The organism is Pseudoneobacillus rhizolycopersici (genome assembly GCF_054786815.1).
Window position 1 is genome coordinate 56,885 of the sequence record NZ_JBTOOE010000013.1, and the last position, 57,671, is coordinate 114,555.

49 protein-coding genes and 1 other annotated feature (1 of these 50 cut by a window edge) are annotated in these 57,671 nt (G+C 39.0%); of the genes, 33 read left to right on the plus strand and 16 right to left on the minus strand.

Annotation, left to right across the window (positions count from 1 at the left end; translation table 11 throughout):
• Positions 1 to 522: the end of a S8 family serine peptidase gene (locus ACX9YW_RS14100; protein ID WP_460347427.1), read on the plus strand. Its footprint begins 3,780 nt before the window's first position; 522 of the gene's 4,302 nt are visible here — the last part of the coding sequence; its start codon lies off the left edge, out of view; its stop codon occupies positions 520 to 522.
• Positions 523 to 625: 103 nt separating this feature from the next.
• On the opposite strand, the gene ACX9YW_RS14105 is transcribed toward ACX9YW_RS14100, so the two are convergent.
• Both ACX9YW_RS14105 and ACX9YW_RS14110 read right to left on the minus strand, forming a co-directional pair.
• Positions 626 to 1,009: a nuclear transport factor 2 family protein gene (locus tag ACX9YW_RS14105; protein ID WP_460347534.1), complete on the minus strand. Its 384-nt coding sequence runs from the start codon at positions 1,007 to 1,009 to the stop codon at positions 626 to 628.
• A 232-nt stretch (positions 1,010 to 1,241) separates the two neighbouring features.
• On the minus strand, positions 1,242 to 2,495 hold the full coding sequence (locus ACX9YW_RS14110) for a cation:dicarboxylate symporter family transporter (protein ID WP_460347429.1): 1,254 nt from the start codon (positions 2,493 to 2,495) through the stop codon (positions 1,242 to 1,244).
• A 119-nt stretch (positions 2,496 to 2,614) separates the two neighbouring features.
• On the opposite strand from ACX9YW_RS14110, the gene gltC reads away from it, so the two are divergent.
• Positions 2,615 to 3,517, plus strand: coding sequence for a glutamate biosynthesis transcriptional regulator GltC (gltC, locus tag ACX9YW_RS14115; protein WP_460347431.1), 903 nt, complete (start codon positions 2,615 to 2,617; stop codon positions 3,515 to 3,517).
• 129 nt (positions 3,518 to 3,646) lie between these two features.
• On the opposite strand, the gene ACX9YW_RS14120 is transcribed toward gltC, so the two are convergent.
• On the minus strand, positions 3,647 to 4,117 hold the full coding sequence (locus ACX9YW_RS14120; protein ID WP_460347433.1) for a DinB family protein: 471 nt from the start codon (positions 4,115 to 4,117) through the stop codon (positions 3,647 to 3,649).
• Positions 4,118 to 4,403: 286 nt separating this feature from the next.
• On the opposite strand from ACX9YW_RS14120, the gene ACX9YW_RS14125 reads away from it, so the two are divergent.
• The 4 genes from ACX9YW_RS14125 to ACX9YW_RS14140 all read left to right on the plus strand — a co-directional run bounded on the left by ACX9YW_RS14125 (position 4,404) and on the right by ACX9YW_RS14140 (position 11,665).
• Entirely contained in the window at positions 4,404 to 5,612 is a 1,209-nt protein-coding gene (locus ACX9YW_RS14125) for an ATP-binding protein (protein WP_460347536.1), read from the plus strand.
• 155 nt (positions 5,613 to 5,767) lie between these two features.
• A complete protein-coding gene (locus ACX9YW_RS14130; protein ID WP_460347435.1) occupies positions 5,768 to 7,201 on the plus strand; it encodes an MBOAT family O-acyltransferase in 1,434 nt (477 codons plus the stop codon).
• Between the two features lie 12 nt (positions 7,202 to 7,213).
• Positions 7,214 to 8,311, plus strand: a complete 1,098-nt coding sequence (locus ACX9YW_RS14135) for a hypothetical protein (protein WP_460347437.1) — start codon at positions 7,214 to 7,216, stop codon at positions 8,309 to 8,311.
• Positions 8,312 to 8,500: 189 nt separating this feature from the next.
• Positions 8,501 to 11,665, plus strand: a complete 3,165-nt coding sequence (locus ACX9YW_RS14140) for an ATP-binding cassette domain-containing protein (RefSeq protein ID WP_460347439.1) — start codon at positions 8,501 to 8,503, stop codon at positions 11,663 to 11,665.
• Positions 11,666 to 11,775: 110 nt separating this feature from the next.
• Here the strand turns inward: ACX9YW_RS14140 and ACX9YW_RS14145 are convergent, their stop codons facing one another.
• Together ACX9YW_RS14145 and pdxR are read right to left on the minus strand one after the other, a co-directional pair.
• A complete protein-coding gene (locus ACX9YW_RS14145; RefSeq protein ID WP_460347441.1) occupies positions 11,776 to 12,321 on the minus strand; it encodes a GNAT family N-acetyltransferase in 546 nt (181 codons plus the stop codon).
• 116 nt (positions 12,322 to 12,437) lie between these two features.
• Positions 12,438 to 13,847 (minus strand): MocR-like pyridoxine biosynthesis transcription factor PdxR, encoded by a 1,410-nt coding sequence (gene pdxR, locus ACX9YW_RS14150; protein ID WP_460347443.1) that lies wholly within the window; start codon positions 13,845 to 13,847, stop codon positions 12,438 to 12,440.
• A 152-nt stretch (positions 13,848 to 13,999) separates the two neighbouring features.
• Here pdxR and ACX9YW_RS14155 point away from each other — a divergent pair, with 152 nt between their 5' ends.
• The 18 genes from ACX9YW_RS14155 (at position 14,000) to ACX9YW_RS14240 (ending at position 34,510) form a co-directional block, all read left to right on the plus strand.
• The gene (locus ACX9YW_RS14155; RefSeq protein ID WP_460347445.1) at positions 14,000 to 15,304 is read left to right on the plus strand and encodes a serine hydrolase domain-containing protein; all 1,305 of its coding nucleotides are present in this window, start codon (positions 14,000 to 14,002) and stop codon (positions 15,302 to 15,304) included.
• A gap of 146 nt (positions 15,305 to 15,450) precedes the next feature.
• A complete protein-coding gene (locus ACX9YW_RS14160; protein ID WP_460347447.1) occupies positions 15,451 to 17,121 on the plus strand; it encodes a hypothetical protein in 1,671 nt (556 codons plus the stop codon).
• Between the two features lie 183 nt (positions 17,122 to 17,304).
• Positions 17,305 to 18,222 (plus strand): ABC transporter permease, encoded by a 918-nt coding sequence (locus ACX9YW_RS14165; protein WP_460347449.1) that lies wholly within the window; start codon positions 17,305 to 17,307, stop codon positions 18,220 to 18,222.
• Between the two features lie 395 nt (positions 18,223 to 18,617).
• Complete coding sequence (locus ACX9YW_RS14170) at positions 18,618 to 19,997, plus strand: M20/M25/M40 family metallo-hydrolase (RefSeq protein ID WP_460347451.1); 1,380 nt, start codon at positions 18,618 to 18,620, stop codon at positions 19,995 to 19,997.
• Positions 19,994 to 21,229: a M20 metallopeptidase family protein gene (locus ACX9YW_RS14175; RefSeq protein ID WP_460347453.1), complete on the plus strand. Its 1,236-nt coding sequence runs from the start codon at positions 19,994 to 19,996 to the stop codon at positions 21,227 to 21,229. Before ACX9YW_RS14170 ends, ACX9YW_RS14175 begins: the two co-directional genes overlap by 4 nt.
• The gene (locus ACX9YW_RS14180) at positions 21,226 to 22,773 is read left to right on the plus strand and encodes an ABC transporter substrate-binding protein (RefSeq protein ID WP_460347455.1); all 1,548 of its coding nucleotides are present in this window, start codon (positions 21,226 to 21,228) and stop codon (positions 22,771 to 22,773) included. The genes ACX9YW_RS14175 and ACX9YW_RS14180 overlap by 4 nt, the downstream gene beginning before the upstream one ends.
• Positions 22,774 to 22,899: 126 nt before the next feature.
• Positions 22,900 to 23,814, plus strand: coding sequence for an ABC transporter permease (locus ACX9YW_RS14185; RefSeq protein WP_460347457.1), 915 nt, complete (start codon positions 22,900 to 22,902; stop codon positions 23,812 to 23,814).
• A gap of 14 nt (positions 23,815 to 23,828) precedes the next feature.
• Positions 23,829 to 24,734 (plus strand): ABC transporter permease, encoded by a 906-nt coding sequence (locus ACX9YW_RS14190; protein WP_460347459.1) that lies wholly within the window; start codon positions 23,829 to 23,831, stop codon positions 24,732 to 24,734.
• Between the two features lie 4 nt (positions 24,735 to 24,738).
• Positions 24,739 to 25,701: an ABC transporter ATP-binding protein gene (locus tag ACX9YW_RS14195; RefSeq protein WP_460347461.1), complete on the plus strand. Its 963-nt coding sequence runs from the start codon at positions 24,739 to 24,741 to the stop codon at positions 25,699 to 25,701.
• Between the two features lie 12 nt (positions 25,702 to 25,713).
• Positions 25,714 to 26,697, plus strand: a complete 984-nt coding sequence (locus tag ACX9YW_RS14200; protein ID WP_460347463.1) for an ABC transporter ATP-binding protein — start codon at positions 25,714 to 25,716, stop codon at positions 26,695 to 26,697.
• A gap of 18 nt (positions 26,698 to 26,715) precedes the next feature.
• Positions 26,716 to 28,014 carry a hypothetical protein gene (locus ACX9YW_RS14205; RefSeq protein ID WP_460347465.1) on the plus strand — a complete coding sequence of 433 codons (1,299 nt, stop codon included), beginning with the start codon at positions 26,716 to 26,718 and terminating at the stop codon, positions 28,012 to 28,014.
• A 602-nt stretch (positions 28,015 to 28,616) separates the two neighbouring features.
• Entirely contained in the window at positions 28,617 to 29,135 is a 519-nt protein-coding gene (locus ACX9YW_RS14210) for a YehS family protein (RefSeq protein WP_460347467.1), read from the plus strand.
• Positions 29,136 to 29,302: 167 nt separating this feature from the next.
• The gene (locus ACX9YW_RS14215; RefSeq protein ID WP_460347538.1) at positions 29,303 to 29,731 is read left to right on the plus strand and encodes a VOC family protein; all 429 of its coding nucleotides are present in this window, start codon (positions 29,303 to 29,305) and stop codon (positions 29,729 to 29,731) included.
• A 138-nt stretch (positions 29,732 to 29,869) separates the two neighbouring features.
• Complete coding sequence (locus ACX9YW_RS14220) at positions 29,870 to 30,421, plus strand: cupin domain-containing protein (protein ID WP_460347469.1); 552 nt, start codon at positions 29,870 to 29,872, stop codon at positions 30,419 to 30,421.
• A 229-nt stretch (positions 30,422 to 30,650) separates the two neighbouring features.
• Positions 30,651 to 31,634 (plus strand): ABC transporter substrate-binding protein, encoded by a 984-nt coding sequence (locus ACX9YW_RS14225; RefSeq protein WP_460347473.1) that lies wholly within the window; start codon positions 30,651 to 30,653, stop codon positions 31,632 to 31,634.
• A gap of 85 nt (positions 31,635 to 31,719) precedes the next feature.
• Positions 31,720 to 32,517, plus strand: a complete 798-nt coding sequence (locus ACX9YW_RS14230) for an ABC transporter permease (protein WP_460347476.1) — start codon at positions 31,720 to 31,722, stop codon at positions 32,515 to 32,517.
• Positions 32,507 to 33,295 (plus strand): ABC transporter ATP-binding protein, encoded by a 789-nt coding sequence (locus ACX9YW_RS14235; protein WP_460347478.1) that lies wholly within the window; start codon positions 32,507 to 32,509, stop codon positions 33,293 to 33,295. Before ACX9YW_RS14230 ends, ACX9YW_RS14235 begins: the two co-directional genes overlap by 11 nt.
• 18 nt (positions 33,296 to 33,313) lie before the next feature.
• Complete coding sequence (locus ACX9YW_RS14240; RefSeq protein WP_460347480.1) at positions 33,314 to 34,510, plus strand: aminotransferase-like domain-containing protein; 1,197 nt, start codon at positions 33,314 to 33,316, stop codon at positions 34,508 to 34,510.
• Positions 34,511 to 34,649: 139 nt separating this feature from the next.
• Here the strand turns inward: ACX9YW_RS14240 and ileS are convergent, their stop codons facing one another.
• The gene (gene ileS, locus ACX9YW_RS14245) at positions 34,650 to 37,721 is read right to left on the minus strand and encodes an isoleucine--tRNA ligase (RefSeq protein WP_460347540.1); all 3,072 of its coding nucleotides are present in this window, start codon (positions 37,719 to 37,721) and stop codon (positions 34,650 to 34,652) included.
• Positions 37,722 to 37,770: 49 nt separating this feature from the next.
• Positions 37,771 to 38,015 (minus strand) — a binding site (T-box leader).
• 771 nt (positions 38,016 to 38,786) lie between these two features.
• Here ileS and ACX9YW_RS14250 point away from each other — a divergent pair.
• The 7 genes from ACX9YW_RS14250 (at position 38,787) to ACX9YW_RS14280 (ending at position 46,965) form a co-directional block, all read left to right on the plus strand.
• On the plus strand, positions 38,787 to 40,022 hold the full coding sequence (locus ACX9YW_RS14250) for a DUF4153 domain-containing protein (RefSeq protein WP_460347482.1): 1,236 nt from the start codon (positions 38,787 to 38,789) through the stop codon (positions 40,020 to 40,022).
• A gap of 390 nt (positions 40,023 to 40,412) precedes the next feature.
• Positions 40,413 to 41,561, plus strand: a complete 1,149-nt coding sequence (gene ftsW, locus ACX9YW_RS14255) for a putative lipid II flippase FtsW (RefSeq protein WP_460347484.1) — start codon at positions 40,413 to 40,415, stop codon at positions 41,559 to 41,561.
• Positions 41,562 to 41,713: 152 nt separating this feature from the next.
• Entirely contained in the window at positions 41,714 to 42,310 is a 597-nt protein-coding gene (locus tag ACX9YW_RS14260) for an undecaprenyl-diphosphatase (RefSeq protein ID WP_460347486.1), read from the plus strand.
• Between the two features lie 33 nt (positions 42,311 to 42,343).
• Positions 42,344 to 43,525 carry an FtsW/RodA/SpoVE family cell cycle protein gene (locus ACX9YW_RS14265; RefSeq protein ID WP_460347488.1) on the plus strand — a complete coding sequence of 394 codons (1,182 nt, stop codon included), beginning with the start codon at positions 42,344 to 42,346 and terminating at the stop codon, positions 43,523 to 43,525.
• 104 nt (positions 43,526 to 43,629) lie between these two features.
• Positions 43,630 to 44,985: a magnesium transporter gene (gene mgtE / locus ACX9YW_RS14270; protein WP_460347490.1), complete on the plus strand. Its 1,356-nt coding sequence runs from the start codon at positions 43,630 to 43,632 to the stop codon at positions 44,983 to 44,985.
• A 286-nt stretch (positions 44,986 to 45,271) separates the two neighbouring features.
• Positions 45,272 to 45,946, plus strand: coding sequence for a response regulator transcription factor (locus ACX9YW_RS14275; RefSeq protein ID WP_460347492.1), 675 nt, complete (start codon positions 45,272 to 45,274; stop codon positions 45,944 to 45,946).
• Entirely contained in the window at positions 45,943 to 46,965 is a 1,023-nt protein-coding gene (locus ACX9YW_RS14280) for a sensor histidine kinase (protein ID WP_460347494.1), read from the plus strand. Before ACX9YW_RS14275 ends, ACX9YW_RS14280 begins: the two co-directional genes overlap by 4 nt.
• A 20-nt stretch (positions 46,966 to 46,985) precedes the next feature.
• Here ACX9YW_RS14280 and ACX9YW_RS14285 read toward each other — a convergent pair whose 3' ends face one another.
• The 3 genes from ACX9YW_RS14285 to ACX9YW_RS14295 form a co-directional block, all read right to left on the minus strand.
• Positions 46,986 to 48,914, minus strand: a complete 1,929-nt coding sequence (locus ACX9YW_RS14285; RefSeq protein ID WP_460347496.1) for an FtsX-like permease family protein — start codon at positions 48,912 to 48,914, stop codon at positions 46,986 to 46,988.
• Positions 48,901 to 49,677, minus strand: a complete 777-nt coding sequence (locus tag ACX9YW_RS14290; RefSeq protein ID WP_460347498.1) for an ABC transporter ATP-binding protein — start codon at positions 49,675 to 49,677, stop codon at positions 48,901 to 48,903. Before ACX9YW_RS14290 ends, ACX9YW_RS14285 begins: the two co-directional genes overlap by 14 nt.
• Positions 49,678 to 49,970: 293 nt before the next feature.
• Positions 49,971 to 50,594, minus strand: coding sequence for a hypothetical protein (locus tag ACX9YW_RS14295; protein WP_460347500.1), 624 nt, complete (start codon positions 50,592 to 50,594; stop codon positions 49,971 to 49,973).
• A 272-nt stretch (positions 50,595 to 50,866) separates the two neighbouring features.
• On the opposite strand from ACX9YW_RS14295, the gene ACX9YW_RS14300 reads away from it, so the two are divergent.
• Positions 50,867 to 51,070, plus strand: a complete 204-nt coding sequence (locus tag ACX9YW_RS14300; protein WP_460347502.1) for a hypothetical protein — start codon at positions 50,867 to 50,869, stop codon at positions 51,068 to 51,070.
• A gap of 638 nt (positions 51,071 to 51,708) precedes the next feature.
• Here the strand turns inward: ACX9YW_RS14300 and ACX9YW_RS14305 are convergent.
• From ACX9YW_RS14305 to ACX9YW_RS14330, 6 genes are all read right to left on the minus strand, one after another.
• Positions 51,709 to 52,662, minus strand: a complete 954-nt coding sequence (locus ACX9YW_RS14305; protein WP_460347504.1) for an ABC transporter permease — start codon at positions 52,660 to 52,662, stop codon at positions 51,709 to 51,711.
• Complete coding sequence (locus tag ACX9YW_RS14310) at positions 52,655 to 53,572, minus strand: ABC transporter ATP-binding protein (protein WP_460347506.1); 918 nt, start codon at positions 53,570 to 53,572, stop codon at positions 52,655 to 52,657. The genes ACX9YW_RS14305 and ACX9YW_RS14310 overlap by 8 nt, the downstream gene beginning before the upstream one ends.
• 2 nt (positions 53,573 to 53,574) lie before the next feature.
• Positions 53,575 to 54,276 carry an ABC transporter ATP-binding protein gene (locus ACX9YW_RS14315; protein ID WP_460347508.1) on the minus strand — a complete coding sequence of 234 codons (702 nt, stop codon included), beginning with the start codon at positions 54,274 to 54,276 and terminating at the stop codon, positions 53,575 to 53,577.
• Entirely contained in the window at positions 54,263 to 54,649 is a 387-nt protein-coding gene (locus tag ACX9YW_RS14320; RefSeq protein ID WP_460347510.1) for a GntR family transcriptional regulator, read from the minus strand. Before ACX9YW_RS14320 ends, ACX9YW_RS14315 begins: the two co-directional genes overlap by 14 nt.
• A 3-nt stretch (positions 54,650 to 54,652) precedes the next feature.
• The gene (locus tag ACX9YW_RS14325) at positions 54,653 to 55,420 is read right to left on the minus strand and encodes a hypothetical protein (protein WP_460347512.1); all 768 of its coding nucleotides are present in this window, start codon (positions 55,418 to 55,420) and stop codon (positions 54,653 to 54,655) included.
• A 447-nt stretch (positions 55,421 to 55,867) separates the two neighbouring features.
• Positions 55,868 to 56,473: a LysE family translocator gene (locus tag ACX9YW_RS14330; RefSeq protein ID WP_460347542.1), complete on the minus strand. Its 606-nt coding sequence runs from the start codon at positions 56,471 to 56,473 to the stop codon at positions 55,868 to 55,870.
• 350 nt (positions 56,474 to 56,823) lie between these two features.
• Here ACX9YW_RS14330 and ACX9YW_RS14335 point away from each other — a divergent pair, with 350 nt between their 5' ends.
• Positions 56,824 to 57,231 (plus strand): hypothetical protein, encoded by a 408-nt coding sequence (locus ACX9YW_RS14335; protein WP_460347514.1) that lies wholly within the window; start codon positions 56,824 to 56,826, stop codon positions 57,229 to 57,231.
• Positions 57,232 to 57,308: 77 nt separating this feature from the next.
• Here ACX9YW_RS14335 and ACX9YW_RS14340 read toward each other — a convergent pair whose 3' ends face one another.
• Complete coding sequence (locus ACX9YW_RS14340; RefSeq protein ID WP_460347516.1) at positions 57,309 to 57,650, minus strand: zinc ribbon domain-containing protein; 342 nt, start codon at positions 57,648 to 57,650, stop codon at positions 57,309 to 57,311.
• Positions 57,651 to 57,671 lie beyond the last annotated feature (21 nt).

Genomic DNA, 57,671 nt, shown 5'->3' on the forward strand with positions numbered 1-57,671 from the left:
GTAGAAGATCATTATTTGGATGTAGTAACAGTTAACGGAACAACCGCGAAAGTGGAAAACGGAAAGTATTCTGCTCGAATTCTCCTTGATGAAGGGGTAAACAAAATCAGAGTCGTCGCGAAAGACAAAGCTGGAAACTCCGTGGAACAATTCGTATCACTTGATGTAAAGTTCACGGCACCAGTCATTACAAACTTAAATCCTGCAAAAGATGTAACTTTAAAGAACAAAGATACGGTGAAAATTGAATTTACAAGTGAGCCTGGTCTAGCTGCCTCTTTCGTCATTCAGATGCCAGTTGCAAATGGGTCCTCACAAATTGCGAGTGCAACCGAAATCAAAATGACCGAAGTTTCATCAGGGAAATATGTCGGAACCTACACTGCAGATAATAAAACCGAAGCTGATGGAGCTGTGGTTGAAGTAAAAGCAGTCGACTCCTACGGAAACGAATCCAGAAAAGTAGCCGACGGAAAACTCTACATCAACGTCAAAGGCAAAGGCAAAGGCAACAACAAATAATAACCAACGTAAGGGAAGGCGTCATGCAACTGGCATGCCACCTTCCCTTTTCTAGTTGACCATAACGGTGCCTGTCACTAACTACCTAAAAATTACCAATCTGTTAAAACACTCCATTTTCGTTCGGAGAGTTTTCTGGTACCGGCATCCCAATATCCCATAATTCGACGATGCGGTCATGTTCGAAACGGAAAATATGTACTAATGCGGCTCCAAGATGGTCTTGATTTTGTTTCACATGGGAGTGAACCCAAACGAAATCCCCCTCTGCGATGGCTCGCTTGACATCAAAGATTTTGCTGGGGTTATTAGCCGCGTTCTCATCCATTGCCAGCATTAGCGTTTCTCCATCACCGGCAAAATACGGATTGTGATGACGAAATTCCGGACCAACATACTTCTGATAGGCTTCACGAACCTTTCCGTATGCTACCAGGTTCAAAAACGAAACTGCTTTATCCTTTAGTGAAAGTGACTCTGCGTTCATCTCATTCTGATTATTATCCACAAAAACCATCCTTTCATATCTAGGAATCATAAAGAAATTAAAAGTATTATACCGCATACCGCCACTCGTTGTAATATCCCTATGCTTGCTTTTTGGGTATTTTTAGGAGGATGGTGCCTGTCACCAAAAAGAGGCGGTCAAAATCGACCGCCTCTTTTTGGTTCAACTCCTGGTAATTAATAGGAGATTGGTGACAGGCACCATTAAATCTTTATGCGATTTTTTCTTCGAGTGTTTCTCCGGAGTGTTTGCTTTTGCTTTCCCATTTTGTGATAACAAGGGCTGCTAGTGAATTTCCTACAATGTTAACGGCGGTGCGCGCCATATCAAGGATGCGGTCAATTCCGGCAATGAAGGCAAGTCCTTCAAGTGGAATTCCAACGCTTCCAAGTGTGGCCAGAAGCACGACAAAGGAAACACCAGGAACGCCGGCAATGCCTTTTGACGTAACCATTAAGACAAGCATCAATGTAATCTGTTGGCCGATACTTAAGTCAATCCCGTACATTTGCGCAATAAAAATCGCAGCAATCGCCTGGTAAAGAGTAGAACCATCCAGGTTAAAGGAATAGCCAGTTGGAATAACAAAGGATGTAATGGTCTTTGGACAACCCAATTTTTCCATTTTCTCCATGATTTTTGGAAGTACGGTTTCTGAGCTCGCCGTAGAATATCCTAGTATTAATTCGTCTTTTAAATATTTTATCAGATTAAAAATATTGTAGCCCACAAGTTTTGCCGTAATGCCCAGTACGACAATAACGAAGAAAATCATCGCTCCATAAACAACTAGAACTAATTTGCCTAGTGGGATTAACGAAGATAACCCGAATGTCGAAACGGTTACACCAATTAAGGCAAATACACCAATTGGGGCCAATTTCATAATTTGATTCGTTACAAAAAACATGGCGTCAGCCGTGCCTTTGAAGAAATCAATGACCGGTTTTCCTTTTTCACCGATAGCGGCTACTCCAAGGCCAAACATGACAGAGAAGAAGATGATGGCAAGCATGTCTCCTTCGGCTAAAGACTTGATGATGTTCGTAGGAACGATATTAACAAAGGTATCAATCATTGAATGTGATTCTGTTTTTTCTGTTGTTTGAAGGTATGAATTGATATCTGATTTGGTAAGCTGTGAACGGTCTACACCTGATCCAGGATGAAAGAGGTTTGCCACTAACAATCCAACCGCAATCGCAATTGTAGTTATTATTTCAAAATAAAGAATTGTTTTACCGCCAAGTCTTCCTAGAGACTTCATATCGCCTGCCCCAGCAACTCCCACAATCAAGCTGGAAATAACAATTGGAATGACGATCATTTTGATCAGGCGAATAAATATATCTCCTAATGGCTTTAAGTACTCAGTTATATGAGGATTTCCATAGAAAATCCCACCTATGACAATACCGAGAACCAATCCGAATAAAATTTGCCAAGCTAGTCCAATTCGTTTCATATATGTCAACTCCCCCGATTATTTTACACGATAAAAATTATTCTAGTATTTCTTTACCTATACAAACAATATATAATTTAGATTAAAATCATATCAATTTGAGATGGGAAAGATATCAAGTGGAAATCAGACAATTAAAATACTTTATCGAGGTTGCCAAGGTTGAACATTTTACAAAAGCTGCAGTAACACTCCATGTGGCTCAATCAGCGTTAAGCCGGCAAATACGTCTATTGGAGAAAGAATTGGGTGTCGAATTGTTTGAGAGAGAGGGGAGAAATGTCAAATTAACCACTATTGGGAAATTATTCGCAGATCAAGCTGAGCTTGCTGTCCAAGCGATAGACAATGCCAAAAGGGTCATTGAGGAATATATTGACCCAGAACACGGGACGATTCGTATTGGTTTTCCGTCCAGTATAGCCAGCGGCATTTTACCAACTATTATTTCAAACTTTAAACAAAACTTTCCCGAGGTAAAGTTTTATCTTCGGCAAGGTTCGAAAGTATTTCTTACAGAAGGAATCAAAAATCGCGAAATTGACATTGCCTTTATCGGACCCGTACCCGAAAACGATCCGGATTTACAGGCGGATATTCTTTATTTTGAACAGTTTTATGCCCTTTTACCCTTCACACACTCATTAGCGAATGAAGGAAGTATCTCATTATATCAGTTACAAAAGGAGTCCTTTGTGTTGTTTCCGGAAGGTTTTGTTTTGCGAGAAATCATAGTAGATGCTTGCCGCCAAACGGGTTTCCGTCCATTTATTCCTTATGAAGGGGAAGATTTAGACACGATAAAAGGGTTAGTTTCTGCAGGGATGGGGATAACCCTTTTACCCGAAACTACGGTCCACGAAAATTTGCCAGTGGGAACAGTAAAAATTAGAATCAGTAATCCTGAAGTGAAGCGATCGGTTGGAATCCTCACACCGAAACATCGTCAGCTTTCACCTTCAGAAAAATTGTTTTATCAATTTGTACTAGATTATTATCGAAATAAAATATTATGGATATAGTTTAGAAGCGGTCTTAAAGTCTCCTTTTGTTTGTGGAAGTGCTTAAGACATTCTAGAGGAATTCCGGGGAGGCGGGCATGATGATAAAAATAACCGCCTAATACCTTGTTAGGCATTGGCGGTTATTGGTTATTTTGCTTGAGTTTGAGTTTGAGTAGCTTCAATAAGACGCTTTAGGGATTGAATTTGACCTAAATGCATACATTCATGAAGAGCTCCCATTGCAGCCAATTCTCCTACGGAGTCAATCCCAAGAACCGGGCTTGGTAATTTTTCATGAAATGTTTCATTAGGAATACCATTAATTCGTACAAGTTGCTCTTTTAACTCAGCTAAAAGGCTTTCTACGGATGGAATATCACCTGTCCAATGAGCTGGCTTTGAGCCATAGCCAAAGAGGTTGTTGTAATTTTCCGGAAGTATCCCTTTACCTGTAAAAAGAAAGAATTCCGTTGAGCTTAAAATATGACCTACCTGCCAATGGATACTGTTATTAAATCCCTCAGGAATCGTATCGAACACCTCAGGTGAAACCCCTTCTAACGTTTCAAACAACATACGTCTAGCTGCAGCAAATTGCTTTTTAACTAACTCACTCATTGCATTCCCCTCCTCAATAATTGCATCCAACATTAAATATAAGAAATCTTCTGAAAAAAGTCTAATAAATAAGCGCGCCGAGCACCATCATTCACCGCAGTCTAATTCGTATGTATGGAAATTAATAGGAGATTGGTGACAGGCACCAAAATTGCACCAAAATGATTCGACAAATCCCTAAGTTTTTACGATAATTGTAATTAATAGAGAGTATTGAAATTATATCAATGTATGAAAGGTAAATATGATGAGTGTTGTTAAGGATTTTTTGTTGCAAATAACGATTATGGTTATACCCATTTTTATATATTTTACCTTTATTACCGAGAGGGTAAAGAGTGATCGAAAGAGGAAAGTAATCATGTCGATCATGTGGGGGTTATTGATTTTATTTTGCATGTCTTTTCCGGTGAGTTTTGGAGATAATGCCCGATTAGAGTTAAGAGTGATCCCATTATTATTTGGTACATTATACGGCGGGGTGTGGCCAGGCATTTTCCTATCTGCCCTTATTATCCTTTATCGACTTCATGTAGGCTTGGATATTGGTTTTTATAATACGGTTCTTGTCTTACTGTTTACATTGCCTGTTATCTTGTGTTTTCAAAAATCATTTACAAGAGCGAAAAAAGATAAAAGGGTTAAAATGGCGACGGCTCTTTCCTTTTACTACTGTGTGATTGGAATTACTATTTTTGGGATTGTTCGCGGCTTTTCAATCGAGTATATTGAAGTACAAATGATTCATTTGCTATTTGCTGTCATCGTTACATGTTTATTCACGATATTAAATGAAACAATCCGAGAAATTCACCTGTTTCGCAAAGAAATGCAAAACTCGGAAAAGTTGCGAGTGATTGGCGAGTTAACAAGCGTCTTTGCGCATGAAATTAGAAATCCGATGCAAGTAACTCGTGGCTTTTTACAGCTACTAAACGAACCAGATTTACCTGAAAAAAAGAAGGAATATATTCAATTATCCATTGAGGAATTGGATCGCGCCAATGAAATCATTAGTGATTTTTTAACCTTTGGAAAACCGACCATCAACAATGATGAACGAATGGAAGTGGGTTTCCAGTTGCAGCGTGTCGCCAATATTATTCAAAGCTATGCCTTGGGTCATAATGTTGAGATTAGAATGGATATCCTTCAAAACGGTTGGATCTATGCTAATCCACAAAAATACAATCAATCATTGATTAATATTTTGAAAAACGCGATAGAATCTATGCCAGATGGTGGAGTGGTTTCGATTACATGTACATCCACTGATGATGGCTATTTTAAAATTACTATTAAAGACCAAGGAATTGGCATGACCCAAAAGCAAATCGAGCGCCTCGGCTCCCCGTTCTATTCCTTAAAAGAAAGTGGAACAGGACTAGGCATGATGGTAAGCTTCCAAATCATCCGTTCCTTCAAAGGAAAAATCGAAGTACACAGTGAAAAAGATCATGGGACAGAATTTATTATTCTTTTACCCAAAATTTAGGAGATTGGTGACAGGCACCAATCTCCTAATTCTAAGGATAATAGTACCATTTCATTCCCGTATAAATTTTATTAAAATAAAGTAAAAATTGTTGACGGCTGAGTGTTTACTTTCATTAAGATTGGTAAATATAAACATGGAAAGGATCTGAAGACTTGTTATTTAATTCATATGTTTTTATTCTTCTATTTTTTCCAATTGTCTTTTTGAGCTATTTTGGGTTATTGAAGTTAAATAACAAAACGATTGCTAAAGGATTTTTGGTAGCGGCTTCCCTATATTTTTATAGTTATTGGAAAATTGCTTATTTGCCAATTATGATTGGATCGATTGTTGTTAACTTTCTAATTGGTAAAATGATAAATCGAAGTACGAAACGAAAGAAACCGATCCTCGTGTTAGGAATCATTTTTAATATCGCACTACTAGGCTACTATAAGTATGCGGATTTCTTTATTACGAATGTGAATACAGTATTTCAATCTGATTTTTCACTGCTTCACCTAGCATTACCATTAGCCATTAGCTTTTTTACCTTCCAGCAAATTGCTTATTTAGTCGATACATATCGCGGCGAGACGAAGGGGTATAATTTTTTAAATTACACGTTATTCATTACATTTTTCCCGCAGTTGATTGCTGGTCCGATTGTCCACCATTCAGAAATGATGAGTCAATTTGACCAATCATCTAAGCTTCGCATGAATCCTAGTAATGTCTCAAAGGGTTTTTATATATTTGCGATCGGCTTATTTAAAAAAGTCATCATTGCCGATACATTTGCGATTTGGGCAAATGATGGCTATAGCAATTTAGCTAATTTAACGCTGATTGACAGTTGGATTACGACAATGTCCTATACCTTCCAACTGTATTTTGATTTTAGTGGGTACTGTGACATGGCGATTGGGATTGCGCTGTTTTTCAATATTACACTGCCAATCAATTTTAACTCACCATATAAATCATTAAACATACAGGACTTTTGGCGAAGATGGCATATCACCTTAGGACGCTTCTTTACGCAGTATGTTTATATTCCACTTGGGGGAAGTCGCGGAGGAAAATTTAGAACCTATCTAAATGTTTTTTTGATTTTTTTCATAAGTGGTTTCTGGCATGGGGCTGGCTGGACCTTCGTTATTTGGGGAACACTGCATGGGTTGGCGAGCATCGTCTATCGAGCCTGGAGTCAGCTTGGCATTAAACTGCCGAAATGGCTCGCATGGTTTGTAACGTTCCTATTTGTCCACGTTGCTTGGGTGTTTTTCCGCTCCCCTGACTTCTCAACAGCGAGCATGATGTTAGGAAAAATGTTTAATTTTGCTAACATGCAGCTTCCGCCGAGATTGGCCGGCGTCGTATCTGAGCTTGGTCTATCAATACAAACGGCCACCCATTTCTTTGATTTAAAATTGGTCCTATTAATCGCTGTTTTCTTAGGAATATCGGTATGGATGAAAAACTCGATTCAAAAGCTCAATCACTTTACTTTTTCGCTGAAAAATGCCGCTATTATTAGCGTTGCGGTAGTGCTATCCCTCATTTATTTAAATCGTGTCAGCGAATTTCTATATTTCAATTTTTAAGGAGGGGAAGTTATGTCTGCGAAAAAATTTCTCATAGTGGTAGGAGTTTTTAGCTCATCGCTCATCCTATTAGTCTCAGCACTTTTTTACATGATTGACCCGTTGTTTTTATATCGAGAATCAAAGCTGTATGAACCGCAATATATCGCTACGGAAAGATACCAAATGCCTGGGCTGATAAAAACACAGAACTATCATACGCTTTTTACTGGCACCTCGATGGGACGTAATTTTGAAGAAAGTTATGTTGATGAAAAGCTTGCAACGAAGTCATTTAATGCGTCACTACCAGCTTCAACGGCAAAGGAGCAGTCGATGGTGGCTGATCTAGCATTACGAAGCCAGGAGAGAATCGACCGAGTCTTCTGGGAGTTGAATTTTTACTCGTTTTCGGGTGATCCTGATTGGGTAACTAAAGGGGGAAGTGATTTCCCCAAATACATGTACGACCAATCGAAACTGAACGATTTTCGCTATTTATTTAACTCCTATACGTTCGAGATTATGATGAAAAATCTTTATGCCAATGAAAAAAATCTACGCAACAAACGGAATATCGAAACCCTTTACAAGTTTGGTAAAGGGTTCCCAAAGGAAGATTTCGATCGAATTAACAATGCGATTGCAAAGGTAGAAAAGCGGGCAACACTACCTGACTATGAAACGGCCGACACAATGTTACGCTCCTTTGATGAAAACGTGATTTCATTGGTAAAAAACAATCCAGATACAACATTTACGTTTTTCTTTGCACCCTATTCGGTTTACAATCAGTATATCTATTATGAACGACATCCTGACTATCTTAAGGAACGGGCAAAGTTTAAAAGAGAGGCATATAAACGATTAAGTCAATATCCCAATGCCCAGCTCTATGATTTCCAAGTCATTAAGCAAATCACCTTTAATATCGATAACTATATGGGTGATGGTGTTCATTATTATAACCACATCAACCGCTGGATGATCGACTACATGAGTGAAAATGTACCAATCCGAAACCTAGCCAAATACGAGTACCTAATTAACCACTACATCGAACTCGTAGAAAACTTCACACCCGAACAACTGCGCCACCATAAACAGCTAATCGAAAAATACCAACTATAAAAACCTAATGGCAGCCAAAATTGGCCGCCTTTTTTGTATAGGGGGTGTATGGTGGAAAGGGGTGGAAAATAATAGGAGATTGGTGACAGGCACCAAATTTTTTACGTCAAGATGGGAATATTTGATATGATATATAAAAAGTTACAGATGCTCTATAGTCAAAATGAATTGTAAGGAAAGGATGTTCAAATGAAGATTAATCAATTAATTGCCAATAATCTTAACCGATTGGATGCTGCTCTTCCAGAGGATCAATCGTTAGGTATTGCTGGCCTGTCAGGGTCGGGTAAAACCACATTTTGCCAAGCGATTGGTGAAGAGTCGAAAAAGCGTCTTGTGTCACTCTTGCCGAAGGCCGAGTATCAGTATTTATTTTCAAATATAATGGAAACGAATTTCAGCGCTATCAAAATGGAGGAGATGCCTTTAGTTCTGTTTCTTGGAAAGTCATCGATTTCATCCAATCCGCGTTCTACGATTGGCACCCATACTGGCGTATTCAAAGAGATTCGAACCACTCTTGCTGAAAAATTTCATCTGTCGCCTGAGACATTTTCCTTTAATAATGAATTAGGCTGGTGTTCTGCTTGTAAAGGACGCGGTACGAGCAAAAATATCGAATGTCCAAAGTGTCAGGGACGGCGATACAATCAAGAAGTGGAGAAATATACAATCGATCTATTTAATCAACCGCATTCCATTTCTGATATTAACGGGTTAAGCATTGAAACGATTCTTTCATTAGCAGATGTTTTACATATCAGTGACACCAAACAACACATACTCCACAACATCATCAACATGAACATTGGCTATTTAACCTTAAACCGGATAATGGGCACGCTTTCAGGTGGAGAATTAACACGGCTTTACTTGGCAGAATTTATGGCAGCCAGTGAGGATAGCGTTATCATAATCGATGAAATTTCCGTCGGTCTTGACCACGAAACACTGTTGAAAATTTTAGAGCAAATCAAACAATTAGGCTATAAAAATCAAATATGGCTGATTGATCATTCGGACACAGTACTCGATGCAACGGATGAGAAGGTGTTTTTTGGCCCAGGAAGTGGGAAGTACGGCGGAAAAATTGTCGAAGAATCGCCTCGGCCAAAACCGCTCATACACGAAAGAAACCAAGAGACACCAACTGATCACTATTTATTCCAAGATTTGCACTGTCGTAATATTCAAATGGATGAAATCCAAATTCCTAAGAATCGATTGGTCACGTTTACCGGTGAGTCTGGCTGTGGGAAATCCACCTTAGTTAATGAGTGTATCGCGAAGGATTTTGCTCAAGCGTATCCAAAGGACAAGCTCGTCATGGTTGGCCAGGACCGTAACCAATCAATTACGAGCCGGTCAACCGTCGCAACCTTTCTTGATATCAAAAAGAAACTTACCAAATACAGTGATGAGATTGAGGATATTTTCGGGCGCTCCATCGAAGACATTATTGATGAACTTCCAACCGAAGACATCGCCCATAAGCGCCTAAGTTTATTAATCAAACTTGGACTTGGTTATTTGACTCTAGAACGAAAGACCCAAAGCTTATCAACAGGTGAATTTCAATGCGTTCATTTAGTTTCCGAGCTGTTTGCTAACACACGAAACCCGCATACACTATTTATATTTGACGAGCCGTCTAAAGGACTTTCGCAAAATATTTTAAACCAATTCATTGATAGCGTTCGCGACATTCTTCAGGACGAATCGGTCTCTATTTTTATGATTGAGCATAATGGCTATATGCTTGAAGCTTCAGACTTTATCGTTGATTTTGGTAAAAGAAAGCTCGAACCAGTAAGGCATCTTGAGGTCGTTAGTCATGATGAATATTTTTATGAAAAGAATAAGGAAATGCCAGCCGCACCCGTTCATGTTTCTTCCACCCTCAGGTCTAAAAATGGCATCAATTATCTAAAAGAAAACCATTTAACCTATTTTAAAAGGGCGGAAAATATCTATAAGGGGGGTATTCTAAAAAGCTTATCATCCATGGCAAGGCTGATTTACGGTGAATACGAATCGGATACAATCGCCCCTGTCATTGCGATTGACCTTGAAAGGCATTTGTATAGTCAGTATAGCTTTCTCTATGAAATGGGTGGACTGATTAACCATATTGTTGCAGCCCATCCGACCAATAAAGATACGAGAAGCTTCGATTTCTATCATCAAGATAACCATTGTCCCTACTGTTCCGGACGTCGAGTGGTTGAAAAATTTGATATCGATGTCGTCATTCAAGACAAAACCGTGCCATTCTGGGATGGCTTATTACATCCAGATGTGATGGAGGTTTTGAAATATTATCAATATCCTAAATTGCAATTCCTGTTTGATGAGATCAAGAATGAACTCGGTCAGGATATTAGTAAAAGCTATAATGAGATGACGGAAGTGGAGCGACATACTTTTTTATACGGCTACTGGGAAAAGTCATTTTACGATAAAGAGGGCAAAACTCAGAGAACTTGGGAAGGTTTTAATATCCTCATCGGGCGATATATGTTTATTTCAAAATCGCTCATTAAAGAGAAAATGAAGGAATCTAAAAAGACGATTACTTGTCCGATTTGCCAAGGAACTGTCCTAAATCATCATAAAAAGCTACGCTTTGGTGATACTGATATTCGCGAAATGATTGGGCAAGCAATTGATGGAGTAATGGCAACAGTTGGGAATCTACCGGTTCTGGAAAAACTAAAAGCTATTGTTGGCGGTGACATGGTGCTCACAGAAGATGTATCCCTCCTTCCACGAGAGAAACAAGTCGCACTGAAAATGCTAGAAATTGAACTAGCAAGCTTCGTTGGCTACGAAGTCGTTTTACAAAATGCTTTACCATTCTGGGAGAATATTAAAGGCAATATCGAAAGCATTAGTCGTAAAAATCTAGTCACAATCTGTGATTTTGCCGATATTACCGAAACGAGAGAAGCTATTATTGATAAGTACTTCACTAATGGAAAGTTTAAAAAGCTAACATACGTTTATGAGGCGTTCGGCTATAAGAAAATCGTGACACTAATTAATAAATTGAAAGCAAGTCACCCTTGTCCATTCTGTAAGGGGAAGAAAGTCATTTCCGAGGACAATCTTCATGATGGCGTATATAAATTAACGATTCCATGCGTAAGTTGTGAGGCTAGCGGCATCAACGAGGAAGGTCGCAAAGAAATCGTCGAAGGGATCGATGTACAAACATGGCTAACCGGAAAAGTTAGAGATGTGATTGAGGTGGGAGAAATCAATGCGGCAGTTGCAGAAATTCCAATCTTCAATCGCATCCGCGAACTAAACAAAAAAGACATGATGGCGGTATATCAACACCTGAATCAATAACACTAAAAAAGCAGAGGTAGACAAGAGCAAACGCGAAACTTGTCTACCTCTAAAATGGTAAAGATTAGGAAATTGGTGACAGGCACCGCTTAACGGCACCGCATACCTTGTTAATTTCTATTAAACTCGTTCTTCAGTAGCCCCATTATAATGGTATCGTGAAATTCATAGTTGTAAAAAATACTTTCACGTTTGATTCCTTCTTGTTTAAAGCCTAATTTTTGATAGGCGTGAATGGCCCTTTGGTTATAGGAATATACCTCAAGCTCAATACGGTGGAGATTATACACTCCAAAACCATAGTCCAATAATAAACTCATCGCTTCCGTTCCGTATCCTTTCGACCAATATCGCTCGTTTAATATCTGAATTCTAATCGAAGCCGTCTGGTTTAAAAAATCAATCCCGTTGAGCTCAACATCGCCGATTAATTCATTGGTGGCTTGGTCGCCAATGAGTAGAAAGACTCGACTGTCGTCCTTGCTAATTTTTGATAAATATTCACCCATAAATTCTTTGGAATAAACCTTTTTCAATCCTGTTAATTGCCTAGTTTGAAATATATACAGACTCTTGTAGCAAAAATCGAGATCATCAGAATGATAGGGTCTTAAAAAAACTCGGTCTGATTCGAGAAATCGTTCTTGTAAATGCATGTCAAAATTACCTCCAACTACTTTCTTTCCCTACTATAAGTAGCTTTTTAGCCGAATCAAATGGACAGAACCGATAAATTTTAAGTGACAGAACAAATAAAAATGACCCTTTCCCTTTATGAATGAAACCAAGCCTGGGAAAGGGCCTCAATGCCTTTATCGATTCGATCAACCGGGATTCCGGCAAAACCGATCATAATCTTAGGGGATGTATCGGAAGGAACCGTTCGCCGAAAGACATCACCATTAATGATTCGAATACTTTGCTCTTTTGCTAAGTTAATTAATTCATTAACCGGTCTAGGATCATGAACGCTGACAAGGATATGAAAACCTGAATTCTTTCCTAAAATGGAGATCTTGCTGCCAAAATGCCGCTTTAATGACTGGATGAGGGTATCATGCTTTTCTTTATAGACCTTTCGCAGTTTTCGAATATGCTTCGCTAAGTAGCCGCGTTCAATAAACAATTGTAGGGTTTTTTGATTCATTCGGGAGGCTGAGTGTTCCAGCATTAATTCAATCCGCAATCGATGATAGGTCTCCAAAAGCGATACAGGTAACACCATATAATGAATCGATATCCCAGGTGCCAATACTTGTGAAAACCCGCCTAAATAAATGACACAGTCACGCTGATCCAGACCTTGTAGGGAAGGGAGTGGTTCGTCGTAATAGTGAAACTCGCCGTCATAATCATCCTCAATGATATAACCATCCACCTTTCGAGCCCAGTCCAGCAAATCTCGCCTTCTACCAATCGATAATTTTTTACCTGTCGGAAATTGATAGGAAGGCGTCACTGCAACTAGTTTGCTGCCGCTCTGATAGACGTGTTCTATATTGATTCCTTCCGAATCCAAATCTGTTGGAGAAATCGAGTATCCAAGCCGTTTAAAGGTCGAAGGAATCAAAGAGTAACCTGGATCTTCTACAGCAAGTTGGGTAAAGCCTTCCTCTTGAAGCATCATTGATAAAAGAAACATCAAATATGATTGATCTCCAGCGATAATGATTTGCTCTGGTGAACATTGAACTCTACGAAATTGGTGTAAATAGCCTACCAATTCGTTGCGGAGGCCCTCATCCCCTTGTGGATTACCATAATCCAGCTCGGAGCACCCTTCGAGTAACACTTCATTCATTAGTTTTCTCCAAGGTTTATATGGAAAATGGGAAGAATCGATTTTAGAAATATGAAAATCAAAGGGGTAGTTCATTAAATCCCTGGTGGGGTACCGGTTTGGGATCGATTCCCGTCCATTTGGCTGGATGCCTAGCTGCACATAGTCATCGGGTAAATCCTGCACATAATAACCTTTGCGTGGTAGACTCTCAATAAACCCTTCTGCCTGTAGTAGCTGATAGGCTAATTCGACGGGAGTGGTACTAATGTTTAGGAGTGTCGCTAATTCTCTTATCGAGGGAAGGCGATCATTTTTCTTAAGCGTCCCATGGATAATTTCCTTTTTTATATTCTCGTAGATTTGTAAATAATGCGGTGAGCTTAAATCTAATGTAAACATAGTAACATCCCTCTAATTGTGATGATTTTTATAAAAAAAATCGGCTGTCCTTTGAAATTTTTATCATCTGTCCATTTTATTATATAGAATGATGGTTTATTTTGTAAAAAGTTTTCAGTTTCTATACCAATCAATCACTGGGGGGAGATCGTATGACAATAGAGAATAAGATTGCGAGATGGATCAACCGCTACGAGAAAAATGGGTACGTAAACGGTTCGATTTTAGTTGCTTCTAAGGGAGATATTCTATTAAACAAAGGATTCGGAATGGCCAATTTTGAGCATGCTGTACCGAATCAATCCACGACGAAATTTCGCATTGGTTCGCTTACAAAGGCTTTTACAGCCCTTGCGATATTTCAATTACATGAAAACGGAAAACTCGATATCAATGATTATATAGCTAAGTACCTTCCCACTTACCCAACAGGTGAAAAAATCACCATCTACCATTGTTTAACCTGTACATCAGGTATTCCTAATTACACCAGTTTTCCGGACTTCTGGTTTAAAACGATGAGACTTCCCATGAATTTAGAGCAACTGATTGGTTCATTTCAACATCATGAATTGGAATTTGAACCGGGAAGTCAATTTGAATATTCTTCCTCCGGATACGCACTACTAACGGCGGTTATTGAAAAAGTCTCAGGGATGTCATATGGCGACTACATCCAAGAAAAAATATGTCGACCTCTAGGGATGGAGCATACAGGCTGCGATGATGGAAGAAAGTTAGTGAAAAATTTAGCATCAGGTTACTCATTCTGGGAAGAACCGATTCACGCAGAATACGCAGACTTATCGTTTCCTCTTGGTGGCTATGGTTTATACTCGACAACAGGAGATTTATTTATTTGGGATCAAGCGATACAATCATCGTCGCTTCTTAACAAAGAGCTAGGTAAACTCATGCTGACCCCCTATCTCGATTCTTATGCGTGTGGATGGATGGTTTCCGATGTGTTAGGTAGAAAATGTATCCACCATTATGGTGATATTAGTGGGTTTTATAGCCAATTTTTCCGATTTGTTGATGAAAGATTGACGATTATTTTTCTTAGCAATATGAGCGTTACGCCGGTAACCGATTTATCTAAGGAAATGGCTAAGGTGATGTTGGATGAAGAAGTCACATTACCTCTTCCGATGAAAGAAATCGTCTTTACGAAACAGGAACGAATCGCTGGTAAGTATGTTCTTGAAAATGCTAGAGAGACGATTTTAGAAGTATCGCTGAAAAACAGTGAACTCTATTTAACCGTTCCCAAAATGTACGGGGTGTTATATAAATTTAAACTAATACCAATCCGTCACGATTCTTATCAAACTACGTTTATCACTGAAATGGTGCATGAGCAGCTCATTTTTCACTATTCACCATCAGGAGACATCGAACGGGTTGTGTATTTAGATTTTAACGGTAAAACACGCACCGCTCATAAAACTCATTAACAAGAAGCAGCCTCCATGTTTTATACTGATTTTCTTCTTTCATTTTGAAGGATAAGGATGGGAAATGTTGAAATTGTATTAGATGATTTTAAAAACTCTATCCATTATGATGAAATTAATGAAAGAAGAGAAACGAGGCAACTGAAATGAGTGAATTAAAATTACGAAGTATTCTCGGTGACATAAAAAGTAAGAACCCGGAGAAACGGTTTCGAGCGATTCAGAAACTGTATCGATTAGACCAGACAAATCATCCTGGTAAAGAGCTATCATTATATCTCTTAAATGACGTAGTAAAAACGGCAGCACATTCGTTTGATGAACCTGTTGACCATTGGGATCAGCCTAGTTACTATCTGCTTGAATTTGTATCTGAATATAAAGATGTTAGTATCACGAAGTCAATGATTAAATATTATCCCAACTTTAGCCAGGCTGGAAAAAACATTGTCCTCAACTATTTATGTGAATTTGACGAGGAACATTGTCGTCAGGCTATTTTAAAGATTTATGAAGATGAACTCAAAACCGGAAAATCGGTCTTTCCGGTAAGTGGTTTATACGATCGACCATTATGGCTGGCCGAAATATTAACAAGAAATTCAAAGGAACTATTGACAGATACTTATCGAAACCGTTTCTACCATGCCCTTCTTTTTTGTTTGCAAAAAGGCTATTTGAACACTTTTGATACGGAACTCATTACGGAAACACTTATCCATGACTATAAGCTTGAACGGGAAAAGATTCAGGAGTATCTTGGCACTTACTCCGCGAGATCGGTCTATATGTCATGGCGGGACAACTATCTTCAACTACGGGAAATGCTAAGTCTCTACCTATCATTAATGGAATATTACTCAAACGATACAACAAAAAGCTTTATTCAAGAGGCACTGGCTTTCAAAGACCCAATTCTACAGGTAAAAGCGGTTAGGGTTGCGCTACTTCAGGATATTCCTGTAGATGAGGCGATTTTACTAGAGTGTGCACAAAACATTGAAACTTCGGAAATGCTTTTCTATGAATTAATCGATATCAACAAACAGTCGCTTTATCCGATTAAGGAAAATAAGCAGCACCATTTTGCTAAAAGTCATCTATTCCATCATTTATTATCCGAAACGGATTATGAGGATTTTCCGGCAGACATTCGAATGGTGGAAAAGATTGAAACCGAAAATTACTACGGTCAACCTATTCGTTTCTATTTGGTGTCATTTTCCGACAATCATGACGACCCGTTTATCGGTTGGGTCGGAGCCTACAGTCTAGAAGCCGGTGATGATAACGTTTATATGTGGGAAGGTACTTATACCGACTTTAAACGGTTAGAAGATTGTTCCGTTGAGGAACATATCCAACAATTTATGGAAAAAAGAGAAAGAAGAAATGAAATGAGCGAAAATATCGTTTATATGGAACAGAAACCTAGATTTTCCGCTTATTTACAAGGGTTTTGTGCCATCGTCATCATTCAGTGGCTTGGCGCCCTTGCATCACCGAAAAATTTATTCATTCTGTTTCCGCTCACCATCACTGCCATCGTGATGACCATAATGAAATTAATTGAAAGAAAACATGTGTTAGTTAAAATCGAAGGCCATACGCTTAGCTATAAAACCAATCAAAAAACAGAAGAAATCTTATTACATGAAATTGAAAGTCTAAAGTTCTCTAAAAGAAAGATCGATGTTTATTCACGGAAAAATCAATTGGCATTCACGATAAAAAAGAAGCATATCGAGGAAAAACAGTTCATCGGACTTATCCAAGGCTTGACCGATCATTTAAAAGAACCACCAAAAATCGAGTAGAGGTTAAAGTGTTAGGCATGGTGCCTGGCACTTTTTTTATGACAGCACCGGATGTGAGTATGGTGGCACATGTGTCATCAAGCGTTTGCCTATCTCACCCACCCAAAAGTAGTCGAATCAATCAATAAATGGTAAAATTCGGATGAGAATTTTCATTTCTGAAGTTAGGGGAATTGCTAGACTATGCTTATTTTAAAATATATTCTTAGAAGAACTTTGGGGACCATCCCACTCCTGTTTTTTACCTCTGTGACGATTTTTTTCCTGGCCTATATGATGCCTTTCCATGGAATGGGGAAGGATTTTGATATCATCATCGTTTCAAAGCTTTATTTTGATTGGATCACTGATTTCTTAAGTGGTGACTTCGGTTATTCCTATTATTATCGTGCCGATACCACATATATCATTAAGCAAAAATTGCAGAATACGCTCGTGCTAGGGGTTGCTTCTCTACTAATTTCCTATATCCTTTCGTATTTTATGGGCAGATATGCTGGGCGTAGGCCGAATACCGTAGGTGACCATTTGATAGCGGGCTTAAATTATACGGGACTTTCGGTACCACTGATTATTGTATCAGTGTATTCGATTTTCCTCTTTTCCTTTGAGTTAGGTTGGTTTCCTTCAAACGGTTCGGTTGATATCACCGTTCCTGAAGGGACTCTTGCCTATTGGATAGATAAACTGCATCATCTTGTTTTACCTGCAACGGTACTTGGAATTGTGAGTACAGCAACTTATACGCAATTTTTACGCGATGGCATTATCGAAAACAGTCGAAAGGATTACGTTCGAACAGCCCGTGCTAAAGGAACCTCTGAAAAAAATATTTACAATAAGCATATTCTCCGCAACTCAATGATTCCGCTTATCACGTTTATTGGATTTGATTTTGTCAATATCGTCAATGGAGCCATCATTGTTGAAACGGTTTTTACTTATCCCGGGATTGGTCAACTTTTTATCCGTGCGATTGAGGTAGGGGACTTTGCCATATTAATCAACTTAACGCTGATGTTTTCCTTCTTTACCATTATCGGAAATATGTTTGCAGATATTATGTACGGCATTGTCGATCCGCGAATTATGTTGGAGTAATTAGGAAACAGTCTATCAGCTATCTAGAAATCAAAATGGAGGGCATAATGCCTTCTTTTTTTTATGGTAAAAATTACATAATGTCAATCTCTATAGGTGAAATGTCCCACTTTTCCTCCTTGAAAGCACCTATTATTATCGGAAAATATCCTAAAATTGAAAGCGGATTCATTTCTGCTAATAGAAGCCTTTTCAATAAATCCAATACCCACTTCACAAATTCCGCAAACTGAGACAATCCATTTAAATCCATATAAATAGGCGGAAATACCCATTTTTCTGACAAACAAAATATTTTAAATTGTAAAATAATTATATTGACTCATCCGATATCATCCGTTATGATAAAGAAAATTTATTTCGGAAATTTTCCGAAAAAGGAGGATGTGAGCGGTTTGAGTACGTCGATTAAAGAAGTAATCAAGGAAAATCGAGAGCTCTATAAGCAATGGTTGATGGACTTCTGTGCGATACCGAGTGTTGCTGCCCAAAATCGAGGAATGGTCGAGAGTCAAGCGTATTTGCAACGACTTTTCGATACCTATATTGGGGAAGAAATTGAGTTTATTCCAACAGGTGGCTATCCGGTTGCTTATTCACATCTTAAGGCTCAGTCGCCTTATACCATTAGTTTTTACAATCATTATGATGTTCAGCCAGAAGACCCTATTGAGCTTTGGGAGACACCTCCTTTTGAACCAACTGTCATCAATGGAAAGCTATTTGCCCGGGGAGTTGCTGATAATAAAGGAAATTTGATTGCCCGCGTAGCGGCGATCCATGCTATGAAAAGAGTGAATCCGGAACTGCCAATCAACATCAAGTTTATTTTTGAAGGAGAGGAAGAAATCGGGAGTCTTAATTTGGCATCGTTTGCCGAAGAGCACGCTGAAAAAATCCAATCTGACGGAAATGTATGGGAATTTGGTTATCGCGATGCGGATGACCGCCTCCAAGTAAGTCTAGGTGTAAAGGGCATGCTGTATGTCGAACTGTCCGTTGACGGTGCGAACACTGACCTACACTCTGCTAATGCTACCATTATTGAAAGTCCAACCTGGCGGCTCATTTGGGCATTATCCACCTTAAAGGACCAACAGGACAGAGTTCTCATTCCACATTTCTATGATGATGTGATAGAACCGACGGAAGAAGAGATGAAAGCACTTGCTCATTATCGATATGACGAAAGAGCAAATAAAGAGTATCTAGGAATCTCAAAATTTGTGAATAACGTAACAGGCATGGAGTTAAAAAGAAAACATTTATTTGAACCAACCTGCAATATTTGTGGAATTAGCTCAGGTTATACAGGGGAAGGCTCAAAAACGGTTCTGCCTAGCAAAGCCTTTGCAAAACTAGATTTCCGGTTAGTGCCCGGCCAAGACCCACATAAAATTCTACAACATTTACGGAAACATCTTGATGATCAAGGGTTTCAGGATATTGAAATTAAACATATGTCGTCGGAATTTGCGGCAAGAACGCATCCTAATGAACTACTAGCACAAGCGGTTATTGAAACCATTACCGAAAACACCGAACTACCGCCTAATATCGTCCCGAATACACCTGGAACGGGTCCTATGTACGATTTATGCCAGCGATACGGTATTCCATCTGTTTCTTTCGGGGTTGGTCACTTCGCCTCCAATAATCATGCACCAAATGAAAATATTAGATTAGAAGACTTCTATGAACATATCGAACTAGTCACCGATGTAATCGAACGGTTTGCTCAGAAATTAGAAAGCAAAGGGGGAAATGAAGAATGAGAGTTACTCAATTTGATACCTTTGCCAATGTGAAAGCGAAATACCCGGCTATTTCTGAAGCGATTACTAGAAATTTCGAGGAAATGGTATCGATTCGTCGCGATTTTCGCCAACATCCGGAATTGGCATTTGAAGAGAAACGAACCTCATCTATTGTTGCCAACTACCTGCGCCAGTGGGGCTATGAGGTCCAGGAGCATGTAGGAGGTACAGGAGTTGTAGGAATTTTAAAAGGAAAACAACCCGGCAAAGTGATTGGTCTTCGTGCCGATATGGACGCCTTACCAATGCCTGATGAAATTTCTACATCGTATAAAAGCATGAATGATGGGATTGCCCATACCTGTGGTCACGATGTCCATACTGCCAATCTATTAGGCGTTGCCAAAGTTTTTAGTGAAATTGGTTTAGAAAAAGGGACTTTAAAGCTGATTTTTCAGCCAGCTGAAGAAATTGGCCAAGGTGCGAAAGCAATGATTGATGATGGGGTACTCGAAAATCCGAAAGTTGATTTTATGGCGGGCTTGCATGTCGCCCCTACATTAAACGTCGGGGAATTTTCCTTAACGGATGCAGAATATAGCTGTGGGGCGGTTGACATTTTCGAACTAGTGGTCGAAGGAAAAGGTGGACATGCTGCTCACCCCCATTTGGCTGTAGATGCAGTGATGATTTCGGCGCAAATTCTTGTCGCCCTTCAACAGATTGCCAGTCGGCAAGTGGATCCGCTAAAGCCAGTTGTTCTCAGTGTCGGCCAAATTCATGGCGGGACTAAAGGGACCATCCTCCCAAACACGGTAACGATGAATGGGACGGTTCGTACATTAGACCCAAGTGTTCGTGATCAAGTGCCGTTATCGATGGAAAAAATCGCCACGAAAATTGCAGAAGCATACGGTGGAAAAGCCCGTCTGGACTATCAAAGAGTAACTCCATCGATAAAAATGGATGAAACGTCGAGGGCGGTCATTAGTGAGTTGATTGTGGATTTATTCGGAAAAGACTCATTTAAGTGGGTAAACCCATCGATGGGTGGAGAAGATTTTGCTTATTTCTCCGAGCTTGTGCCATCGGTATTTTTCCGGTTGGGCACGAAATCTAGTGAAGAGACAGCTTATGGTAATCATCATCCTAAATTTAATGTAGATGAACAAGCCATGCAATATGGGATGACCGTGTTCAGTGTGTTAGTCCAAAAAATTTTATATAAAGAAGAGGGCGAAGGGAAATGAAAAAGACGTGGATGAGTGTAATCATCATTTTAGCATTAGTATTATCCGCATGTAGTGGTAAAAGCGGCAAATCCTCCCAAACAGCGGGAGAACCAGTTGAGAAAAGTGATTCGAAAACATTAGTGATTGCCAATGGTACAGATATGGTTACTTTCGATATTCATGACCATAATACAACGAGTTCTGAAGCGATTCATGTGAACATGTTCAATTATTTAGTAAGAAATACTCCAGACGGAATCGTTGGAGATTTAGCAGAGAGCTTTGAAAATGTCGATGACTTAACTTGGTCGTTTAAATTAAAGGAAGGAGTCACCTTCCATAATGGAGATTCACTGACAGCAGAAGATGTGAAATTTACGTTAGAACGTGTTGCAAAGGATGATAGCCTTCTTGAACACGGAAGCTATAAACAAATTAAAGAAGTAGTTGTAAAAAGTGATTTGGAGTTTGATATTGTCACTTATAATCCAGAGCCAGCCTTTTTAAACCGTTTATCTCGTCTTGGCTCTAGTATTCTACCAAAAAAATATATCGAAACCGAAGGCTGGGACGTTTTCTTAGAGAATCCAATTGGGTCAGGTCCATATAAGTTTAAAGAGTGGAAGAAAGATGATCGTGTTGTCCTTGTTAAAAATGAAAACTACTTCGGTGATGAACCGAAATGGGAAGAAGTTGTTTTCCGCAGCATTCCTGAGGATTCAACCCGTGTATCTGAATTGTTAACAGGTGGAGTAGATGTGGCGGTTAATATCCCGCCAACGGATATTGATCGTATCAACAACACGGAAGGTGTTTCAGTTATTAAAGGGGATTCTCAACGGGTTTTAATGCTAGTTGCGCGTACAAAAGGGGAAGGTCCAACGGCTGATCCGCGTATTCGTGAAGCGATTGATTTAGCAATTGATAAACAAGCGATTGTTGATTCCTTATTAGGTGGCGCAGGAACGGTAACGAGAACCCGTGTCACACCAGGAAACACAGGTGCGAATGAAAGCTTATATGGTGTATCGCTTTATGACCAGGAACGTGCCCGCGAGTTAATTGCCGAAGCAGGCTATTCAGATGGCTTAACCTTAAAAATGTCTTCTCCGAATGGCAGATATTTAAAGGATAAAGAATCAGCGGAATTAATGGTTGCGATGCTAGCTGAAGTCGGAATTACCGTAGAGCTTGAACTTTTGGAATGGAGTTCATTCGTATCGAAGTATTCTGAAAAGTCATTTGGCGATTTATTCTACATTGCTTATGGAAATTCCATGTTCGATGCTTCGTTAGCTCTTGACCGTCTAAAATTTGAGACAGCAAAGGGAGAAACAGATTACGACAATCCTGAAACAGAAGCGTTGTTAGTGGCAGCTGAATCCAATATGAATCTAGAAGAACGGGTAGAGCAGTATCAAAAAGCACAGGAATTGATTGCTGAAGATCGCCCGCAAATCTACCTATACCAAGTTGGTTCTATCTATGGAGTGAATGATCGAATCAACTTCAGCCCACGCCTAGATGAAATGTTCTATGTAGATGAAATTACGTTGAAATAAAAGAAGGGGGGACATCCCCCTTTTTTGTTTAAGGTTGTGTTAAGGAATAATGTTGTTTTAAGCACCTGTAGCGGAAATCAACAGACTTCTTTAATACAGCCTTGTTTAAAAAGGAGGCGAAAACACTTGAAATACCTGTTTCAAAATTTAGTAAAAACCATTCCTGTTTTAATTCTGATCTCATTTATTGTATTCTTTTTAGTTCGTGTAACGGGTGATCCTGTGTCCTTGATGCTTCCAGAAACAGCAACCGATGAGGAAAGAGAGTCGTTGCGCGAAGCATTAGGTTTTAATGATCCTTTATATATCCAATATTTTACTTACATGAGTGATGTAGTTCGAGGCGATTTTGGTAAATCTTTACGCTATAACACGGACGCCTTGAGTTTGATTTTGGAACGACTGCCAGCCACCTTAGAACTTGCGGTAGCCTCGATGATTGTCGCCATCCTGATTGCTATTCCATTAGGAATTTTATCGGCGATGAAACGAAACTCTTTTCTCGATTTATTTATTACCGGAGGGGCGGTATTAGGAAAAGCAATGCCAAGCTTTTGGCTAGGAATCATGTTGATTCTATTGCTGTCAGTCGTGTTTCAAATCTTCCCTGTTTCCGGTAGAGGGACGGTCCTGCATTTGGTCCTGCCAGCCATTACTCTAGGTACAGGAATCGCTGCAGAGATGACAAGGCTGATTCGCTCCAGTATGCTCGAAATTCTCGGGCAGGATTTTGTTCGAACAGCCCGAAGCAAAGGTTTGAAGGAAGCCGTGGTGGTCAACGTCCACGCCTTTCGCAATGCCTTAATCCCGGTGGTTACAATTATGGCTCTTCAAACCTCCACACTCATTGGTGGAACCTTGATTACTGAAACAGTCTTTGCTTGGCCGGGCTTAGGTCAATTGCTTGTTCAAGCCGTAAACTTGCGTGATATGTCAGTTGTTCAGGCAGCCACGTTTTTAATCGCCGTTTTTGTTATCTTTAGCAACTTGCTAGCGGATCTGTTCTATCGCTTACTAGATCCGCGGATAAAATACGATTAAGGAGGTAAAACAGGATGAATATTGTGGTGGAGGAAAAAGTTGCCCCGAACCCCCATACGGTAAAAAAGCGTGCCAAAAAGCAGGCGATGCGTTTATTAAAGAGTAAAACGGGGATGGTTGGCGCTATCATCGTCCTATTGGTTACTATTATGGCTATATTTGCTCCTATTTTAGCGCCATATGATCCGGCTAAAACCAATGTTGTCTCCCGGTTACTCCCTCCTTTTTGGATGGAAGGCGGCTCAGCCCAGCATGTATTAGGAACCGATAATTTAGGCCGTGATATTTTAAGCCGAATCATCCATGGATCACGGATTTCCTTAGTGGTCGGGATAGCTGCCGTAATTGTTGCGGGAGCCATTGGCATGGTTCTTGGGTTAATAGCAGGTTATTATGGGAAAATTTTTGATTTTATCATCATGAGAACGGTCGATTCGATTCTAGCAATCCCGACGATTCTCTTTATGCTCATTATGCTAGCGGTTTTCGGCCCTAGTATTCCAACATTAATCCTCGTTTTAGGATGTACATCATGGGTTACCTATGCGAGGATGGTCCGCAGTGAAACGTTGAGCGTGAAGGAACGGGATTATGTTCGGTCTGCAAAGGCCATCGGGGCAAAAAACTTTCGCATTATTACAAAATATATTTTACCAAACGTCATTTCGTCCTTTATTGTCATTGCCACGTTAAATGTGGCAACGGTCATTATTTTAGAAGCAAGTTTAAGCTTTTTAGGGTTAGGGATTCAGCCTCCGGACGTTTCTTGGGGATTGATGTTAAGTGACGGCCGTCAATATATCGCGACAAGCTGGTGGGTTGCCACCTTTCCAGGATTAGCGATTACCATTACCGTTTTAGGTGTCATTTTCCTAGGTGACTGGCTGCGCGATGAATTAGATCCAAAGATGAAGGGGTGAGCGTATGACGACAAAAATTATGGAGGCACGCGATTTAAAAGTTCGCTTTAAAACGGAAGATGGCTATATCTCAACCGTTAATGGCGTAAGCTTTTCCATTACGGAAGGGGAAACACTTGCGATTGTCGGAGAATCCGGGAGCGGAAAGAGCGTGACGTCATTGGCGCTCATGGGCATTCTCCCGGCAAACGGTGAAGTATTCGACGGTGAATTGTTTTTTAAAGATAAAAATTTACGAAAGCTATCGAAAAAAGAATACAGAGGTTTAAGAGGAAAAGAAATTTCAATGATTTTCCAAGAGCCGATGACGGCGTTAAATCCCGTCTTTACCATTGGTTTTCAATTACGGGAAACGATTATGCAACATTTTAACATAACCAAACCTGACGCCCATCTCCGTGGAATTGAAATGCTGAAATTAGTTGGCATACCTGATGCGGAAAAAGTTATGTCGCGTTTCCCACATCAATTGTCAGGCGGCATGAGGCAACGGGTGATGATTGCGATGGCTCTATCCTGCGAGCCGAGCCTTATCATTGCCGATGAACCGACCACAGCTCTAGATGTAACGATTCAGGCACAAATCCTAACGCTGATGCGAAAATTAAAGGAAGGTTCCAATACTAGCATTATGTTTATCACCCATGACTTAGGGGTAGTAGCCGAGCTGGCCGATCGCGTCATTGTCATGTATGCGGGGGAAGTCGTAGAGGAGGCGCCGGTCCACGAGCTCTTCGAAAAACCGCTCCATCCGTACACACAAGGATTAATGGCGTCGATTCCGAAAATCCATGATGTCGTCGATGAACTATATTCGATTGAAGGAACAGTACCGAATCCGGCCCATATGCCTACGGGTTGTAAATTCCATCCTAGATGTCCATTGGCGGATGCTGAATGTGTAAAAATTCGTCCCGACCTTAAAGCGATAAATGAAATCCATGCAGTCAGATGTATAAAAGTCTAGGAGGTGAATTCCATGCAGCAAACACCCATACTCGAGATTAAAAATTTAAAAAAGCATTTTGTGATGACAAAAGGTATAATAAAGAAAAAAACGACAAAGGTTCGAGCGGTGGATGGGCTAAACTTTAACGTCTACGAAGGCGAGACCCTTGGAATTGTTGGCGAAAGTGGTTGCGGAAAATCGACGACTGGTCAGCTTATTTTAGGATTACTCGAAGCGTCCGAGGGAAATATATACTTCCAAAATCGTGATATTTCCACAATGTCCCAAGAGGAGCTTCGCAAGGCACGCCGCGATTTGCAGGTTATTTTCCAGGACCCATTTTCATCATTGAATCCAAGGATGACCGTCGAGGAATTGATTGGCGAACCGCTAATCGTTCATGGATTAGCGCGTGGGAAAAAGTTAAAAGAGGAAGTGTCCGAGCTCATCAAATTAGTTGGACTCGGCGAGCACCATTTAAAGCGCTATCCGCATGAATTTAGTGGAGGTCAGCGCCAACGGATTGGCATCGCGCGTGCCTTAGCCTTGAAACCGAAAGTGATCGTTTGTGATGAAGCCGTGTCGGCATTAGACGTCTCCATCCAAGCGCAAATATTAAATTTATTAAAGAAATTACAGCGTGAATTGGGACTAACCTATGTGTTTATTGCCCATGGATTGCCAGTAGTTCGTCATATCAGTGACCGGATTGGCGTCATGTATTTAGGAAGAATGGTGGAACTGGCCGATCGTGATGAAATTTTTGAAAGTCCGCTGCATCCTTATACCCAAGCGCTATTAGATTCCGTTCCAATCCCAGATCCGACGCTAAGAAAAGAGCATCAATTAATCGAAGGAGAAATTCCGAATCCGAGCAATCCTCCGAGGGGCTGCCATTTCCACCCGCGCTGTCCTTTTGCATCTGACCTTTGTCGCAGTCAGGACCCGGAATATTGGGAGATGAGACCTAACCACTTTGTGGCATGTCATCATCCTTTACGAACGAATGAGTAAGATGAAGGAGTCATTAAGATGAAGATAAAAATTGGGGCAATTGGCGCTGCCGATTCATTACAAATTATTACAGAGGTGGCAGAAGCGGATCCACGAATCGAGTTGGTCGGCTTTGAATACACGAGCTATGATGAACTATTGACCATCATTGGAAAGAACCGCTATAAGGTTGACCAATGGATCTTTTCTGGCCAAACCCCATATTATTATGCTCTTGATCACGACTTAATCACCCCTGAAGAGGCAAGTTTTCCGCCATTGCATGGAATTAGCTTTCTCGGAACCTATCTTCATGCTATCGAAGATCAAGGGCGGTTTCTGCAAAAACTAAGTTTAGATACGGTTTGTGAGGAAACGCTTCAGCTTGTTTTAGAAGAATTTTCGATTGAAAATATTGCCATCAAATTGAATCCTTATACGTATTACAAGCCGCACGAAGAACTGATTGAATTTCATGTTTCTCATTTTGAAAAAGGCGAAACCGAAGTTGCCCTAACTTGCTTACTATCGGTCTATCTGGCTCTAAAGGAAAAAGGAATTCCGTGTTATCGGTTAGTACCGTCGAAGTTAGCGGTTAAGACGGTGCTTAACCTACTAGTAAGCCGTGCCAATACACAAGCCTATGAAAAATCCAAGGTAGCCATTTTAGGGATTGAAGTCTGTGAACAAAATCAAGGTAATACCTTTTATGAAAATCATAAAAGGCGCCTGGAATTGGAACTGGAGCTAGTGGAGCTGGCTAAAAGATGTAATGGCACCATAGTAGAGGAAAAAAATGGTCGCTATTACATTTACACGACCTATGGTGATTTTGAATTATTATTAGGAAATCAGGAACTAGTTCAGCTGATTCGCGGCATTGAAGTCTCCTCGGAACTGCGGATCAATGTCGGCATCGGTTCCGGATATACGGTAATGGAGGCAAAAAATCATTCCAATATGGCCTGCGAACAAGGGAAGCTGCACCAAGGTTCGCAAATTTTGTATGTAAACGAGCAAAAGAAATTAATCGACTACTCCGTCGGAGAAGACTCGATGGAATACCGAAACCTACCGGAGTTTTGGCGAGAGGTATTAGAGGAGAACGATTACGCCTCTTATATCCCAGCTAAAATATACAACTACGTCCAATTAAAACGGATTGGCCCATTCGGCAGCGAGCTCATTACCAACTTGTTGAAAAACACCGACCGAAATACAAGGCGTATTTTAACCGACTTGGAAAAAATGGGCCTAGTGGAAGTAATCGGTGAAGAAGCCTCCGGTAAACGCGGCCGCCCTAAGAAAATTTATCAAATCGTTGCAAATCGACATTAAAAGGATAATTTTCCGGTTATTTTGGTATAGAGATTGCCTCTCTATACCATTTTTTGCTTAAAATCGTATCATTTTAGTATAGAGACGATGACTGGCATTATCCTTTGACAGTTTGGTTGGGTGGTTAGGGCGTGGACAATACAAAAAATGAAGAAATTTCATAAAAACTGTTGAGGAAAGCGTTTCGAGTGACTATAAATACTAAAAATTGCGTTTTTGATCGTAAAATGAAGGATAATTTGTTGTTTTTGGGTTGGGTTAGTAAAGGATCAGCTATATTTTACGAAAAATCATGAAAACGAAAAATTTTTATGTCCAACTTTTGTAAGATATGCCCAACTTTTGTACACTTATTTCCAACTTTTGAAATATATGCCCAACTTTTGAGCACTTATTTCCAACTTTTAAAATAAATGCCCAACTTCTTTGACATATGCCCAACTTTCACCATATATGCCCAACTTTTTCCTCTAAGTAGGAGTTTATCTTCCTCAGGCAAAAAATTAAGCAGGGGAATTTTTTGCCTTGTCCCTTTGCTCGAAATTTTTTATACAGTGAGATATAGTATATAAGGAAAACATACAAAGTTAGGGGCAATCAGGATGGATATGACTAATAACGATATACTAGTACGTTTACGATATGCATTAGATTTGAAAAACACCGAAATGGTCGATATTTTTAAGCTTGGCGGCTACGAAGTCAGCTTAGATGAAGTGTTAAAAATGCTAGTCAAATCGAAAGAGAGCAGCGACCTTCCCGAGGATGAAGAAGAAGAAAACTACATAAAATGCAATCATTTCATGCTGGAATCGTTTTTAAATGGCTTGATTACTTTTAAAAGAGGCAAGCAAGAAGCGAAGCCAGGCCAGGATGATAAACCGGCAATGACCTTAACGGATAATCGACATGTAAATAATGTCTTGCTAAAGAAAGTGAAGATTGCACTAGCGTTGACTAGCGAGGACATGCTTGATATTTTCCAAATGGCCGGAATCCACGTCACCAAAGGAGAGCTTGGTGCCTTGCTTCGAAAAGAAGGCCATAAAAACTATATGGAGTGCGGCGATAAATTCGCTCGAAACTTCTTGAAGGGCTTAGCGCTGAAATATCGGGGATAGTTGCCAGATACAAAAAATAGTCACTAAAGCTAGGTGACTATTTTTTTATTGCACAAAAAACACATTGACGAACATGTGTTCTTCGTTTTATAATCCAATTATGGGTAATAATGGTTCTGGTTGCGGATTACTCAAATTTTAGAAGTGGACAAAGGAGATGTTTCATGATGACATTGCGTATGTCACCGTATTTAGTGATGAATGGAAATGCAAAAGAAGCGGTTTTATTTTATGAAAAAGCTTTAGGTGCCCAAGTTTTATTTAGTCAAACGTTTGGAGAAATGCCGGAAAATCCCGAGTATCCTCTACCTGAAGAGGCTAAAGAACTTGTATCACACGCAATGTTAAAAGTCGGCGAAACAGACCTTATGTTTTCCGATAATTTCCCAGGTCAATCTAGCCAAAGTGGTGATCAAGTGACCATCTGTATCTCATCCAATGATGTTGAAAAATCAACACAAATTTTCGAAGCATTGAAAGATGGCGGTCAGGTGAAAATGCCACTACAAGAAACATTCTTTAGCCCAGCATACGCTGTTGTAACCGACAAATTTGGTGTAACCTTCCAAATTTATACCGAGGGACAACAATCATAATATCGAAGTGTTTGCCGCTATTGAATCATTTTGATAGCGGCTTGTTGTGTTTTTAGCATGATTATTATTTTAAGTAGACCCCCGCCAGATGTCATGCATAGGATGATAAGGAAATAGAACCAAGAGAGGGGAAAACGTATGTACCATAAACCATCATCCTACCCATACCAATGGCATCAGCCACCTCAGCAAAATTATCACCATTTAAATTCCTATTATTATCCAACACCATCCTGGAATGATCAAAGAACTCAGCCTTATGCCTTTAGTCGAGTCACTGATTTTGGACCAAATCCATTTGTCATCAATATTGATGTGGCAACGAAGCAAAACAACTATTTTCGAACCGCTTTATGGACTGGAAAACACTTACAGATTACCTTGATGAGCATCAATGTTGGTGAAAGCATCGGTCTTGAAGTTCATCCAACGACTGACCAATTCCTCCGCATTGAACAGGGCCAAGGGCTAGTCCAAATGGGCAGAAGTAAGGACCGATTAGATATACAAGCTAGGGTCAAAGCTGACAGTATAATCGTCGTACCTGCAGGAGTCTGGCATAATGTGACAAATACAGGCAACGAACCGTTAAAACTCTACTCAATCTATGCACCACCGCAGCACCCTCATGGAACCATTCATGAAACCAAAGCAATTGCCATGAAAGCGGAAGGAGAACACCAGGACTAGAAAGTTATTTAAGACAAAGGGGCATCATTGTCCCCGTATATACATGGTTGACCCAAACTTCCATCTAACATCCAAAGTTAGGTGTTTTTTTTTATGTTATAAAATTCTATTAAAATATAATTTTCAGAAACTATATTGACATAAGATAAAACGAGTATTATATTTATGAAATGAAATTAATATTTATACAAACAGAAGAACAAGAAACGTATATAGGGGGATTTTATTCGTGAAGAAATGGTTAATGATGTTTTGCTCCATTCTATTAGTCTTTGCTCTAACTGCTTGTGGGAAAGAGGAATCAACCACAACAGCCAAAAAGTCGTCTGAACCATTAAAAGTGACCTTACCAACATGGACAGGCTATGGTCCGTTATTTTTAGCAAAAGAAAAAGGGTTTTTCAAGGAAAATGGCATTGATGTCGAATTATCCATTGTCGAAGGATTGGGTGAACGCAAACAAGCATTAGCAAGTGGCAAAATCGATGGTATGGCAACAGCGCTTGATGTTCAAGTGACATTAGCTGCAGCGGATATCCCGGTCAAAGTGGTCTGGCTGTTGGATGATTCGTTTGGCGGGGACGGAATTCTTGTCAAAAATGGTATCAACGATGTAAAAGACTTAAAAGGTAAGACAATGGCTTTTGAAGTGGGGTCCACTAGTCATATGCTTGCAATCACGGCCCTAAACCAAGGAGGCTTAACGGAAAAAGACGTTGAAGTGATCCCAATGTCTGCGGGGGATGCAGGTGCGGCGTTTGCTGCAGGTAAAGTTGACGCGGCTGTCACTTGGGAGCCTTGGTTATCAAAAGGGGCTGAAGCGAACGGCAAAGTGTTACTGACAACGAAAGATTTACCTGGAATTATTGTTGATACGGTCGCCTTTAAAGAGGATGTTATTAAAAATCGCCCAGAGGATATCAAAGCATTTGTTAAAGCGATGGGCGAAGCAATGGACTTTTGGAAAAACAACAAAGAAGAAGCCGATGAAATCATGGCAAAAGGTCTAAAAATTGATGTAAACGAATTTGTGGCAACGGAAGAAGGTCTGAAGTTTTATACGATAGAAGATAACAAGCAATTATTCGGAACAGAAAGCAATAAGGGTACGGTTTACCAAGCAACTGAAAATGCTATTCAGTTTTACAAAGAGCAAAAGATCATTACCAAGGATCTAAAAGCAAAGGATGTTATTCATCTAAGCTTCGAGTAATAAGCTGCGGTTTCTAACTACTAAATAGAGCCTAACCTATGAGTCTTTCATAAGTTAGGCTCTTTTAAAAGATTGGATGAGTGGAATGCTAGCAAAATTATTGACACCTAACAAAGAAATTTCCAAGAAACTTTATACCTCGGCAGGCTTGATTACCTTTTTGATTTTTATAGCGATTTGGTCGCTACTAAGCTACGGCGGAATCGTCAATCCGTTGTTTTTACCAACACCAACGGCCGTTTTAAAAACCGCGGTCGACCAATTATTCCATGGTGAGCTTCTTTCGGATATTGGCATTAGTTTTACAAGAGTATTGGTTGGCTTTCTTGTCGCTGCTGCAATCGGTATCCCATTAGGTATTTTGATGGGTTCATTAAAACTAATCGAAGGGGCGTTTGAGCCAATCATTGGCTTCATCCGTTACATGCCGGCATCTGCGTTTATTCCCTTATTAATTCTCTGGATAGGACTCGGCGAAGCGGAAAAAATGAGCGTTATTTTCCTGGGGACCTTCTTCCAGCTTACCCTTATGATTATGGATGTGACGAAAAACGTCCAAAATGAGCTCGTTGAAGTATCGTACACATTAGGCGCGAATAGACTTCAAGTTTTTACAAAAGTGATCTTACCAGCATCCCTGCCGGGTATTGTTGATACGTTGCGCATCACCTTTGGTTGGGCGTGGACGTATTTAGTTGTTGCTGAAATTGTCGGGGCTTCCAAAGGTTTAGGTTATATGATCATGCAAGCGTCACGCTTTTTGCAGCCTGATAAAATCATTGTCGGGATCATTACGATTGGTCTACTCGGACTGTTCACCGACATTATTTTTAAAGCAATTTACCGCGCTTCGTTTTCATGGATGAGAAAGGATGGACGTTAAGATGGCGACACCGAAATTAGAAATTAAAGATGTTGGTAAAGTTTTCAAAACAAAAAGCGGTGAAACGACTGCCCTCGAAAAAACATCCTTTTCCATTAATGAAGGAGAGTTTGTTACAATTTTAGGTCCATCAGGCTGTGGAAAATCAACCGTTCTCCGAATTGTTGCAGGGCTAGAAGAAGCAACATCCGGCCAAGTGTTGCTAGATGGAGAAGTTGTTAAGGGGCCAGGGCCGGATCGTGGCATGGTGTTTCAATCCTATACCCTTTATCCGTGGCTGACCGTCAAGGAAAACATTACGTTTGGATTAAAATTAAAAGGGTCAACAGCGAAAGAAAGAGACGATGTAGCGCGTCATTACCTCCAGTTAATCGGTTTGGAAGGTTTCGAAAACCATCACCCGATTCAATTATCAGGTGGAATGAAACAAAGGGTGGCCATCGCTCGCGCCTTAGCCAACGATCCGAAAATCCTGTTAATGGATGAACCGTTTGGTGCACTAGACGCGCAAACAAGAAACATTATGCAGGAAGTGCTGTTAAAGGCTTGGGAGGAGTCGAAAAAGACGATTCTTTTTATCACACATGATGTCGATGAATCGATTTTCTTAGCTGATTCCGTTTATGTGATGACGGCCAGACCAGGACGTTTAAAGAAAAAAATTCCGATTGCCTTGGAACGACCAAGAGATTTTAGTGTCAAAGGGACAGTGGAATTTGCTAAGTACAAAGAGGAATTGTTATCGTTAATCCGAGATGAAAGTTTAAAATCGATCTAAATGAAAGGGACGTTGTGAATGAAGGTGGAAGCTTATTTTCCTGATCACATAAAAGCAGCTCTAAAGAATGATCCGCCAGGCGCATGGATGCCTAATTTACCAGCTAGTTGCATTCGCTTGAGCTCAGGCTATCCAGATCCATCACTCATTCCATCTGCTGATATAAAGTTGGCAGTAGCGAGGTTATTGGTTGAGGAACAGGATTTACCGCTTCATTATCTTGGAAGTCCTCGTATCGACGAATTGAAGCAGCAGATTTTGTGTAGGATGACTGAGCGAGGAATGGCCGTCACCGATTCCGAACTTATGGTTACCTCTGGTGCTTGCCAAGCCATTGATTTAATCGCGCGAATTTTCTTGGATGATCAAGCGGTTGTCGCCGTTGAAGCCCCAACCTATATGGAAGCTTTAGAAATTTTTCAAAACTACACGAAACAAATCATTAGTATTCCCATTGATGGCGATGGGCTACAGACTGATTTGTTGGAAGCGGTGTTGGCTGAACGAAAACAAGCTGGCCTTGAGTTACCGCGATTTCTTTATACGATTCCAACCTACCAAAATCCAACGGGAACAACTCTGTCAATGGAACGTCGGAAACATTTATTGCAACTAGCAGAGGATTATGATTTCTTCCTATTAGAGGATGACGCCTACGGGGAATTATCATTCGGCGATGGACCGGCTCCAGTCCCATTAAAGGCGCTTGATCAGGCAGGGAGGGTTTTATATGTTGGATCCTTGTCCAAAGTAGTCGCGCCGGGAATGCGGATTGGATGGATAGCGGGTACCGTTGAATATATTTCCGCCTTATCCTGGTTTAAAAAGGATCTTGACCATCCGTTTGCCCAAAGCACCATGGCGACTTATTTAGAGACGGTCAATATGGAAGAAAGGCTTAATTTGTTGAAAAAGATGTATTTCGAGAAGTGCTCAACTTTAGTGCAATCGCTAAAGCAGGTTTTTCCCGAAGATGTTTCGTGGTATGTCCCTGAAGGTGGTTATTTCGTTTGGGTCCGGATTCCAGGAGTGGATACGTCGAAATTATTATCCGATGCTCTGGCAGTAGGAGTTTCCTTTGTACCTGGAAAGTATTTTTTCTATGACCAAACCGAAGGAACCGAATATTTACGGCTATCGTTTAGCTATGCAGACGAGCGGGATATTGTGAAGGGGGTTCAAACTTTGGCGAGGTTAGTTGGGGAACATAGATAGGTAATGAAAGCCTAGTTCTCAACGACAGTTGGGTTTAATAAAAAGTTAGTTTTGTCGTAGAGAGTGACTCTCTACGACAGTTTTGTTAAATAAAAGTTGTTCTAGTAATACTCCGCTTCGAATCAATGCTTCATTATGGCTATTTCATCCCCACAAAAACCTCATACTCACCGACCATGATTTTCTCTGATTGCTGTAAATTTTCAAAGTGAATGGAATTTAGCAATATGCCTTTTTGAACAACCTCATCAAATTTTCGTACGATGGTCAAAAACTCCTCTGCTCCATCGACAAATAATTCTATTCGCTTTTCAACAGGAAGATTTCGCTGTTTACGTAAATCTTGAACCGTCCGAACAAAGTCTCTGACAAGACCCTCATGAACTAACTCCTCAGATAAATGAGTATCTAGAATGACGGTGAAATTTCGATTGGAAGCTTCGGAAAAACCAGCCAATCTTGCAGTCTTTTGAACTAGCACATCTTCACCCGTTAATACTATATCCTCACCATTTGTTAAGCTAAATGTCAGCTTGCCATTTGTTAAAAATAAATTTGTCTCTTCTAAAGTGACCCCAAGCATCCGATTGTTTACTTCTTTCACCAGATTCCCCAACCGCGGACCAGCAACCTTGAAGTTTAATTTCAATTGATGCTCGATAAATTCATTCGAAGAATCCGCCCATTCCAACTCTTTGATATTGAGTTCGTCTTTCATAACATCTTCAAAGGAAGCAAGAGCTCCCGCGGCCAGCCCGTTTGAAATGACGATCATTTTAGCAAGCGGCTGTTTAGTCTTCAGTTGCTTGGCATGGCGGATGCTACGTCCCAACTCGACAATTTCTAAAACGGCTCCCATTTGTTCCTCAAGCTCAATCTGAACCCACTCTTCATTCGCTTTTGGATAATCGGCCAAATGAACACTTTCACCCGTTAAGGAATAATAGATTTCTTCCGTCGTAAATGGAATAAACGGGGCGAGCAATTTACAAGTATCTAGCAGCAAACGATAAAGGGTTTGGAAAGCTGCCAGCTTATCCGCGGACATTCCCTCACTCCAGAATCGATGCCGATTTCGCCGGATATACCAATTGCTTACTTCATCCACGAGACTACCAGCCAATCTGGCCGCGTTGGTGAGTTGATACTGATCCATTTCTTGTTTCATTTGGCCAGTAACCGTCGCCAATCTCGAAAGGATCCATCGATCCATTACCGAAAATTCATCAGAGTTGTGTGTACGAGGGTCAAATGAATCAATTCCTGCGTAAAGTTGGTAAAAGCTAAACACACTTGACAAAGTATCAACGATTTTTGATTTGGCTTCCTGCACGTTCCGTTTCGAAAATCGCTTTTGGTTCCAGGGAGCACTGTCTTCTACTAGCGCCCAGCGTAAGGCATCAGCTCCATAGACTCTCATCAACTCAACAGGGTCTAACGCATTTCCTTTACTTTTCGACATTTTCTGTCCATGTTCGTCTAAAACATGTCCGGTTGCTAAGACATTTTTATAAGGAGCTTTACCGGTATAAAGCAAAGAAACCGCAAGCAGGGAGTAAAACCATCCCCTTGTTTGATCGATTCCCTCTACGACGACATCTGCAGGAAATTGTTGCTCAAAAAGCTCGCCATTTTCGAACGGAGTATGGTACTGGGCGAAAGGCATTGAACCACTATCGAACCAAACATCGATGACTTCAGATGTTCGGTGCATCGTGCCGCCGCAAGCAGAACACTCGAACGTCAGCTGGTCAACATATGGTTTATGGAGCTCGACCGTTTCGAATGGCTCCTTTGCATTCCGCCGCAGCTCATCGATACTTTTTGGCGACGCTTCTTTTTTACAAGAATGACAAACCCACACATTTAACGGCGTACCCCAATAGCGATTGCGGCTGATATTCCAATCGACAAGCCCCTCAAGGAAATGGCCGAAGCGACCATTTTTAATATGGTCAGGATACCAGTTGACCTCTTGGTTCTTCGCGATAAATTCATCCTTAATTGCCGTCGTCTTGATGAACCAGCTATCCGTCGCGTAATAAAGTAATGGAGTGTCACAGCGCCAGCAATGCGGATAAGAATGTTCGTATTTTTCTTTATGAAAAAGTAGCCCTTTTTCATGGAGTAATTTCACGATGGCGACGTCACTTTCCTTAACCGCTTGACCGGCGAGTGGGGTGACCACATCGGTGTATCTTCCTTTTTCATCAACGACATTGACGAAGCTAAGATTGTTTTCGTGAATGACTCGATAATCATCTTCACCGTAAGCGGGAGCGATATGGACGATTCCTGTTCCGCTGTCCTCAGTGACAAAATCGGCCTTAATGATGATGTGACCTTTTTGGACTTTGACAAAACCAAACGGAGGCTCATAGGATAACCCTACTAACGCTTTTCCTTTCACGGTTTCGAGGATTTCATCGTACTCTCTGATGACATCACTAACTCTGGACGCCGCGACAATAAAGACTTCCGCGCCAACTCTAACCCTTGCATAATCCAACGCTTCATGGACCGCAAGCGCGACATTGGCTGGCAGTGTCCATGGGGTCGTTGTCCAGCCCAGTATATACTCATTTTCATTCAGCTTAAATTTCACCGTTGCAGAGAGATCCTTAACATCCTTATATCCTTGGGCAACCTCATGTGAGCTCAAGGATGTTTGGCAACTAGGGCAGTAAGGTGAAACGCGATGCCCTTTATAAAGCCAGCCGTTTTCATGAATCGTCCCTAGAATATGCCAAACCGATTCAATATAATCATTGCTCATCGTCATATACGGTTGATCCATGTCGACCCAGTAACCTAGCTCTTCGGTGAATTCGCGCCACTGCTTTTCATAGGAGAACACGCTCTCCTTGCATTTTTCGATAAAAGCTTCGACACCATAAGCCTCAATTTCTTGCTTACCAGAAATGCCGAGTGCTTTTTCGACGCCTAGTTCCACTGGCAAGCCATGTGTATCCCAACCGGCCTTACGGAGAACCTGTTTTCCCTGCATCGTTTGATAACGGGCAATCACATCCTTAATTGTTCTGCCAAGTGCATGCCCGACATGGGGTAGACCATTGGCAGTTGGCGGTCCCTCATAGAAAACAAAGCTTTCCTTGCCAGCCCGGTTCGTGATGGATTTTTGAAAAATTTGTTCCTGTTTCCAGTATTGTAGTACTTGATTTTCTTTTGTGGATTGATTTAAATTCCCAATGTTGTTCCCTCCTAATGATTGATAAAAAATAAAAAACACCCGTCCCCAAAAAAGGGACGAGTGTATTACCCGCGTTACCACCCAAATTCTGCTGCATAAGCAACAGCACTTCGCCAACGTACTATCATACGCGTTCCTCAATAACGGTGGACAACCGTCAAGACTTACTAGTACGTTTCAGTCTTGCATCTCAGAGATGATGTTTCCGTTTGGTTATCCTCACTGGCTCCCACCATACCCAGCTCGCTAATAGAGTCTTCGCGCAAACGTACTCTTTCTCTTCATAGATTTATTAATTTGGAATAATTTGTTTGTTAATAATAGCACTTTCAGTTAAAAATAACAAGCCGGAAATTGTGGAAATTTTTCGCATGATTCGACAATCGATCTACTATATGAAATCAAATCTGGTGAGGAGTAGAACTGTTTTGCTTATAAAAGGGCAGATTTTTGTTTCCCGGCGAAAAGTGCGCGGGATTTTTAGTTTATTAGGTAAATTTTTCCCTAAAGTTGGTCATTTTGAATACTTAGTTCGGCATTTGGAGTAGACATAATCACTTTACAAAATTATATTTACCTTTTTGAATAGGATATTTACCATTTTTAATTGGATATTTACCTATTTTAGATAGATATTTACCTCAATTACGATTATATTTACCATTTTCACATTTTCGCCATAAATTCGATTAGATTTGGACTAAAAATTGGACTCAAAAGCAATAAAGAGATCTCAAAAAAAATATTTTAAACTCTTTTGAGGAGAAATCAAACTTTTTTGACCAGATATCAAACTTTTTTAGGGATATATCAAACGATTTTCAGGTTATATCAAACTTTTTCACAACTCTGTCACAATTGGGACTATGGGACAAAAAGCGCCACCCTATTTTATGTGATAAAAGGAAGTTGGGCTCCATGAACGAGCCCCATTGACTCAAATGTTGAAATGTATAGATAGTATTATAACAACAATAATATAACCTTAATCGCTAATTTTTTATTGTAAAACAATAAATAAAGTTATAAAATCAGTATAAAGTATATATTAGGGGAGGTTTAAATATGGACATTATGAAAAATATCGCTAACCCACATGAGCTGGAGAGAATGTTTAGAAATGACCCCATGGCTTTTAAAAAGTCATTCTCTCTTGCTTGGGAGCAAAATCCTAACTCTGAGGTTCTAGCTGTTTGGAATGAAAGACTACATTTTAAGGAGACTGTAAATACAGAAAAACCATCCTTACTTAAGAAGGATTTCTTATTTATGGGTATTTTAGCTATTCTAGCCGGGGGATGCACTCGAATCATTTTCCATTTTGTCGAACAGGAAGCAATTGCCCCCATAAACCTTGCTTTCGGGGTACTTCCCTTTATAGCAGCCTTTTTTGTATATAAAAATAAACCTAAAAAAACGGTCATATACACCGTGGCATTGTTGTTCCTAATCTCTGGATTTTATCTTAATATACTGCCATTAAATGATCGTGACAGTACAATCCTTGCGTATTTGCATCTTCCGATATTCTTATGGGGGGTGATAGGGTTTGCTTTTACCGGAAATGAATATACGAGAGGGAGCACAAGATTAGCCTATCTTAAGTTAAATATGGAATTTGGCATACTCTACGCATGCATGGCCGTTAGCGGAATGTTACTATTCTCATTAACCTTGCAGTTATTTCGTTTTGTCGGCTTGGATATAGCAGACTTCTATTTTAGAAATGTCGTTGTATTCGGTGCTGCCTCTCTGGCCATAGTGGCTATTTATCTGGTATCAATGAATCTAAAACTTGCTAAGAATATTACACCATATATTGCGAAAATTTTTAGTCCACTAGTTTTAGTCACATTGTTTGCCTATCTTATTACAGTTATTTGGGTCGGGAAAAATCCATTCTTGGACCGAAATTTCTTGATTGCCTTTAACGGAATACTCATTGGTGTGTTGGCCGTTACTATTTTTTCGATTACCGAAAGGAGCGCTGATGAGAAAAGGAGCATTTCCGATTATATCCATTTTGTCCTCATTGTTCTGGCTTTGATGATTGACAGTGTGGCTTTGTCAGCCATCGTATTCAGACTTTCTTCTTATGGGATTACGCCCAACAGACTTGCTATTCTAGGTGTAAACATACTGATCTGGGCAAATCTAATGAGGATTATGCTCTCCTACATGCGTTTTTTACAAAACAAAACCGGACCTTCGGCGATCCAGGATGCCGTTACAAAGTATTTGCCGGTCTACACACTTTGGGCAGCTTTCGTAACCTTTACTTTTCCATTGATTTTTAAATAGAAAGGCTCTGTTAATGTGATAGAGGAGATATATTAGTATAGTGAAATCTATTCAGATTAATAAATAACCAATTAAATTTCAAAACAGGTGCTATTCAACAAATAGTGCCTGTTTTTTAATTGAAAAGATAGTTCGTTGACTTAATGTCAACAATAATAAAATAGAAATGCATTTTTTTGTCAATTTCATTCCTACATACAGTTTTGATAGTGTTGACAAAAAGTCAACAGTTGTCTATATTTCTAAATAGCATAACCTACTAACTAGCTAGATAAGTATTTTCTTATCTAAGATCATTAATAAAAATAGGCTATGGTTCAGTGAAATAGATATAGTAAATCAAACATCAAGGAAAAACTTTTTTCAAAGCTGGTTTGGGGGGGGGATAGGATGACTCAAAAACGTATAATAAGCTTTGATTATTTATTGGTCATAGCGGTTATTTTTCTATGCCTATTTGGGCTTATCATGGTCTTTAGTGCTAGTTATCCTTTAGCCATGCTCAAAAATCATTCCCCCAGGTTCTTTTTTACAAAGCAAATACAATTTTTGGGGATAGGTTTAGTGCTTTTTTTCTTAACTTCTATGATTCGGCTTCACATTTACGGAAAGCTAAGTGCAATTTTTATCACTCTATCGATTTTTCTTTTAATTGCGGTTTTGATTCCAGGAATAGGAGCGGAACGAAATTATTCGCAAAGATGGCTGCAGATTGGCCCATTCATCGTTCAACCAACAGAGGCCGTTAAGTTAGCCATGACCATTTATTTTGCGTACATATATGCAAAAAAGCAGGAATATATTGAGCATTTTTGGAAGGGTGTTATGCCCCCGCTTCTCATTTTATCTATTGTTTTCTTACTAATTTTAAAACAGCCGGATTTAGGAACAGCGACTATCATTCTATTATCTTGCGGAATCATTTTATTTTGTTCCGGGATACAAAAGATTCATTTATTTTTGTTAGGAAGTATTGCATTAGGAGGAATTGTCTTTTTGGCACTGACTGCTCCTTATCGATTAGAAAGGCTTCTTTCGTTTCATGATCCATTTGCATCTCCTGATGGAAGCGGGTATCAATTAATTAATTCTTATTATGCTTTGTCTACAGGTGGATTATGGGGGAAAGGTTTAGGAAACAGTATTCAGAAGCTTGGTTACCTTCCTGAAGCTCATACTGATTTTATTATGTCTATTATTATTGAGGAGCTAGGAATAATAGGATTATTGATTGTCATTGGTACTTATTTTTTTATCATGTATCGGGGTTTACGTATTGCTTTGAGAGTGAAAGAAGCATTTCCAAAATTACTTGCCATTGGACTTACCTTTCAAATAATGATTCAAGCTGTGTTTAATTTAGGGGCTGTTTGCGGATTACTCCCAATAACAGGAGTGCCCCTGCCGTTTATTAGTTATGGAGGTTCTTCATTAATTATGCTATTAATATCTGCGGGAATTTTAGTTAATGTATCACGTAAACCTATGAGGAAAAGGAATAAAGATGTTGTTTTGAAGTTTAACAAGGTTCCATATTGATAAAAGAAAAGGAACTTTAGTTCTCCCAGTAGGTTATTTAGATGATGGCATTGCTGTACAGCTTGTACTTGGTGGAATTACGAAAAAATTGCAAGGGGAAAAGGAGAGTAATGATAGCAGCTTCGAATAAATATAGAGATGAGGATTTTTAGATGAATGTTAAAACATTTCAAGCAATCAATCACCTAGCAGGAAATCATCCGATATTGGATGCAATAATGATTTTTGTTACACAAAACGCTCTCTTTATTTTTGCTTTCATATTATTATTCATGTGGTTCTTTGGAAATGAAAAATATAAATATACAGTTGTTTATGCCGCTCTCACGGGAGCACTTAGCCTGTTCATTAATTTTCTTATTGGCCAAATTTATTTTGAACCTCGTCCTTTCGTAACCCATCATGTAAATATGTTAATATCTCATGCTGCGGATGCCTCCTTTCCAAGTGACCACACAACAGGGGCGTTTTCATTGGCGTTTGCCATTCTCTTGCGGCATCGAAAAATTGGCTTCATGACAGTATTAATTGCTGCTTTAACAGGTTTTTCACGTATATACGTTGGTCATCATTATCCACTTGATGTTCTCGGGAGTATCCTTGTTGCGCTTTCGGTAAGTCTGATTGTATTTAAGGCATCTCGTCTTCTTAGGTCGATTCCCAATGTCATTATTAATATGTATAACAAAATATTTGGAGTTCCTAAAAATAAACGTTTTGAACAAAAAAATATGGGCAACTTTAAATAAGTAGCCCTTTGAAATTAGGTAATGGGTGTAAAAATGAATTCGGAAAATAATTGGTATAGAAGATTAGATCGTACAATTCTTTTGATATTAATATTGTTTTTTATTTTAAGCTTAGTTTTTATTTATAGCAGTCAGCAAACAGGTCAGTATGGAGCACAAAATTTTGCAATGAAACAAGGAATCAATTATTTAATTGGTTTTTCATTATTAATTTTCGTTGCAAAGCTTGATATAGATCAAATTGAAAAGATCGCTTGGCCTTCCTATATTGCGTTATTTTTTATCATTGTCTTTTTAAAATTTTCACCGGAATCGATCGCTTATCCAATATTAGGGGCTAAAAGGTGGTTTATGATTCCTTATGTTGGCTCCATTCAGCCATCTGAATTTTTTAAAATCGCTTTGATTTTAGTTGTCGCAAGAATCATTTCTAAACATAATAGCGTTCACATTTTTAGAACCATTCGTACAGATATTTTATTAATAGGGAAAATTTTATTAATATCCATTCCGCCATCTTTGTTTGTCTATCAACAGCCAGACACTGGGATGGTTATGTTATATTTTATTGCCATCGGAAGCATGCTGTACTTATCTGGGTTAAATAAAAAGATCATTGCAGCTTTTATCTTTACTTTTATCCTCTTAATTGGATTACTCGTATATTTATATTTCTTTAAGCAAGAGGTAATTTATCAACAATTAATCCCCTTGCTTAAGCCCCATCAACAGGAGCGAATCATTGGCTGGATAGATCCAACGGGAAACGGTGATCAGGCATATCAAGCTATGAAATCTACACTTGCAGTTGGAAGTGGAGGAACGTTTGGAAAGGGATTGCTAGAGGGGAACGTATACATACCCGAAAAGCATACTGATTTTATTTTTGCTACCATTGCTGAAGAGGGAGGATTTTTATTAGCTACTATCGTTGTAACCTTATTCTTCCTGCTCATTTATAGAATGATAGTCATTGGGTTTTCTTCGGAAACGTTATTTGGGACTTATATTTGTGCAGGCGTAGCCTTTAGTCTAACTGCCCAAATATTCCAAAACATCGGCATGGTTATTGGAATTATGCCTGTCAAAGGAATTTCCCTTCCATTTTTAACCTATGGAGGGAGTTCGTTATTTTCTAACATGATAATCATGGGCATTATTTTATCTATCAGAAAGACATTCGGTCAATATATGTTTTCAAAGAATAGTTCTTAGCACGCATATTGGGACAACTTTTTTCTCAAAAATGAAGATCCCAAGAACATTTAGGTAGAAATGGTAGGATTTTTATCATTCCATTTGGGAATGGAGGTTTTTTTATGACAACTAAAGAGACAGAGGATCAACTAACTTTAAAGGTTATTAAATCATTAAAAGAAGGAAAAAAACAAGATTTCCATCAAATATTAGAGGAACTTCAACCCTACGATATTTCCTTGATTTATACAAATTTACCTGAAAAGCATCACACTCGATTCCTTCTTTTTATGAACTCTAATCAAATAGCAGAACTAATACAAGAACTCGATAATGAATATCAACTAGAGGTTCTTACACTGTTAGGAATTGAAAAATCTGGTCAAATAATGGATCTAATGGACAATGATGATTTAGCATCCTTACTACAGGATTTATCGCCTGATAAAATTGAGGAACTTCTTTCAGGCATGAAAAAAGAAGAATCAACCATTGTACAAAACATCATGAATTATCCTCCTGAAACTGCAGGACGATTGATGACAAATCGATTTGTTTGGATTCCACAGAATTATATGGTACGAGAAACGGTAGAAAAATTAAAAACGTTTGCTGAGTTTTCAGAAACATTGAATTACTTATACGTCATTGATCATGATAAAAGTCTAGTCGGTGTAGTATCCTACAGAGATTTAATTTTGGCTGACGAACATGAAAAAATACATGACATTATGTATAGCAGAGTGATTTCAGTTTCTGCGGACACAGACCAAGAAGAAGTAGCTCGATTAATTGAGCGTTACGATTTTGTATCCATCCCGGTTGTCGAAAACAACATTCTGGTGGGGATTGTGACAGTAGATGATATTATTGATGTCGTTATTAAGGAAGCAACGGAAGACATTGAAAAGCTTTCTGCGTCAGGTAAAGCAATCGATTTTGATACGAGCGCCATTGTGGCAGCTTATCGTAGGCTTCCTTGGTTAATTTTACTACTTTTTATAGGTGTAGTTTCAGGAACAATTATTAGTCAGTTTGAGGAAACTTTGTCAAAAGTAGTGGCACTTGCCTTTTTTATGCCCATGATTGCAGGAATGACAGGGAATACTGGAACACAATCTTTAGCTGTCGTTGTTAGAGGGCTGATTACACGTGATGTTGGCAAAAAAGTCGTATTCCGATTAATAATTCGTGAATTTAAAGTAGGTTTAATCATTGGAATTGCTTGTGGAATTTTAATTTCAATCATTGCCTTTGTATGGCAGGGGAATCCTATACTGGGTTTAGTAGTAGGTAGTTCGTTGATTCTAACTTTGATTATAGGGACTCTAGCTGGTACTGTTATCCCTTTAATCTTATATCGGTTTAAAATAGACCCAGCAGTTGCGTCGGGTCCATTAATTACAACGTTAAACGATATACTTTCACTTCTAATTTATTTTGGAATGGCGACCCTATTTATTTCTTATTTAACGTGATTCATTTTTGGATAAATGAAGCTTCTTTATAGATCCGATTAGGACACGGTCTTCGCATTCCAGCTGACAATACCACCAGACAAAAAGTTATGATTAATGAGTTGAAAGAAATAAAATCCAATTATATATGTAAAGCATAGTGATTGTTCAACCAGAACAGTCGCTTTTTTGTGTATTGCGAAATGTTAGCAAACAAAAAATTGAATAATTATGGTAAAATTAGGATTTGAGTAGCGGTTTTATGCTGAAAAAAACAAGCTCTGATATACCTAAAAGGGTGATGATTATGTATAAAGTTTTAATTGTTGAAGATGATCATAAGATGAGAAATTTAATGGGGCAATACTTGGCAAAATGGAATTTTGAAACCATTCTAGTAGAAGAATTTGAGAATATTGATGGGCATATGCTAAAGGAACAACCCCATCTTATTCTTCTAGATATTAACTTACCAGGATATGATGGATTTTATTGGTGTAGTAAGTTACGTCAGCTATCAGACATACCCATCATTTTTATTTCATCACGCTCGCAAAGTATGGATATCGTCATGGCTATGAACATGGGTGGGGATGACTATATTCAAAAGCCTTTTTCTCTTGAAGTGTTGGTCGCCAAAATAAACGCCGTCCTACGCCGGTCTAATGCCACGCCAAATAAGGAAAATGATCTACTTTCGATCGGTGAACTAACTCTTAATCTGCAAAACTCCTTTGTTTCGTATCAAGGAAAAGAAGCTTCCCTTACGAAGAATGAATTCCAAATCTTGTACCTGCTGATGAAAAGGGCAGGGCAAATTATCTCGCGGGATGATCTCATGAGAGCATTGTGGCAAAATGAGCAATTTATCGATGATAATACTCTCACTGTTAATGTAACGAGGCTGCGGAAAAAGCTTGAGGCTCTGGGTGTAGAACATGCCATTATGACTAAAAAAAGACAAGGATACCTTTTACAATGAAATGGAAACATTATCTCTTTGATCAGCCTTTCCTACTTCTTACTTTTTTCGTTTCCATGGCGATCACATCCATCATCATTCTCCTTGACCCAAACATAAACATTCACATTAGCAATCTTTTCTATTTATTGCTGATATTAGCCTTGCTGTTTTTCCTTTTTTTACTTGTGGATTACCTAAGAAAAAAGGGATTTTATCAGGAATTAAAGGAGAAAACAGAAGTGGGAGGAACGTTGGATTTCGATACCATTCATAGGTATGATGAGAAATTCACCATTCAACTATTAAAAAATCAGAAAGAGCAATACGAACAGCAACTTTTACGATTAAAAAATGAGCAAAAAGAATGGTATGAGTATATGACCTCTTGGGTTCATGAAATCAAAACACCGATATCCGTGAGCCATATGATATACGAAACGGAACAGAGTTTAGATAGCTTAGAGGAGGAAATGGGGAAGATCGAGCATTTAGTCGATCAGGCTCTTTATTACACAAGAACGAGTCATTTCAGTAAGGATTATTTTATCCAGGAAATGAATGTGGAACAACTGATCAAGGAAGCCATAAAGGGGAATCACAAGTTATTCCTATCGAAAAAGATAAAGCTTCAATTAGATCTAACAGAACTAGAAGTCTTAACTGATAAAAAAGCACTTCTGTTTATTATGAACCAGTTCCTATCAAATGCATTAAAGTACACGCCTGTTGGCGGCGAAATTTCCATCCGGATTCAGGAAAATGAACGAAAAATCATCATCCGTGATAATGGGATGGGAATACCTGCGGAGGATTTGCCGCGAATTTTTGAAAAAGGCTTTACCGGAAAAAATGGTCGGCATATCGCTGCGTCAACTGGTTTGGGATTATATCTTGCTAAAAAAACAGCTGATAAAATAGGGCACCAACTGTCCCTTTATTCAAAAGAAGGGAGCCATACCGAGGCCATCGTCCAATTTTCCAAAAACGTTGATTTTTTGCGTGATGAATTTAATCATTTTAGCGAGGAAAGGACGTGAGTAAGTGCTCACGTCCCTTCTTAATCATAGTTCACTATCGTATTGTATTTTTTTACTGCCATCAGGTAATAGCCGAAATAGATGGCCATATACACAGCAATTGTGGTTAAGAACGGCAGAAGCATATTGATCTGCGCAAACCTTGACAGGGCCGTGAGGATGACGGAACTATTTGGGATGGCGATGATTAATGGAAGCAGAAAGACTGGTAATAACTGTTTGGCAATGGCACCCTTCATTTGCTTTTGGCTCAGGCCAATCTTGCGTAGTACCTTAAAGCGTCCTTGGTCAGCGGTTGCTTCAGTAAGCTGTTTGTAATACAACATGCTGCCGGTCGCAAGTAAGAAGACAACCCCTAAAAAGGCACCGATGAATATTAACAGCCCATACGTTTGAACCCCCACCTGATATTCCTGATAGAAAGAGGAAAAGTAAAGTGGCTGATCATTCATGCGAGCGGCATGAAGGACTACTTCCTCCACTTTTCTCACAAGTTCGTCCATTGAACTTTCATTTTTCAGTTTGTATATTTGCATGTGTTTTACGTCGGCATGGGCTTTTATCTGCCTATACTGGTCATCATTAATGACCATCGGAAAAGCAGAATAACTTTGATTTAACAAATGTTTTTTATCATAGTGTTGAATGGTCAGCTTCGTTTGGTCCGCAAGTACGATCGTTTTGCCCGTGTACGGGTCCTTATTTTGATTCAAATTCATATCATTGAAAACAACCGCATTACTCTCCCCGATGACCTCCACGTAATCGATCCCCATTTTCTTGGCTAGGCGCTTGTAATCTTTTTGAGAGATGAGAAATACAGGAAAACGGTCCGGCCATCTTTCCGTCGAGGTAAGATCCCCTTCAATCTCTATATACTCCAGTTTGTCAGAGAAAACAATGGGATGATTCTCGCTAATCTTGATGATTTTTGCAACTTGCGCATCACTTTCTGTACTTTGGGAGTCATACATAATACTTAATGGATAGTGCATGGCAGCTTCGGAAGTCAAATTGTGATGAAATCCGAATATGGCTCCTAATACGAACAGGGTCATCGTGGTTAGGGAGGCAATAACCGTTAGAATTCGAACATTTCCTTTCATCCGAAAGCGAAGATGTGAAATGCTGACCAAATTGGTCCCTTTCCAATAGAGTCCTCGCCAATTTTCAACAAAGTCAAGAAAAACATGGAACACTGATCGGATAAACAGAAAAGTTCCAATCAGCAAGAGTAGTAGGGAGACAAGGACCGCTGCAAAGCCATATTCCTGATAAATCTCAGCATTGTTAGGCAACAGCAGAACGTAGTAGCCGATTCCAAGGAAAAGGAGTGCTCCCAATGCCGCCAACTTCGACGCCTTTTTCTGCCCGTCCCCTTGTTTGTCGGCCTTTAACAGTTCCAGTAATGTATAACGGTATATCATTCGGTAATTACGGACGGAGGTTACCCCTATAATAGCCGCAAACACTAAAAATGTTTGTATGACTGCCTTTGTGGATAGGTCAAAATTGGCGTTGATTGAAAATCCCATTAATTGAATAAGAATCATTGCAAACAGCTTCGATAACAAAGCGCCAATTGCGATTCCTGTCCCAAGGGCAGCTAATCCCATAATCACGTTTTCATAGAAAAGGAGCTTTGCCACCTGTTTCTTGCGCATTCCGAATAATGAATATAAGGCAACTTCTTTCTTACGCTTTCTTATGAAAAAAGAATTCGAATACAGAATAAAATTGGCTGAAAAGATCATTAGTAAAACGGATGCTGCCATGAAAGCTGGCTGTACTTTTCCAAGGGCAGTGGCAGATTGAATAATTTGCTCATTGTACTGAAGTGAGACAAAGGTAAAGTAAATCACAATGCTAAGCACCATTGGATAAAAATAGAGCAAATACTGTTTCGTATTCTGCTTCAAATTCTTCTTCGCAAGACTAAATAATGTCATGATGTCCACCTCCCCCAATGGTGGCGAGGATATCAATGATTTGTCCGAAAAACTGTTTTCGGGCCCGTTCGCCTTTTCTGATTTCTGTAAAAATCGACCCGTCTTTAATAAATAGGACCCGATTTGCAAAGCTTGCTGCAAAGGCATCATGAGTAACCATTAAGATCGTCGACTGTTGAACTTCGTTTAATTTTGCCAAGGTTTCGAGCAGCATATAAGCAGACTTGGAATCCAGTGCACCAGTCGGTTCATCTGCAAAGATCAAACTAGGATTTGTAATAATTGCCCTTGCCACTGCGGTTCTTTGCTGCTGCCCACCAGAAATTTTGGAAGGATAAGATGATAGGATATTTTCAATTCCTAGTGACTTTGCCACTTTTTTTACCCTTTTTTCTATTTCGGTTGGTGGAACATTTGACAATGCAAGGGGAAGAATAATGTTCTCTTTCACTGTCATCGTATCGATTAAATTGTAATCCTGAAAAATAAACCCTAATTTTTTTCTTCTGAAATCTGCCAATCCTTCCTCGTTTAGCCAAAGGATCTTTTCGCCATCAATGGTTATTTCTCCAGAAGTGGGTGCATCAATGGTAGATAACACATTCAATAGTGTCGTCTTACCTGCGCCAGACGGGCCCATGATGCCGACAAATTCCCCTTTACTCACTTGCAGTTCAATATCATCCAATGCAGTATGAATATTCCCTTTTAATCCAAAAACTTTATTAATATTGGTCGCTTCTAAAACGATTTCTTTTTGCATTTTTCATCATCCTTTGCTTTTACCTTATATCCTCACTATAAAAGAAATCAAAGAAGGCAACCATAACCTAACCTTACAATTTATCCTTGATTCTTACATATTTGTAAGTTGGAGTAATTATTTATGGAGGGTAGTCCAAGTAAAAACGAATACTATGATAATATGGGGGTATAGATTTTGATAGGTAGGGAAGGTAGAGGTGGACGTAAATTAACAAAGACGGCCCCTTCCTTTATAGATAGGAGCCTTTTCAACAAATTGTAGGTGAAGCAGATATCTCCAGAGAGGTTTGTTCAACAAACGGATGCTTTTTTAACAATATCAACCGATATAACCGTCTTACAGTTATGAGCTGGATAACAATCCATTGCCGGATGTAAGTAGATTCCACGCCATTTTCCTGTTGATTGATATCCTCGTTCTTGCAATTCACTTTTCATAGTTTCATAAACTTCTTCAGAGTCCTTATAGTTACCAACATGAAGTTTTTGTGCCGTCAAGGAAGGAGGGCGCTTCACAAATGAAATGGTAGGTAAGTCTTTCACTCGCAAGTTTTGCTTTACTTTTTCTATTGCTCGTTCATACATTTCTTCGGTAGCGCGATCCGATATTAACATCATTTGATCTACCACCCACTTATCATCGTTAATCTTTTCACGCCAAACAATTTCTGGTGGCATTAGTTTAAATTTATATTCAAGTTCTACTTTAGTGATTTGTTTTAATTGATTGACGACTTTCCAAGCTAGCCATCTTTCGTCGATTGGTTCGGGTCTCCCGTCCCAATCCATATTATAAGAAGTGACCATTCGCTGTGAAACGTATGTCAACTCTGGTAACGGCTGAAACACTAATTCTTCTGTTTTCGGTAGGTAAATTTCTGGATACTTTTTTCGATAATCATAGGTCTTCAACATTCAATGCCCATCTCCCTATTTTGTTTATGTGACATGAACTATAATGGTTGGTTTTACTTAAATATCTTTTAAACTGTTGTATTTCCCTATAAATGTAAAGCATATCAATCATTTTAACACAAATTTTTGAATGTTGAGACTAATCCGTGAAAGAAATAACTATTGGTGATGGACTGGTATCGATTTTTTATTAAAACTTTATTAATAAATAAACCTTGAAGATTATTTGGGTGGTAGCGCTAACAAAAACAAAAAGATAAGGTGGGGTTCCTATGTGGTTGCTAATAGGATTAATATTATCGGGTACTGCATTAGGTTTCGGATTTAAATATATAGTTTTAAAAAGAGCGATTGGTATAGATAGTGGGGCATTGATAAAGGCAGAATCTCTGTTAGTAACCTGCACTAATTGTCATGCCAGAATGAAGCGCCAAAAATATGGGCATCAATGTCCAAGCTGCAAGAAAAGTTTCTAATAAAAATGATGTGCGAGTTGGAGGATTTAGACAAAAAAACCGGGTAGTTTTCGCCCGGTTTTTCTTAATAGATAAGAATTTATCTAATATTAAACTTCCATCTGATATTTTGAATGTGTGGTCATTCATTATGGGTTGTGGTAGGAATCATTTCTAAACGTTTTCTAGAGACAATCCTTCCCTTGAAGTTTTTTTTGCTTTTTTAATAAAAAACGTAGCGTTTTTTTCGATTTTTTTGTGATTAGACTAAAATTTCACTCAAAAACGACTTCATTTTAAGAAAAATCTATATTTCTCTGAAAAATAATCGGTATTTATGCCCAACTTTTTATTGATATGCCCAAGTTCCAGCACATATGCCCAACTTTTAAAATATATGCCCAACTTTTAAAATATATGCCCAACTTTTCGGCACATATGCCCAACTATTAAAATATATGCCCAACTTTTCCGCGATATGTCCAACTTTCAGACCATATGCCCAAGTTTTCCCTGATTTGCCCAACTTGGAACGGTCTTGTCCAGCCCACAACCTACAAGGTAATTTTGAACACTCGCTAATCCAATAAGAACCGGGCGGATGATGCATAGTTCCGCCCAATACCAACAGGCCAGTTATCTGATCTGCACTTAAGATTCTAGGCTGCAATATCTCGTTTATGAAACGTAACCCAAGATATCAGATTAAAACCAATAAAATAGATGATTAGCATGATGATGGAAAACGTCATGGTCATTCCTTCTACCATCGGAACGCCATCAATGTATTGCGTTAAATCGGTATTCGCAAACAAAATGTATTTGGCCCAATCAAATTTTTGTGCGATTAAGAATGTGACTTGGCTGCCCATAAACATTAAGAAAATCGCTAAACCAATGGCTAAGGAGGAGCTTCTAAACACCGATGAAACCATAAATGCAAATGTGACCATCATAATGAGTTGGATAGAATTCAGACCATAAACACTTAAGATGTGCATGAAAATGGAAACTTCGACTACTTTACCATCTTTGTATGCCAGATGAGAGATATCTAACTGGTCGAACCCATAGGCAAATCCACCGGAAATCATGGATGTCACCAAGAGAATCGCGAGTAACAATAAAGCAAATAAGATTGTAGAAATATATTTAGATAATAGAATTCTAGCCCTGGAAGCTGGGCGAATCATCAGTAATTTGATTGTTCCCCATGAAAATTCTGCAGCAACCGATCCGGCAGCAACGATGACTGTAAATAAGGTAATTAAGATAATTATTCCGGCAGATTCCAATGTAAAGCCCCATAGTGTTCTACTTTCAATTGGAGCAATATCATGTTCCAAACGGTATTCATTAATAGCTAGCTGCTGTTTTTGCATTTCTATTAATGTTTTATTGAAATGAGGAGGATTTTCAATATTTTGCTCCAACTGTTTTGAGTTAGCGGCTACTTCAGTTTTCCAATCTGATTTCGTTTCACTACCAAACGTAACATTTAAAATGGCCGTAGCAATAATCGCTAAAAGAAGTAATCCAACCATCACCCATGTTCCAACACGACGATATATTTTCATATTTTCATTTTGAATTAATGCAACTAAACTAGCCAATACTTGACCCTCCTGTCAGTTCAAGGAATCGATCTTCAAGTGATTTCTTTACTTGGGCAATTCCATAGATTTGTATATTGTTTTCCACAAGTACTTTCACAAGCTGTGGAATTTCTTCCTTTGAAATTGGCAATTGGAGACCTTCTTCTGTCTGCTGGGATTCAATCTCTAAATGATTTTTTATCAATTGAGCTGCTAGAGTTTGTGGTTCGACTGCCAATAAATAAATATCTGAATCAACGTTATTAACAAATTCATTAATAGCTTTTACTTCCACTAATGTTCCTTGCTGAATAATGGCGATTCGGTCACACATCATTTCCATTTCAGAAAGTAAATGGCTGGAAACAATGACTGCTAAGCCTTCTTCTCTTGCCAGTTTTCTTAAATAGTCTCTAATTTCACGTATCCCTGCTGGGTCTAAGCCGTTTGTAGGCTCATCAAGTATCAATAGTTTTGGGCGATGCAGTAAAGCTTGCGCTAAGCCAAGTCGTTGTCTCATCCCGAGTGAATAAGTTTTAACTTTGTCATGGATTCGATTCTCTAAACCAACTAATGTAATCACTTCGTCGATTCTTTGTTTCGTGACTCCTTTTTGCATTCTTGCAAAATGAATGAGATTTTGATAGCCTGTTAAAAATTTATACATCTCAGGATTTTCAACGATACCGCCTACATTTACAATCGCTTCTTCATAATTATTTGTAATGCTTTTTCCAGAGATGATAATCTCACCTTCTGTGATTCCCATTAATCCGACCATCATTCGAATCGTGGTTGTTTTCCCAGCACCGTTTGGACCTAGAAAACCAAACACTTCTCCAGGATAAACATCAAAGGTTAATCCTTTAATGATTTCCTTTTTGCCAATTTTCTTTTTTACATTTCTTAACTGTACGATCGATTCCATTTCTAAACCTCCCTGTTCGTATTTAGCCTTTTAAACCACTCTAAAATACTTAAACCTGTCGTTTCGTGAATTTCAAAGACCTCTTGTTTGGCAATGATTTCACCATTTTTCATGACCATGACTTCATCAAGTAATGGTTCTACATCAGCAATTTCATGAGTTGTGATAATAATCGTTTGCTCTTCTATATCGACAAAGGAAAGTAGTCCTTTGATAATCGATTCCCTTACCATCGGGTCCATCCCTGAAAAAGGTTCGTCTAACAAAATGTAAGGTACATTTCTGCCTAAAGTAATGGCCATTCGCATTCGGCTTCTATTCCCTTTTGAAAGGGAGTTAACCTTGACATTTCCTGCTAATTTCATAAAATCAAGGATTTCATAAGCCCTATTCCGGTTAAAATCGGGAAACTGAGAAGCAAAATATTCAATTGTTTCGGAAACGGTAAACCCAGAATAATAGACATCTAGTTCAGATAAATAGGCAATTTTCTCGACACTTCTTCTAGTAACGGGTATTCCGTTCATCGTAATTTGTCCTTTTGTAGGTTTAACCAGTCCACACATAAGTTTTAAAATGGTCGATTTCCCACTGCCATTTTCTCCAATAAGCCCAACGATTCCACCTTTTCGAACCTCCCATGAAAAAGGCTTTACGGCGCAAAGGGAACCATATGTCTTCGTAACATTTTCAAATTTGATCATGCGGATTCCCTTCCTCTTCGACAATTTTTTGAACGGCAGCAATCATCTCTTTGATGGTAAAACCTAATTCCATCATATTGGTAGTGAAGACACGCACGAGATCTAACACGATTTCATTTCTTAGCTCATTGAGAACACCTTCATTTTCGGTAACAAAGGTCCCTTGCCCGCGTCGTGTCTCCACTGTCATCATCCTCTCTAATTCGCTATAGGCCCGCTGTACCGTATTGGGGTTAACGCCTGATTGAACCGCCATCTCTCTTACAGAAGGGAGCTTCTCACCTAATTTTAATTCTCCTCGGATAATCTGCCGATGGATTCGGTCGACAAGCTGCAGATAAATGGGTTTTGTTCCATGGAACTCTTCGCTCATTTTTTACACCTCTACCTTCTTATCAATGACATAGCAGGAAAAGAAGAATAGAAAAAGGTATTTTCCAACTTGGTAGACGATATCGCCAACATATATAATCGCTTGTTTATTCACACTAATAGAATGAGTTGTGATATCGATCGTCTTGTTGATCGGTACATTGATTTGGAGCCAATTAGTAGCTGTCGCAAACCATACTGTTTGTTCCAGAAAACTTGTCGCTAAATAAAGGACGACAATGATAATAATGAGTGATAAATTTTGAAACCTTCGAATGTATTTCTTTTGCCATAAATTGATAGCTGTACAAAATAAAAAGATGATTCCAATTGACAGTGAGGAGAGAAATAACATGATGGTTACACTAATAACGTTTCCAACAGTAAAAACGTCAGCATTCTTAAAATCCGCTACATTCCAATCGAAAGCATATTTTGTGGCTATGGCAATGATGATAAAAGAAAAGATGTAGCCAACAGTGGCGACTAACAGTTTTGCTGTAACAAGACTGGTCACTTTCTGAGGTGTATGCAGCCAAAGTTGTAGCTGTTTTGTCTCACCATGAAGACTTATTCCGAAAATAATTGGAATATAAAATATATGCAGAAAAAGTAATCCACTAACGCCAAAAAAATAATAGATCGGTTCAAAGATTCGAACACTTACGAGATAGCCGGCGACCAGTAGGGTAAGTAAAATCACAATGCCGATAAATATGTGCACTCGAGAAAGCTTCCATTCCTTTTTTAAAAGCCCATAAAAGGCATCCATAAAATCGCCTCACTTTATTATTGTGTATCGGTGTTCTAGTTAGATAGTATACTAATACATAAGAACATGCAATACCCATTTTTATAATATTTTCCAAATAAGTAATAGGATGTTAAACGGATGCACTTTGGTATATTGTTAGGGGGAGAGAATGGGTTATTGACAATTTGAATAATGAATAGCATTAAAAAAAGAACCGAGCTTTTTTGCCCGGTTTTGAACAGAACCTATCCAGAGTTTTTAATCCAGCTCGTAAACCTTCGCCTATCATTTTCAGCGTTTCGTGGATATTTTCGTTTTGTTGATTTAGCATGGCCATTTGTAGCCTTGCCCGTTTAAAACAATGCCAATAATAAGAAGTGACGCTCCTACGAAAAATATCCAAAAATATTGGAGGTAGGCACCAGATTATAGAAAATCCAAGTCCTATCTAATGCAAGTGAAAACTTAATGATGCGCCTTTTCAAGAAACAATTTTATCCCAAAACCGATTAATATTGTTCCTGTGATTCCTTCAATGATACTTTGGGTTTTGGGTTTTTTCATAAAAGCACTAATCTGATTGATTAAGTGGACAAAAAGGATAGACCACAGTGCTGTCATTAAAGTATAAGTAGCACCCATAATAAGAAATGGTAAAAAGGTATTGCTTCCTGAGCCAATAAACTGAGGGAAAAAGGATAAGAATAATACAGCGGTTTTAGGATTTAGGATATTTGTAAGAAACCCTTGCTGAAAACAAGATGTGCTTACAAACTGAATTTTATTGTTTGTCTTAACGCTTGTTGTTTCCTCCTTTTTCTTTAAAGATATTAATGTTTTTACACCAAGATAGATTAAGTAAACAGCACCCACATATTTTATGAAAGAAAAGAATAACGCCGATTTCATAATGATGGCTGAGAGTCCTAAGACAGCGGCAGAAGTATGGATAAGAAGGGCACAACAAGTACCAAAAACTGTTTTAAGACCTCCTTTTTTTCCAAAGATGACAGTATTTTTTGTAGTTATTGCAGTATCGGGACCAGGTAAAATGATAAAGAAAAAACACATAAGGACAAACAGATAAAAGTTTTCCACTTTAGGATCTCCCTCCTGCTTATGGTAAGGTCTGGATATATGATTCTTTCATTTTATTATATATAAAGCCCGTTATTTGTTGAATATATATATTTTCTAAACATAAATCCGCCAAATGAACGATGTGGAAGTTGCTGGATACTCTGCCACGATTGAGAAGGGATTATAGGTGCATATATCGAATACTTCTAAATAAAAAGTTTTGATGGAACAATCTGTAAGGAAATCAAAAAGTGATTTATTAAGTAATTCTAAAAAAGAAGGCTATTAAACAATATTTTCTGGGAAAATATTAATTTTAAAATTGGATGGGGAAATCAAAAATGACTAAAGATTTACTCGATATGGAGTATTCCTTTAAAGAATGGCATGATAACTATTTGTCTAAGTGGAATGATGCAATGATGACCGGTGATACTGCTGGTGTGGAGCAAATGGACCCAGGGTATTATGTAACATTTTTTACTAATAAAGAATCGAAACCGACTTATTATACGTATGACGAAGCTATAGATGGAATGCGTCAATCTGTAAATGCGCTTATTGGTACAGAGAAACGTTTTGAAAATAGGATTATCCGGATGAAAAACAATGAAAATGCAATCGTATTCTATGAACAAGTTTTAGTTAAAGAGGGAAAAGACCTTTCAAGATTATTTACTACTGAAGAATGGCAAATTAAGAGCGATGGCTGGGTTATGGTCAGGGAAGTAGATTTGGTGGTAAGATAACGGAATAACCCATCTGATTTTCAGATGGGTTTATTATAAGGCATAAGGGATAAATTAGATTAATTTGGAATGACTATTTATGATAGTAATGATTTACCGCACTTTGAGCAAAACTTATCTTCACTGCTTGCACCGTTACCGCAATTAGAACAAAATTTGTCTTGAGCATTTAATCCAGCTCGCAATCCTTCGCCCATCACTTTCATCGTTTCGTGGATATTCTCTTTATGTTGATTTAACATTGTCTTTTGAAATCTTGCTCCATTTAAAACGAAGCCAATAAACAGTAGTGGACCACCTACGAAAAACATCCAAAAATATTTTGGCTCTTCCCAAGTACCTAATGTAAAAAAGTCGTAACCTGCAAATCCCATCATCCCTATACCTAATAGAAGTAGAAACACACCGAAGTTTTGCATCTCATCACCTATCCTCTTTTG

Excerpts from the sequence above, each read along its gene's own strand:
- ACX9YW_RS14105 (WP_460347534.1), bottom strand. The coding sequence starts at position 1,009 with ATGAACGCAGAGTCACTTTCACTAAAGGATAAAGCAGTTTCGTTTTTG.
- ACX9YW_RS14110 (WP_460347429.1), bottom strand. The coding sequence starts at position 2,495 with ATGAAACGAATTGGACTAGCTTGGCAAATTTTATTCGGATTGGTTCTC.
- ACX9YW_RS14120 (WP_460347433.1), bottom strand. The coding sequence starts at position 4,117 with ATGAGTGAGTTAGTTAAAAAGCAATTTGCTGCAGCTAGACGTATGTTG.
- ACX9YW_RS14125 (WP_460347536.1), top strand. The coding sequence starts at position 4,404 with ATGGTTATACCCATTTTTATATATTTTACCTTTATTACCGAGAGGGTA.
- ACX9YW_RS14135 (WP_460347437.1), top strand. The coding sequence starts at position 7,214 with ATGTCTGCGAAAAAATTTCTCATAGTGGTAGGAGTTTTTAGCTCATCG.
- ACX9YW_RS14140 (WP_460347439.1), top strand. The coding sequence starts at position 8,501 with ATGAAGATTAATCAATTAATTGCCAATAATCTTAACCGATTGGATGCT.
- ACX9YW_RS14145 (WP_460347441.1), bottom strand. The coding sequence starts at position 12,321 with ATGCATTTACAAGAACGATTTCTCGAATCAGACCGAGTTTTTTTAAGA.
- pdxR (WP_460347443.1), bottom strand. The coding sequence starts at position 13,847 with ATGTTTACATTAGATTTAAGCTCACCGCATTATTTACAAATCTACGAG.
- ACX9YW_RS14155 (WP_460347445.1), top strand. The coding sequence starts at position 14,000 with ATGACAATAGAGAATAAGATTGCGAGATGGATCAACCGCTACGAGAAA.
- ACX9YW_RS14160 (WP_460347447.1), top strand. The coding sequence starts at position 15,451 with ATGAGTGAATTAAAATTACGAAGTATTCTCGGTGACATAAAAAGTAAG.
- ACX9YW_RS14165 (WP_460347449.1), top strand. The coding sequence starts at position 17,305 with ATGCTTATTTTAAAATATATTCTTAGAAGAACTTTGGGGACCATCCCA.
- ACX9YW_RS14175 (WP_460347453.1), top strand. The coding sequence starts at position 19,994 with ATGAGAGTTACTCAATTTGATACCTTTGCCAATGTGAAAGCGAAATAC.
- ACX9YW_RS14180 (WP_460347455.1), top strand. The coding sequence starts at position 21,226 with ATGAAAAAGACGTGGATGAGTGTAATCATCATTTTAGCATTAGTATTA.
- ACX9YW_RS14190 (WP_460347459.1), top strand. The coding sequence starts at position 23,829 with ATGAATATTGTGGTGGAGGAAAAAGTTGCCCCGAACCCCCATACGGTA.
- ACX9YW_RS14195 (WP_460347461.1), top strand. The coding sequence starts at position 24,739 with ATGACGACAAAAATTATGGAGGCACGCGATTTAAAAGTTCGCTTTAAA.
- ACX9YW_RS14200 (WP_460347463.1), top strand. The coding sequence starts at position 25,714 with ATGCAGCAAACACCCATACTCGAGATTAAAAATTTAAAAAAGCATTTT.
- ACX9YW_RS14205 (WP_460347465.1), top strand. The coding sequence starts at position 26,716 with ATGAAGATAAAAATTGGGGCAATTGGCGCTGCCGATTCATTACAAATT.
- ACX9YW_RS14210 (WP_460347467.1), top strand. The coding sequence starts at position 28,617 with ATGGATATGACTAATAACGATATACTAGTACGTTTACGATATGCATTA.
- ACX9YW_RS14215 (WP_460347538.1), top strand. The coding sequence starts at position 29,303 with ATGACATTGCGTATGTCACCGTATTTAGTGATGAATGGAAATGCAAAA.
- ACX9YW_RS14220 (WP_460347469.1), top strand. The coding sequence starts at position 29,870 with ATGTACCATAAACCATCATCCTACCCATACCAATGGCATCAGCCACCT.
- ACX9YW_RS14230 (WP_460347476.1), top strand. The coding sequence starts at position 31,720 with ATGCTAGCAAAATTATTGACACCTAACAAAGAAATTTCCAAGAAACTT.
- ACX9YW_RS14235 (WP_460347478.1), top strand. The coding sequence starts at position 32,507 with ATGGACGTTAAGATGGCGACACCGAAATTAGAAATTAAAGATGTTGGT.
- ACX9YW_RS14240 (WP_460347480.1), top strand. The coding sequence starts at position 33,314 with ATGAAGGTGGAAGCTTATTTTCCTGATCACATAAAAGCAGCTCTAAAG.
- ACX9YW_RS14250 (WP_460347482.1), top strand. The coding sequence starts at position 38,787 with ATGGACATTATGAAAAATATCGCTAACCCACATGAGCTGGAGAGAATG.
- ftsW (WP_460347484.1), top strand. The coding sequence starts at position 40,413 with ATGACTCAAAAACGTATAATAAGCTTTGATTATTTATTGGTCATAGCG.
- ACX9YW_RS14260 (WP_460347486.1), top strand. The coding sequence starts at position 41,714 with ATGAATGTTAAAACATTTCAAGCAATCAATCACCTAGCAGGAAATCAT.
- ACX9YW_RS14265 (WP_460347488.1), top strand. The coding sequence starts at position 42,344 with ATGAATTCGGAAAATAATTGGTATAGAAGATTAGATCGTACAATTCTT.
- mgtE (WP_460347490.1), top strand. The coding sequence starts at position 43,630 with ATGACAACTAAAGAGACAGAGGATCAACTAACTTTAAAGGTTATTAAA.
- ACX9YW_RS14275 (WP_460347492.1), top strand. The coding sequence starts at position 45,272 with ATGTATAAAGTTTTAATTGTTGAAGATGATCATAAGATGAGAAATTTA.
- ACX9YW_RS14280 (WP_460347494.1), top strand. The coding sequence starts at position 45,943 with ATGAAATGGAAACATTATCTCTTTGATCAGCCTTTCCTACTTCTTACT.
- ACX9YW_RS14285 (WP_460347496.1), bottom strand. The coding sequence starts at position 48,914 with ATGACATTATTTAGTCTTGCGAAGAAGAATTTGAAGCAGAATACGAAA.
- ACX9YW_RS14290 (WP_460347498.1), bottom strand. The coding sequence starts at position 49,677 with ATGCAAAAAGAAATCGTTTTAGAAGCGACCAATATTAATAAAGTTTTT.
- ACX9YW_RS14295 (WP_460347500.1), bottom strand. The coding sequence starts at position 50,594 with ATGTTGAAGACCTATGATTATCGAAAAAAGTATCCAGAAATTTACCTA.
- ACX9YW_RS14300 (WP_460347502.1), top strand. The coding sequence starts at position 50,867 with ATGTGGTTGCTAATAGGATTAATATTATCGGGTACTGCATTAGGTTTC.
- ACX9YW_RS14310 (WP_460347506.1), bottom strand. The coding sequence starts at position 53,572 with ATGGAATCGATCGTACAGTTAAGAAATGTAAAAAAGAAAATTGGCAAA.
- ACX9YW_RS14315 (WP_460347508.1), bottom strand. The coding sequence starts at position 54,276 with ATGATCAAATTTGAAAATGTTACGAAGACATATGGTTCCCTTTGCGCC.
- ACX9YW_RS14320 (WP_460347510.1), bottom strand. The coding sequence starts at position 54,649 with ATGAGCGAAGAGTTCCATGGAACAAAACCCATTTATCTGCAGCTTGTC.
- ACX9YW_RS14325 (WP_460347512.1), bottom strand. The coding sequence starts at position 55,420 with ATGGATGCCTTTTATGGGCTTTTAAAAAAGGAATGGAAGCTTTCTCGA.
- ACX9YW_RS14330 (WP_460347542.1), bottom strand. The coding sequence starts at position 56,473 with ATGTGTTTTTTCTTTATCATTTTACCTGGTCCCGATACTGCAATAACT.
- ACX9YW_RS14335 (WP_460347514.1), top strand. The coding sequence starts at position 56,824 with ATGACTAAAGATTTACTCGATATGGAGTATTCCTTTAAAGAATGGCAT.
- ACX9YW_RS14340 (WP_460347516.1), bottom strand. The coding sequence starts at position 57,650 with ATGCAAAACTTCGGTGTGTTTCTACTTCTATTAGGTATAGGGATGATG.